This is a genomic window from Amycolatopsis sp. WAC 01375 (genome assembly GCF_003947325.1).
Lineage (GTDB): Bacteria > Actinomycetota > Actinomycetes > Mycobacteriales > Pseudonocardiaceae > Amycolatopsis.
Window position 1 is genome coordinate 169,612 of sequence record NZ_QHHW01000036.1, and the last position, 57,671, is coordinate 227,282.

52 protein-coding genes (2 of these 52 only partly in view) are annotated in these 57,671 nt (G+C 68.9%); 23 read left to right on the forward strand and 29 right to left on the reverse strand.

Annotated features, from left to right (window positions below; genetic code table 11):
- Nucleotides 1–436: the start of an allantoinase AllB gene (allB, locus tag DL991_RS23670; protein ID WP_125786529.1), read on the reverse strand. 893 nt of this gene lie to the left of the window's left edge; only the first 436 of its 1,329 coding nucleotides appear in the window; its start codon is at nt 434–436; its stop codon lies off the left edge, out of view.
- A gap of 104 nt (nt 437–540) precedes the next feature.
- Here allB and DL991_RS23675 point away from each other — a divergent pair, with 104 nt between their 5' ends.
- From DL991_RS23675 to pucL, 4 genes are read left to right on the forward strand one after another with little or no spacing between them, the layout of a single operon-like run.
- Nucleotides 541–1,017, forward strand: a complete 477-nt coding sequence (locus tag DL991_RS23675; RefSeq protein WP_125786530.1) for a helix-turn-helix domain-containing protein — start codon at nt 541–543, stop codon at nt 1,015–1,017.
- 58 nt (nt 1,018–1,075) lie between these two features.
- Nucleotides 1,076–1,567, forward strand: a complete 492-nt coding sequence (gene uraD / locus DL991_RS23680; RefSeq protein WP_125786531.1) for a 2-oxo-4-hydroxy-4-carboxy-5-ureidoimidazoline decarboxylase — start codon at nt 1,076–1,078, stop codon at nt 1,565–1,567.
- Nucleotides 1,564–1,881, forward strand: a complete 318-nt coding sequence (uraH, locus tag DL991_RS23685; RefSeq protein ID WP_125786532.1) for a hydroxyisourate hydrolase — start codon at nt 1,564–1,566, stop codon at nt 1,879–1,881. The genes uraD and uraH overlap by 4 nt, the downstream gene beginning before the upstream one ends.
- Nucleotides 1,882–1,887: 6 nt before the next feature.
- On the forward strand, nt 1,888–2,766 hold the full coding sequence (gene pucL / locus DL991_RS23690) for a factor-independent urate hydroxylase (protein WP_125786533.1): 879 nt from the start codon (nt 1,888–1,890) through the stop codon (nt 2,764–2,766).
- Here the strand turns inward: pucL and DL991_RS23695 are convergent.
- Nucleotides 2,763–4,268, reverse strand: a complete 1,506-nt coding sequence (locus DL991_RS23695) for an alpha/beta hydrolase (RefSeq protein ID WP_125786534.1) — start codon at nt 4,266–4,268, stop codon at nt 2,763–2,765. The two genes, pucL and DL991_RS23695, sit on opposite strands and share 4 nt — an antisense overlap.
- A gap of 114 nt (nt 4,269–4,382) precedes the next feature.
- Nucleotides 4,383–5,381 (reverse strand): SGNH/GDSL hydrolase family protein, encoded by a 999-nt coding sequence (locus tag DL991_RS23700; RefSeq protein WP_125786535.1) that lies wholly within the window; start codon nt 5,379–5,381, stop codon nt 4,383–4,385.
- 146 nt (nt 5,382–5,527) lie between these two features.
- Between DL991_RS23700 and DL991_RS23705 the strand changes: the two genes are divergently transcribed.
- Together DL991_RS23705 and DL991_RS23710 are read left to right on the forward strand one after the other, a co-directional pair.
- On the forward strand, nt 5,528–6,079 hold the full coding sequence (locus tag DL991_RS23705; protein ID WP_125786936.1) for a TetR/AcrR family transcriptional regulator: 552 nt from the start codon (nt 5,528–5,530) through the stop codon (nt 6,077–6,079).
- Nucleotides 6,080–6,181: 102 nt separating this feature from the next.
- On the forward strand, nt 6,182–6,871 hold the full coding sequence (locus tag DL991_RS23710; protein WP_125786536.1) for a hypothetical protein: 690 nt from the start codon (nt 6,182–6,184) through the stop codon (nt 6,869–6,871).
- Between the two features lie 59 nt (nt 6,872–6,930).
- Here the strand turns inward: DL991_RS23710 and DL991_RS23715 are convergent, their stop codons facing one another.
- From DL991_RS23715 to DL991_RS23745, 7 genes are read right to left on the reverse strand one after another with little or no spacing between them, the layout of a single operon-like run.
- A complete protein-coding gene (locus DL991_RS23715; RefSeq protein ID WP_125786537.1) occupies nt 6,931–7,302 on the reverse strand; it encodes a gamma-glutamylcyclotransferase in 372 nt (123 codons plus the stop codon).
- On the reverse strand, nt 7,293–8,735 hold the full coding sequence (locus DL991_RS23720; protein WP_125786538.1) for an NCS2 family permease: 1,443 nt from the start codon (nt 8,733–8,735) through the stop codon (nt 7,293–7,295). The genes DL991_RS23715 and DL991_RS23720 overlap by 10 nt, the downstream gene beginning before the upstream one ends.
- A gap of 36 nt (nt 8,736–8,771) precedes the next feature.
- A complete protein-coding gene (locus DL991_RS23725) occupies nt 8,772–9,266 on the reverse strand; it encodes a nucleoside deaminase (protein WP_020630619.1) in 495 nt (164 codons plus the stop codon).
- 33 nt (nt 9,267–9,299) lie between these two features.
- The gene (gene pucD, locus DL991_RS23730) at nt 9,300–11,582 is read right to left on the reverse strand and encodes a xanthine dehydrogenase subunit D (RefSeq protein ID WP_125786539.1); all 2,283 of its coding nucleotides are present in this window, start codon (nt 11,580–11,582) and stop codon (nt 9,300–9,302) included.
- Nucleotides 11,579–12,928, reverse strand: a complete 1,350-nt coding sequence (locus tag DL991_RS23735) for an 8-oxoguanine deaminase (RefSeq protein WP_125786540.1) — start codon at nt 12,926–12,928, stop codon at nt 11,579–11,581. The genes pucD and DL991_RS23735 overlap by 4 nt, the downstream gene beginning before the upstream one ends.
- Nucleotides 12,925–13,395 carry a (2Fe-2S)-binding protein gene (locus DL991_RS23740; protein WP_125786541.1) on the reverse strand — a complete coding sequence of 157 codons (471 nt, stop codon included), beginning with the start codon at nt 13,393–13,395 and terminating at the stop codon, nt 12,925–12,927. Before DL991_RS23740 ends, DL991_RS23735 begins: the two co-directional genes overlap by 4 nt.
- Nucleotides 13,386–14,255 carry a xanthine dehydrogenase family protein subunit M gene (locus tag DL991_RS23745; protein WP_125786542.1) on the reverse strand — a complete coding sequence of 290 codons (870 nt, stop codon included), beginning with the start codon at nt 14,253–14,255 and terminating at the stop codon, nt 13,386–13,388. Before DL991_RS23745 ends, DL991_RS23740 begins: the two co-directional genes overlap by 10 nt.
- 136 nt (nt 14,256–14,391) lie before the next feature.
- Between DL991_RS23745 and DL991_RS23750 the strand changes: the two genes are divergently transcribed.
- The 5 genes from DL991_RS23750 to DL991_RS23770 all read left to right on the forward strand — a co-directional run bounded on the left by DL991_RS23750 (nt 14,392) and on the right by DL991_RS23770 (nt 18,816).
- The gene (locus tag DL991_RS23750) at nt 14,392–15,813 is read left to right on the forward strand and encodes a PucR family transcriptional regulator ligand-binding domain-containing protein (protein WP_125786543.1); all 1,422 of its coding nucleotides are present in this window, start codon (nt 14,392–14,394) and stop codon (nt 15,811–15,813) included.
- 1 nt (nt 15,814) lies between these two features.
- Complete coding sequence (locus DL991_RS23755) at nt 15,815–16,297, forward strand: MarR family winged helix-turn-helix transcriptional regulator (protein ID WP_125786544.1); 483 nt, start codon at nt 15,815–15,817, stop codon at nt 16,295–16,297.
- 36 nt (nt 16,298–16,333) lie between these two features.
- Nucleotides 16,334–16,939, forward strand: coding sequence for a DsbA family protein (locus tag DL991_RS23760; protein ID WP_125786545.1), 606 nt, complete (start codon nt 16,334–16,336; stop codon nt 16,937–16,939).
- Nucleotides 16,940–16,948: 9 nt separating this feature from the next.
- On the forward strand, nt 16,949–17,434 hold the full coding sequence (locus DL991_RS23765) for a GNAT family N-acetyltransferase (RefSeq protein WP_125786546.1): 486 nt from the start codon (nt 16,949–16,951) through the stop codon (nt 17,432–17,434).
- A 128-nt stretch (nt 17,435–17,562) separates the two neighbouring features.
- On the forward strand, nt 17,563–18,816 hold the full coding sequence (locus DL991_RS23770; protein WP_125786547.1) for an HNH endonuclease signature motif containing protein: 1,254 nt from the start codon (nt 17,563–17,565) through the stop codon (nt 18,814–18,816).
- A gap of 307 nt (nt 18,817–19,123) precedes the next feature.
- Here the strand turns inward: DL991_RS23770 and DL991_RS23775 are convergent, their stop codons facing one another.
- On the reverse strand, nt 19,124–20,320 hold the full coding sequence (locus tag DL991_RS23775; protein WP_125786548.1) for an aldolase/citrate lyase family protein: 1,197 nt from the start codon (nt 20,318–20,320) through the stop codon (nt 19,124–19,126).
- A 4-nt stretch (nt 20,321–20,324) separates the two neighbouring features.
- Nucleotides 20,325–21,902: a malate synthase A gene (aceB, locus tag DL991_RS23780; protein ID WP_125786549.1), complete on the reverse strand. Its 1,578-nt coding sequence runs from the start codon at nt 21,900–21,902 to the stop codon at nt 20,325–20,327.
- Between the two features lie 122 nt (nt 21,903–22,024).
- On the opposite strand from aceB, the gene DL991_RS23785 reads away from it, so the two are divergent.
- A complete protein-coding gene (locus tag DL991_RS23785) occupies nt 22,025–22,801 on the forward strand; it encodes an IclR family transcriptional regulator (protein ID WP_125786550.1) in 777 nt (258 codons plus the stop codon).
- Nucleotides 22,802–22,873: 72 nt separating this feature from the next.
- Here DL991_RS23785 and ftsY read toward each other — a convergent pair whose 3' ends face one another.
- Nucleotides 22,874–24,202: a signal recognition particle-docking protein FtsY gene (gene ftsY / locus DL991_RS23790; RefSeq protein ID WP_125786551.1), complete on the reverse strand. Its 1,329-nt coding sequence runs from the start codon at nt 24,200–24,202 to the stop codon at nt 22,874–22,876.
- Nucleotides 24,203–24,354: 152 nt separating this feature from the next.
- Here ftsY and DL991_RS23795 point away from each other — a divergent pair, with 152 nt between their 5' ends.
- Together DL991_RS23795 and DL991_RS23800 are read left to right on the forward strand one after the other, a co-directional pair.
- Nucleotides 24,355–25,563, forward strand: coding sequence for an anhydro-N-acetylmuramic acid kinase (locus DL991_RS23795; RefSeq protein ID WP_199754039.1), 1,209 nt, complete (start codon nt 24,355–24,357; stop codon nt 25,561–25,563).
- Between the two features lie 9 nt (nt 25,564–25,572).
- Nucleotides 25,573–27,156 carry a sodium:solute symporter gene (locus DL991_RS23800; protein WP_125786552.1) on the forward strand — a complete coding sequence of 528 codons (1,584 nt, stop codon included), beginning with the start codon at nt 25,573–25,575 and terminating at the stop codon, nt 27,154–27,156.
- 71 nt (nt 27,157–27,227) lie between these two features.
- On the opposite strand, the gene smc is transcribed toward DL991_RS23800, so the two are convergent.
- The 9 genes from smc to kdpF form a co-directional block, all read right to left on the reverse strand.
- Entirely contained in the window at nt 27,228–30,827 is a 3,600-nt protein-coding gene (smc, locus tag DL991_RS23805; protein WP_125786553.1) for a chromosome segregation protein SMC, read from the reverse strand.
- An 88-nt stretch (nt 30,828–30,915) separates the two neighbouring features.
- The gene (locus DL991_RS23810) at nt 30,916–31,212 is read right to left on the reverse strand and encodes an acylphosphatase (protein WP_199754040.1); all 297 of its coding nucleotides are present in this window, start codon (nt 31,210–31,212) and stop codon (nt 30,916–30,918) included.
- 275 nt (nt 31,213–31,487) lie between these two features.
- Complete coding sequence (locus DL991_RS23815; protein WP_125786555.1) at nt 31,488–32,009, reverse strand: hypothetical protein; 522 nt, start codon at nt 32,007–32,009, stop codon at nt 31,488–31,490.
- Between the two features lie 333 nt (nt 32,010–32,342).
- Entirely contained in the window at nt 32,343–33,044 is a 702-nt protein-coding gene (locus DL991_RS23820) for a response regulator (RefSeq protein ID WP_125786556.1), read from the reverse strand.
- The gene (locus DL991_RS23825) at nt 33,041–35,626 is read right to left on the reverse strand and encodes a sensor histidine kinase KdpD (RefSeq protein WP_125786557.1); all 2,586 of its coding nucleotides are present in this window, start codon (nt 35,624–35,626) and stop codon (nt 33,041–33,043) included. Before DL991_RS23825 ends, DL991_RS23820 begins: the two co-directional genes overlap by 4 nt.
- Before the next feature lie 5 nt (nt 35,627–35,631).
- The gene (locus DL991_RS23830; RefSeq protein WP_125786558.1) at nt 35,632–36,243 is read right to left on the reverse strand and encodes a potassium-transporting ATPase subunit C; all 612 of its coding nucleotides are present in this window, start codon (nt 36,241–36,243) and stop codon (nt 35,632–35,634) included.
- A gap of 3 nt (nt 36,244–36,246) precedes the next feature.
- A complete protein-coding gene (kdpB, locus tag DL991_RS23835; protein WP_125786559.1) occupies nt 36,247–38,340 on the reverse strand; it encodes a potassium-transporting ATPase subunit KdpB in 2,094 nt (697 codons plus the stop codon).
- A complete protein-coding gene (gene kdpA, locus DL991_RS23840; protein WP_125786560.1) occupies nt 38,337–40,007 on the reverse strand; it encodes a potassium-transporting ATPase subunit KdpA in 1,671 nt (556 codons plus the stop codon). The genes kdpB and kdpA overlap by 4 nt, the downstream gene beginning before the upstream one ends.
- Nucleotides 40,007–40,108, reverse strand: a complete 102-nt coding sequence (gene kdpF, locus DL991_RS23845; RefSeq protein ID WP_020630647.1) for a K(+)-transporting ATPase subunit F — start codon at nt 40,106–40,108, stop codon at nt 40,007–40,009. The genes kdpA and kdpF overlap by 1 nt, the downstream gene beginning before the upstream one ends.
- 344 nt (nt 40,109–40,452) lie before the next feature.
- On the opposite strand from kdpF, the gene asnB reads away from it, so the two are divergent.
- On the forward strand, nt 40,453–42,285 hold the full coding sequence (gene asnB, locus DL991_RS23855) for an asparagine synthase (glutamine-hydrolyzing) (protein ID WP_125786562.1): 1,833 nt from the start codon (nt 40,453–40,455) through the stop codon (nt 42,283–42,285).
- 20 nt (nt 42,286–42,305) lie between these two features.
- Here the strand turns inward: asnB and DL991_RS23860 are convergent, their stop codons facing one another.
- The 4 genes from DL991_RS23860 to DL991_RS23875 are packed head-to-tail and all read right to left on the reverse strand — an operon-like array spanning nt 42,306 to nt 45,303.
- On the reverse strand, nt 42,306–43,226 hold the full coding sequence (locus tag DL991_RS23860) for an ABC transporter permease subunit (RefSeq protein ID WP_125786563.1): 921 nt from the start codon (nt 43,224–43,226) through the stop codon (nt 42,306–42,308).
- A gap of 14 nt (nt 43,227–43,240) precedes the next feature.
- Nucleotides 43,241–44,038 (reverse strand): ABC transporter permease, encoded by a 798-nt coding sequence (locus DL991_RS23865; protein ID WP_125786564.1) that lies wholly within the window; start codon nt 44,036–44,038, stop codon nt 43,241–43,243.
- A gap of 9 nt (nt 44,039–44,047) precedes the next feature.
- Nucleotides 44,048–44,911, reverse strand: coding sequence for an ABC transporter ATP-binding protein (locus DL991_RS23870; protein WP_125786565.1), 864 nt, complete (start codon nt 44,909–44,911; stop codon nt 44,048–44,050).
- Nucleotides 44,908–45,303: a GntR family transcriptional regulator gene (locus DL991_RS23875; RefSeq protein WP_125786566.1), complete on the reverse strand. Its 396-nt coding sequence runs from the start codon at nt 45,301–45,303 to the stop codon at nt 44,908–44,910. Before DL991_RS23875 ends, DL991_RS23870 begins: the two co-directional genes overlap by 4 nt.
- A 437-nt stretch (nt 45,304–45,740) precedes the next feature.
- Between DL991_RS23875 and DL991_RS23880 the strand changes: the two genes are divergently transcribed.
- The gene (locus DL991_RS23880) at nt 45,741–48,719 is read left to right on the forward strand and encodes a BTAD domain-containing putative transcriptional regulator (RefSeq protein ID WP_125786567.1); all 2,979 of its coding nucleotides are present in this window, start codon (nt 45,741–45,743) and stop codon (nt 48,717–48,719) included.
- Here DL991_RS23880 and DL991_RS23885 read toward each other — a convergent pair.
- The 3 genes from DL991_RS23885 to DL991_RS23895 form a co-directional block, all read right to left on the reverse strand.
- Nucleotides 48,716–49,258: a hypothetical protein gene (locus tag DL991_RS23885; RefSeq protein ID WP_233598952.1), complete on the reverse strand. Its 543-nt coding sequence runs from the start codon at nt 49,256–49,258 to the stop codon at nt 48,716–48,718. The two genes, DL991_RS23880 and DL991_RS23885, sit on opposite strands and share 4 nt — an antisense overlap.
- A gap of 406 nt (nt 49,259–49,664) precedes the next feature.
- Entirely contained in the window at nt 49,665–50,666 is a 1,002-nt protein-coding gene (locus DL991_RS23890; protein WP_125786568.1) for a Gfo/Idh/MocA family oxidoreductase, read from the reverse strand.
- Between the two features lie 4 nt (nt 50,667–50,670).
- Nucleotides 50,671–51,675, reverse strand: a complete 1,005-nt coding sequence (locus DL991_RS23895; RefSeq protein ID WP_125786569.1) for a LacI family DNA-binding transcriptional regulator — start codon at nt 51,673–51,675, stop codon at nt 50,671–50,673.
- Nucleotides 51,676–51,798: 123 nt separating this feature from the next.
- Between DL991_RS23895 and DL991_RS23900 the strand changes: the two genes are divergently transcribed.
- The 7 genes in view from DL991_RS23900 to iolD are tightly spaced (at most 24 nt apart) and all read left to right on the forward strand, a layout consistent with a single transcriptional unit that may run on beyond the window.
- Nucleotides 51,799–52,698 (forward strand): sugar phosphate isomerase/epimerase, encoded by a 900-nt coding sequence (locus DL991_RS23900; RefSeq protein WP_125786570.1) that lies wholly within the window; start codon nt 51,799–51,801, stop codon nt 52,696–52,698.
- 24 nt (nt 52,699–52,722) lie between these two features.
- Nucleotides 52,723–53,712, forward strand: coding sequence for a sugar ABC transporter substrate-binding protein (locus DL991_RS23905; protein WP_125786571.1), 990 nt, complete (start codon nt 52,723–52,725; stop codon nt 53,710–53,712).
- On the forward strand, nt 53,709–54,743 hold the full coding sequence (locus tag DL991_RS23910) for an ABC transporter permease (RefSeq protein WP_125786572.1): 1,035 nt from the start codon (nt 53,709–53,711) through the stop codon (nt 54,741–54,743). The genes DL991_RS23905 and DL991_RS23910 overlap by 4 nt, the downstream gene beginning before the upstream one ends.
- Entirely contained in the window at nt 54,740–55,525 is a 786-nt protein-coding gene (locus tag DL991_RS23915; RefSeq protein WP_125786573.1) for an ATP-binding cassette domain-containing protein, read from the forward strand. The genes DL991_RS23910 and DL991_RS23915 overlap by 4 nt, the downstream gene beginning before the upstream one ends.
- Nucleotides 55,522–56,454, forward strand: coding sequence for a 5-dehydro-2-deoxygluconokinase (gene iolC, locus DL991_RS23920; protein WP_125786574.1), 933 nt, complete (start codon nt 55,522–55,524; stop codon nt 56,452–56,454). The genes DL991_RS23915 and iolC overlap by 4 nt, the downstream gene beginning before the upstream one ends.
- Nucleotides 56,451–57,341 (forward strand): 5-deoxy-glucuronate isomerase, encoded by an 891-nt coding sequence (iolB, locus tag DL991_RS23925; RefSeq protein ID WP_125786575.1) that lies wholly within the window; start codon nt 56,451–56,453, stop codon nt 57,339–57,341. Before iolC ends, iolB begins: the two co-directional genes overlap by 4 nt.
- On the forward strand, nt 57,338–57,671 hold the 5' end (the start) of the coding sequence (gene iolD / locus DL991_RS23930) for a 3D-(3,5/4)-trihydroxycyclohexane-1,2-dione acylhydrolase (decyclizing) (protein WP_199754041.1). The gene runs 1,508 nt beyond the window's last position; the window shows 334 of its 1,842 coding nt (coding positions 1–334); its start codon is at nt 57,338–57,340; its stop codon lies beyond the right edge, outside the window. Before iolB ends, iolD begins: the two co-directional genes overlap by 4 nt.

Here is a 57,671-nt window from a genome sequence, read left to right on the forward strand (position 1 = left end):
AACCGAACACCCCGGCCTCGTGCAGGCCGCGCAGCTCCGCGAGGTTGCCGGGGATCGCACCGCCCCAGAACCCGACGTCGACGTGCACCCGGCCCTCGGCGGTCTTGCGCTTCACCTCCAGCGCCGCGACGTCCACCGTCGGCGGCAGGCTGTTCAGCGGCATGTCCACGATGGTGGTGACCCCGCCGGCCGCGGCCGCGCGCGTCGCCGACGCGAAACCCTCCCATTCGGTCCGGCCCGGGTCGTTGACGTGCACATGGGTGTCCACGAGCCCCGGCAGCAGGACGACGTCCTCGCCGAGTTCGAGCACCCGATCGCCGTCCAGGTCGGCGCCGGCGGGCTCGACCGCGACGATGCGGCCGTCGTCGACACCGATGGTCGCGGGTACCTCTCCGGCAGCCGTCACGGCTCGCGCGGCCTTGATCACCAAGTCCATCTAAAGCCTCCAGCTTCCACTCAGTGGAATCGAGGTTTCGCTCTCCGACATTAACTCCGGCCATCCTGCTCGTCAACGAGCCCTGGCGGCGCTACCTTCGCTGGGTGCAGTTAGAAGCCGAGTTCACCAGCGAACCGTTCCACGGCGAGGGCCCGCCACCCGAACACGCCGTCAAAGCCCGCGACACCGCGGAGGACGCGGGTCTGTCCGCCGACTTCGGCCCGCTCGGCACCCTCGTCCGCGGCGATGCCGACACCCTCCTCGACGCGCTTCCCGCCATCGCCAGGGCGGCGCTGAACGGCGGCGCCACCCGCGTGACCCTCCAGCTCCGGCAGGTCGGCGACGACAAGAGCGAGCCCGCGGTCGAACTGCACAGTGCGCTCGCCCGGCTCATCGGCGACGTCGAACGCGAACTCGGCGGCAAACTCGACACCCTCGACCGCGCCACCAAGCAGCGCGCGGTGCGACTGCTCAAGGAACGCGGCGCGTTCGGCCTCCGCAAATCGGTGTCGACCGTCGCCGAAGCACTGGGGGTCACGAGGTTCACGGTCTACAACTACCTCAACCGAGACCAAGAATGAAGAGCTGTTTCAACAAAATGTTGACGGCGGTGGAAGCACCGCCGTACCGTCGGTTCCCGTGCCGCTCACCATTCGAGAGTTCAACCAGGCTCCCGCTCAGGACGTCCGGCCGGCGCTGACAGCCTGCCTCGACGTCCCGCGCTGGGTGGAAACCCTGCTGGCCAGGCGTCCGTACGCCGACCTCGCCGCGCTGCTCGCCACGGCGGAGACGCTCACCCCGTTGCGTCCCGAAGAGGTCCGGCGCGCCATGGCCGCCCATCCCCGGATCGGGGAGAAAGCGGGGGGCGCGAGCACCGAGGCAGGCTGGTCACGCTCGGAACAGTCCGGTGTGGACGGTGACGCGGCGCGCGAGTTCGCCGCGGCCAACGCCGAGTACGAGGCGACGTTCGGGCACGTCTTCCTGGTCTGCGCGAGCGGCCGGAGCGGCGCCGAACTGCTGGAAAACCTGCGTTCGAGGCTCTCGAACGACCCCGAGAAGGAACTCGAAGTGGCCGGCCAAGAGCTGGCCAGGATCGCCGCGCTGCGGCTGGAGAAGGCGGTGACGGCATGAGCCTCGTGACCACGCACATCCTCGACACCGCCGCGGGACGGCCCGCGGCGGGGGTCGGGGTCCGCCTCGAAACCGGCGCGGGCGAACCCGTCGCCGAAGGGCGGACCGACGCCGACGGCCGGATCCGCGACCTCGGCCCGGAAACCCTGGAACCCGGGGTGTACCGGCTGGTCTTCGACACCGGCGCCCACCTAGGCCCGGACTCCTTCTTCCCCGAAGTCACCCTGACCTTCCGCATCGCCGACGGGACCGAGCACCACCACGTGCCGTTGCTGCTGAGCCCGTTCGCCTATTCCACCTATCGAGGGAGCTGATCGCCCGTGGCCATCACCCTGGGCCCCAACCAGTACGGCAAGGCCGAAGTCCGGCTCGTCACCGTCCGGCGCGAAGGCACCGTCCACCACCTCAAAGACCTCACCGTTTCGACGTCGCTGCGCGGCGACCTCGCGGCCCCACACCTCACCGGCGACAACGCCGACGTCGTCGCGACCGACACCCAGAAGAACACCGTGTACGCCTTCGCCAAGGAGGCGCCCGTCGGCGAGATCGAGGACTTCGCGCTGCGACTCGGGCGGCATTTCGTCGGCTCGAATCAGCACATCACCGGCGCCCGGATCCTGATCGACGAACACGGCTGGAACCGCATCTCCGGCCACGACCACGCGTTCTCCGAGGCGGGCGGCGAAAAGCGCACGACCGCGGTGACCGTTCAGGGCGACCAGGCCTGGGTGGTGTCCGGTTTGGACGATCTCGTGGTGCTCAAGTCGACCGGCTCGGAGTTCCACGGCTTCCCTCGCGACGAGTACACGACGCTGGCCGAGACGAACGACCGGATCCTCGCCACCGCCGTGACCGCGCGCTGGCGCTACCAGGGCGACGGGATCGACTGGGCCACGAGCCACGCCGAAGTGCGGAGGATCCTGCTGGAGACCTTCGCGGACAAGCACAGCCTCTCCCTGCAGCAGACGCTGTACGCGATGGGAGAGGCTGTGCTCAAGGAACGCGAAGAGGTCGCCGAAGTCCGGCTCTCACTGCCGAACAAGCACCACTTCCTGGTGGACCTGTCGCCGTTCGGGCTGAAGAACGACAACGAGGTCTTTTACGCCGCCGACCGTCCGTACGGCCTCATCGAGGGTGTCGTCCTCCGCGATGACGCGGAGGACCCAGGCCTGGCCTGGCACACCCTCGCCACCTTCTAGGGCACGGGCAGCGGCATACCGGGGACGCTCTGGTCGGCGGGGACGATCCCGTCGACCAGGTACGCGTTCACGATCTCGTCCAGCTTGGGGTTCCCGTCGGCGTAGAGCCCGTGGTCACCCTCACCGGTCACGGTCAGCATCCGCGAGTTCGCGAACCCCGCGTGCGCCTTCCGGGCGCCCTCGATCGCCGTGGCCGGATCGTGCTCGGAGTGCACGATCAGCACCGGCGGGACCCCCTTGCCGTCCATTTTCGGCAGCGGACGGGGTTCCTTGTCCCAGAACAGGCAGACCGAGGCGTTCAGCGTGCCGCCACCCGCCAGGAGCAGACCTCGGTCGAGGTTCCGCTGCGAAGCGCGGATCAGCGACTCGCGGGTGCCGATGAAACGTCCCTCACCACAGAGGGTGTTCCAGAAGGTGGCGTCTTGCGCGTCGGGGTGGTCACCCGCCGCCTCGACGGCGGCCTTGGCCTCGGCCTTCGCCCCCGGGTTCTCCATCGCGTCCCGGATCTTGACCAGCAGGTCGGCCAGCGCCGGGAAGGTCGCCTTCTTGTACAGCATGTAGATGATGGCGGTGTCGAGTTCCATCGGCCCGCTCCCGTTCAGCGGGTTGCGGGACAAGGCGTAGCGGACCCGCTCGTAGGTCTGCCGGACCTCTTCGCCGTTGGTGCCGAAGTGGTACTTCGCGTCGTACCGCGCCATCCACGGCAGGAAGTCCTGCCGCCAGCGCCGCTCGAAGCCGACCGGCTGCCGGTCGAACGTCTTCTGCCAGTCCGTGGTGAACTCCGTCGAGGAGTCCAGCACGAATCGCCCGGTCCGCTGCGGGAACTGCTGCGCGTAGTGCGCGCCCAGCCAGGTGCCGCCCGAATACCCGACCCAGTTGATCTTCTCCCGGCCGAGCAGGTCGCGGAGCAGATCGAAGTCCCTGATCGTCTGGTACGTGGTGATCAGCGGCCCGAGTTCGCCGCCGGCGCTCTGGCAGGACCTGGCCACGTGTTCGGCGTTGGCCAGGATCTGGTTCAGATTGCGCGGATCCCGGTCGCGAGGATCCAGCTGCCGGATCAGTCCGGCCGTGCCCCGGCAGGTGACGTTCGTGCTCTTGCCGGTCCCGCGCACGTCGATACCGATGATGTCCTGGTGCTCGCGCAGCTTCTCCTGCCCGCGGAACATCGTCGGCTGCCAGCGGCCGGCGCCGCCCGGCCCGCCCGGGTTGGTGAGCAGCGAGGCCGTCGAGGTCCCGGTGGCCTTCAGCCTGCTGACCGCGATGGTCAGGTCCTGCCGCTCGTCCGCACGATCCCAGTCCCGGGGCGTGCGGAACGTCGAGCATTCGAGCCCGCTGATGTCGGTGCCCGGCGGCAACGAGATCAGGTCCGATTCGGCGCAGGGGACCCACGCCAGCTTCTGGTCGGCGTAGTGAGCCGGGACGCCCGCCGAAGCCGGTGTGGCTCCGGCGAGCAGCCCGCCCACGATCACCGGGAGCAACCCGGCGACCAAGAACCGCTTCATGCACTTCCCCCTTCTTCCTTGGTTTCCCAACGGCTCACGACGCTAGGGCCGGGCACACCGGGCGAACATCGACCGCAGGTAGCGCCGGAAGGTGAACCAAGGATCGAGGGACGGCTAGGTCCGAGGCACAAGTCCCGCCGCGGCGGCCTTGCGCTGGAGTTCGTCCGCGGTGGTCACGTTCCGCGCGTCGGGGGCCTTCGTGGACACCGCGGTGGTTCCGCCTAGCGCTTTGAAGATCAGGTCGGCTTCGGCCTTCATGCCCGCCGCGTACGGGTGGTAGGCCACCGCCCGGAACAGATCGGTGGTCTTGCCGCTCACCCAGGCCGCATCACCCGAACAGGCGTCGTGCCCGAGGCTCGGCCCGTAGGTGTCGACGTAGCGGGCGCCCTGTTTGCGGGCGGCCGTCGACACGGCCTTGTTGAGCGCGCGCTCAACCTCGTCGGCCCAGGCGTAGTCACCGTCGGCGAACGGGACCACGCTGGGGCAGTAACCCGTCGGCGGCACGATCCGCGGGTACCCGACCAGCACGATCGTGGCGGCGGGCGAACGTTCCCGGACGCCCTTGACGACGCGTTCGAGGTTCCGCCGGGTGTTCTCGATCGCCGCGAGCAGGGTGTCGGTCCCGTTGATCGTGAAGTGGTCCTTGCACGGCGAGCCGGTCGGATCGCTGTCGCGCAGCTCAGGACATTTGCCGATGAGGCTGCCGAAGACGCCGTAGTCGTTGCCGCCGATGCCGATGGTCACCAGGTCGGTGTCCAGGGTCAGCGCGTCGAACTGCGGCGGCGCGCTGGCGAGCGCCAGGCTCGGCGAAGGCACCACCTGCGGTTTCGTCATGTTCGTGGTGTCCGCCGACGAGCAGCTGACGTCGGTGAAGGCGCCCGATTCGTGGTAAAGCCCGAGCTTGGTGGCGAGCCAGGCCGGATAGTTGTTGTTCGACCGGAAACACCAGCTCGCCTGCTGCCACGGGATCAGCGGGCCCGCGGTGTAGGAGTCGCCGAGAGCGACGTACTTGCGGAAGGACGGGGTCTCGGCGGCGCTCGCGGGTGTGCCCAAACTCGCTAGCGAGAGGACAGCCAGCAGCGTGGCGAGGACAAGTCGGGCGGTACGGCGCATGGCGACCTCGTGATCCGTCGTTGGACTACCGGCCGATCCTGGCAAGTTCCCACCGCCGTCCACAATAGATGTGAGCATCTTTCACGTTTCAGGGGTTAGATAGAACGCTCTATCATGGAGACGTGACTGGAACGCGGGAACGCATCGTGAACGCCGGCGCCGAACTGCTCCGCCGGAACGGGTACACCGGCACCGGGGTGAAGCAGATCGTCGAAGCCGCGAAAGCGCCCTTCGGCTCGCTCTACCACTTCTTCCCCGGCGGCAAGGAACAGCTCGGCGAAGAGGTCATCCGCACCTCGGGGATGATGTACCTCGCGCTGTTCGAGATCTTCTTCGCCGACGAACCGGACCTCGTCCACGGCATCGAGGCGTGCTTCGCCAGCGCGGCCGAGACACTGAAAGCGACCGACTACGCCGACGCGTGCCCCATCGCGACGGTCGCGCTCGAGGTCGCCAGCACCAACGAGAAGCTGCGGATCGCGACGGCCGACGTGTTCACGGCGTGGATCGAGACCGGGGCCGAGAAGCTGGGCAAGTACGGCCTCGAACCCGCGGCCGCCCGGCAGCTCACGATCGCTTTGGTGAACAGCCTCGAAGGCGCGTTCGTGCTGAGCCGATCGCTGCGTGACACCGAAGCGCTCGAGGTCGCGGGGCTGTCGTCCGTCGCCTTGGCGCGCACATTGCTCCCGGCTGCGTGAAGCACCGACGGCGGACTGCTGAACACCGGGTTCTTCCCGCAACGGGCAACGACTTCCGGCCGACCTAGCGGTCACAGAAGCCGAAATCCGTTTGGGGAGCACATGATCATCAGAAAGCTCGTGATCGGCACCATCGCCGCCGCCGCACTGCTCACCGCGGGCGCCGTACCCGCGTCCGCCACCGAAGTCCAGCCGTCCACCCTCACCACGACCACCGGCAGCACGCGGATCGACGCCGGGGAGAGCGTCACGATCTCCGGGAAGCTCACCAAGGCCGACGCCACGCCGATCGCGGGCGCCGAGGTGGGGATCTCGTTCTGTTTCAACGGCTTCTGCGGCGAGGCTCAGGCCAAGCCGGTCACCGACGCCACCGGTGTCTACAGCGCGACGCTGACGCCGATCCGCACCGGCAACTACCACGCCGACTTCTTCTCCACCGACCCGTCGATCGCGAGCTCGCGCGCCGACACCTCGAAGATCGTCGTGCTCCATCCCTCGGCGATCACGTCGTTCGCGGCGGGCCGTGGCGCGGACAAGGCCGTGACCGCGTCCGGCACGATCGAGTTCCCCGGCCGCTACACCGCGAACCCGATCCCGGTCGACCTCCAGTACTTCTCACTCGCCACCTACCGCTGGACCACGGCGGCGACGGTCGAGGCCACGTGGAACGGCACCACCTGGGCTTTCGCGACTTCGGCCGAGCACCGCAAACCCGGTGTCTGGCGGGCCTTCTACGCGGGTGCGCCCGAGATGTTCCACCCGGCGGCGAGCAATCTCGTCTTCGTGCTGTGACGTTCCGTGAAGGCCTCCTTCCCTACTCTCAAGGTAGGGAAGGAGGCCTTCACGGACCGCTAGCGGGACGCGAGATACGCCCGCCAGTCCCCCACCGCGGAGATGTCCGTCAGCTCGGCGGAGTCCACATAGGACGAACGCAGGACGGTCGCGAGACAGGCCGCGCCGTCCGCCAGTTCGACGACGCCGAGCTCCAGTTCCGGCGGCTCGGCGGGGACCAGGTGGTCCCGCAACACCGAAAGCGGCAGGTCGTAGACCTCGCCGACCACGGAGGCGGAGCCGCCTTCGTACATCGCCGGGAACCGGTCGCCCACGGAGAAGTAGCGGTATTTGGGCGCGGACCGGGCCACGCAGCACAACGGCGCGCCCTGCAACTGTTCGTGCAGCGGTCCGCCGCGCATCCCGCCGCCGTTGAGGAACATCAGAACCACGACATGATCCCTTCGATCCCGAAGTACACCCCGAACACCGCGGCCAGGATCCCGAGGATCCAGCCGATCTCGCGGATCTTGCCCTTGCAGATCTTGATCAGCACGTACGCGACCAGTCCGGCGCCGATCCCGTTGGTGATCGAGTAGGTGAACGGGATCAACGCGATGGTCAGGAACACCGGGATCGCGAAGTCCAGGTCCTGCCATGGGATCCGGCGGCATTGCGCCATCATCATGCCGCCGATGACCACCAGCGCGGGTGCCGCGGCCTGCGCCGGGACGACGGCCGCGATCGGGGTCAGGAACAGCGTGGCGGTGAACAGCCCGCCGGTGACGATGCTCGCCAGTCCGGTCCGCGCGCCTTCGCCGACACCGGCGGCCGATTCGAGGAACACCGTGTTCGGCGCCGATCCGGTGACGCCGCCGGCGAGCGCGCCCGCGCCGTCGACCAGCAGGATCCGGCCCATCCCCTCGACCTTGCCGTTCTTGACCAGCCCCGCCTCCTCCGAGACGGACGTGATCGTGCCCATCGCGTCGAAGAATCCGGAAAGCACCAGCGTGAACAGGAACACCGCCGCCGTCACCGCGCCCGCCGACCCGAATCCGCCGAAGAGATCGATGTCGCCCAGCAGGCTGAAATCGGGATGCGCCACGACCTGGTCGGGCACCTTGGGTTCGACGAGTCCCCAGCCCTCGACGTGGAACACGCTGTTGACCAGCACCGCGAGCCCGGTCGCGACCGCGATGCTGATCAGCACCGCGCCCGGTACGCCGCGGCTCACGAGCACGATCATCAGCAGCAGCCCGAGGCAGAAGATCGCGATCGGCCAGCCCTCCAGATGGCCGGCGATCCCCATCCGCACCGGCACCGTCGACTGGGCGGCGTCCGGTGTGCGGGTCACGAAGCCGGCACTGACCAGGCCGACCAGCGCGATGTAGAGCCCGATGCCGACGGTGATCGCGACCTTGAGCGCCATCGGGATCGCGTTGATGATCCGTTCCCGGATACCGGAAACGGCCATCAACACGATGCAGAAGCCTTCGAGGACGACGAGCCCGAAGGCCTGCGCCCACGTCATGGCCGGAGCCATCTGGAAGGCGACGACCCCGTTGACACCGAGGCCCGCCGCGAGGGCCAGCGGCGCGTTGCCGACCAGTCCCATCAGGATCGTGGTGACCCCCGCCGCCAGCGCGGTCGCGGTCGTGATCGCCTCGGTGCTCAGCCGGGCGCCGGTGATGTCGGCCGACGCGCCGAGGATGAGCGGGTTGAGCAACACGATGTAGCACATCGCGACGAAGGTGGTGATCCCGCCGCGCACCTCGCGGCCGATCGTGCTGCCGCGGTGGGAGATCTTGAACCAGCGGTCGAGCCCGGACAGCCGCCCCGGCTCGGGCGAGGGCAGCGGGGGACGCTCTGTACCTAATTGGGTCATGCCTACTCCACAACGTTGTGGGGCGGGAAGATTTGCTCAGTAGGCCTTCTTGTCGGGTTTCGACAGCCAGGCCTGGAAGGGCGCGAAAGAGTCCGGAAGGGACAGCTGGCCGACGGGTAGTGACCAGGTCTCGCGCGGGCGGGAAAAGAGGTCGTAGAACTCGCGGTCGTCGAAGCCCGCCTCGGCCGCGTCGTGGCGGTCCGCGGCGTAGACGACCTTGCCGACACGCGCCCAGAGCGCGGCGGAAAGGCAGAGCGGGCAGGGCTCGCAGGAGGTCACGAGGACACAGCCGTCGAGTTTGTAGTCGCCGATCGCCTGGCAGGCCGCGCGGATCGCAACCACCTCGGCGTGCGCCGTCGGGTCCAGCGTCGGCGTCACCTGGTTGGTGCCGGTGGCCAGCACCGAACCGTCACGGACGATCATCGCGCCGAACGGGCCGCCGCCGCGTTCGACGTTCGTGGTGGCCAGCTGGACGGCTTCGGCGAGCCATTTCTGCTCGTCGGACTCCGAAATGGACAGACGGGTACCCACGGATGTGCTCCTAGTTCGAAAAAGTACGGATTGTCAGGTGCCGGTGAGGTGTTCCGGGCGCACCGGAACGCGGGGCAGCGCCAGCCCGGTGGCCGCGCGGATGGCCGCGACGATCGCCGGGGTGGACGAGATCGTCGGCGGTTCACCGACCCCGCGCAGACCATACGGCGCGTTGGGGTCGGGCCGTTCCAGCACGTCGATGTCCATCGGCGGCATGTCCAGCACGGTCGGGATCAGGTAGTCGGTGAACGACGGGTTGCGGATCTTCCCGCCGTCGATCTGGATCTCCTCCATCACCGCGAGCCCGAGCCCCTGCGCGGAGCCGCCCTGGATCTGGCCGAGCACCGCCTGCGGGTTGAGCGCCTTGCCGACGTCCTGCGCGCAGTCGAGCGCGACGACCTTGATCAGCCCGAGTTCGGTGTCGACGTCCACGACCGCGCGGTGTGCCGCGAAGCCGTACTGGACGTGCGCGTTCCCTTGTCCCGTCTCGGGATCGATGGGCGCGGTCGGACGGTGGCGCCATTCCACGGTCTCGTCGAAGACCTCGTCGCCGAGGATGTCGGCGAGGTCCGCGAGCACACTGCCGTCGGCCGAAACGACCTTGTTCCCGACGACGTTCAGCTTCCCGTTCGCGTCGAGCCTGCCCGCGAGATGCTTGTGCAGCCCGGATCGCACCGCGACGCAAGCGGCCTGGACGGCGCCACCGGTGACGTAACTCTGCCGGGAGGCCGACGTCGAACCGCCGTTGCCGATGGTGGTGTCCATCGGCAGGATCGTCACCTGCTCGATGCCGAGTTCGGTCCGCACGATCTGCTGCATGATCGTGACCAGGCCCTGGCCGACCTCGCAGGCCGCGGTGTGCACGGTCGCCGCGGGTTCGCCGCCGACGAGTTGCAGCCGGACGCGGGCCGTCGAGTAGTCGTCGAAGCCCTCGGAGAAGCAGATGTTCTTGATGCCGACCGCGTATCCGACACCGCGAACGACGCCCTCGCCGTGGGTGGTGTTGGAAACGCCGCCGGGCATGCGGCGCAGGTCGAGAACCTTGTCCTGGACAGGAAGCGGTTTCGCGCGCAGACGTTCCAGCAGTTCGGCGACCGGGGCGGCCGAGTCGACGATCTGACCGGTCGGCATGACGCTGCCTTCGGCCATCGCGTTGCGGATCCGGATGTCGACCGGGTCGATCCCGCACGCCTCGGCGAGCTTGTCCATCTGAGACTCGTAGGCGAAACCCGCCTGCACGGCGCCGAAACCACGCATCGCGCCACAAGGCGGGTTGTTGGTGTACACGCCCCAGCAGTCGACCGAAGCACTGTCCACATTGTACGGACCGACACCGAGCGTGGCGGCGTTCGCCACCACCGCGCCGGTCGACGAGGCGTACGCGCCACCGTCCAGGTACAGCTTCGCCTTCACGTAGACGAGACGGCCGTCCTTGTCCGCGCCGTGCTCGTAGTACATCTTCGCCGGGTGGCGGTGCACGTGGCCGTAGAAGGATTCCTCGCGGTTGTAGACCATCTTGACCGGCTTGCCGGTGTGCAACGCCAGCAGACACGCGTGAACCTGGATCGAGAGGTCCTCGCGGCCACCGAACGCGCCGCCGACCCCGCCGAGCGTCAGCCGCACCTTGTCCTTGGGCAGCCCCAGCGCGGCGACGATCTGCTGCTGGTCGACGTGAAGCCACTGCGTGGCAACGTAAAGGTCGACACCGCCTTCGGTGTCCGGGATCGCCATACCGGACTCGGGGCCGAGGAAGGCCTGGTCCTGCATGCCGACCTCGTAGACCCCGGACACCACGACGTCGGCCTTCACCGACTGGTCGCCGTGCCGGATCTTCGCGTACCGCACGACGTTCCCGCCGGGGTGCAGCTCGGCGCCTTCGCCGGCGGCGGCCTTCTCGGAATCCGTCACCGGTTCGAGGACCTCGTAGGAGACCTTGATCCGCTTCATCGCTCGGCGAGCGGTCTCGGGGTGGTCCGCGGCGACGAGCGCGACGGGCTCGCCCTCATACCGCACGACGTCGACGGCGAGCACCGGCTGGTCGGAGTGCTCCAGGCCGTACTTGTTCACGCCGGGCACGTCTTCATGGGTCAGCACCGCGTAGACACCTTGCACGGCAAGGGCTTCGGTGATGTCGATCCCGGTGATCCGCGCGTACGGATGCGGGCTGCGCAGCGTCGCGCCCCACAGCATGTCCTCGTGCCACAGATCCGAGGAGTAGGCGAATTCGCCGCGCACCTTGACCGTGCCGTCGGGCCGCTGCGGACTCGTCCCCACCCCGTTGCCGGTGGTCTGCTTGGAGACTTCAGTGGTGGTCATACCGTCTCCCTCAGCCGCGCGCTGGCCACGGCCAGCTCGCGTGCGATCTCGTCTTCGGATTCCTCGCGCAGCGTTCCCCCGTCGACGACGGTCGCGCCGCCGACGTACAGCCGCTCGACCGGCGGAGTCGTGCCGAGCACCAAGGCGGCGACCGGGTCGGTGATCCCGGCGTAGTTCAGGCCGTTCAGGTTCCAGACAGCGAGGTCCGCGAGCTTGCCGGTCTCGATCGAGCCCAAGTCCTTCTCGCGGCCCAGGCAGCGCGCGCCGCCCATCGTGCCCATCCACAGCGCTTCCCGCGTGGTCAGCCCGCGTGGTCCTCCGCGCTGCCGCGCCTGCAACAGCGCCTGGTGCAGTTCCTCGCCGAGACCACCGGATTCGTTGGAGGCGGCGCCGTCTACGCCCAGCCCGACCGCGACCCCGGCGTCGAGCAGTTGCCGGACCGGCGCGATCCCGGCGCCGATCCGCCCGTTCGACGTCGGGCAGTGCGCCGCGCCGGTGCCGGTGGCGCCCAGCCGCCGGATCGCGTCCGGGGCGAGGTGGATCGAGTGCGCGAGCCAGACGTCACTGGCGAGCCAGCCGAGTTTGTCGGCGTACTCCGCGGGCGTGCAGCCGACTTCGGCGAGGCACTGCTTCTCCTCGTCGACCGTCTCGGCGAGGTGCGTGTGGAGCCGGACTCCCTTGCGGCGCGCCAATTCCGCCGCGCCGGTCATCAGCCGCTCGCTCACCGAGAACGGCGAGCACGGACCGGCCGCGATCTGCAGATGCGCGCCGGCGGACCTGTCGTGGAACCGGTCGATCGCGGCTTCGGTGCCGAGCAGCGCGGCCTCGGTCTCCTCGACGAGGTTGTCCGGCGGGAGCCCGCCCTGGGACTCGCCCCGGTCCATCGAGCCGCGCACCACGTGCAGTCGCACCCCGACGCGGATCCGGGCGGCGGCGAGCGCTTCGACCTGGTCGCCGCCGTCACGCGGGAAGACGTAGTGGTGGTCGGCGACGGTGGTGCAGCCGGTGGTCGCGAGGCGCGTGAGACCCGCCGTGGCGGCGGCGTGCGTGATCTCGGCGTCGAGCCTGCCCCAGATCGGGTACAGCGCGACGAGCCATTCGAAGAGGGTGTGGTCGGCGGCGAGGCCGCGCGTGGCCCACTGGTAGAGATGATGATGGGTGTTGATCAGACCGGGCGTGACCAGGCATCCGGAGCCGTCGACGCGTTCGTCGTACTCGCCGTCGGGCGCCTTCCCCGCGCCGACCGCCGCGATGCGGTCGTTCTCGATGACGACGTGACCCGAGGCGTGCTCGGTGCCCGCTCCGTCGACGGTGGCGATCGCGGCGTTCTCGATGACGGTCTTCACGTGGTCTCTCCCCTGGTCGCGGCCAGCCGGACGGCGTCGAGGATCTTCTCGTAGCCGGTACACCGGCAGAGGTTCCCCGCCAGCGCCTCGCGAATCTCCTCATCCGCGGGGTTCTCGACGCGGTTGAGCAGATCGTGCGCGGCCACCACGAGGCCGGGGGTGCAGAAACCACATTGGACGGCCCCCGCGTCCACAAAGGACTGTTGGACGCGGTCCAGCTTGTCGCCGTCGGCGAGTCCTTCGACCGTGCGGACCTCGCGGCCCTCGACCTGACCGGCCGCGACCAGGCACGAACACACCGGGACGTCGTCGAGGTACACCGTGCACGAACCGCATTCGCCCTGTTCACAGGCGTTCTTGGAGCCAGGGAGCCCGAGCCGCTCGCGGAGCACGTAGAGCAGGCTCTCGCCCTCCCAGACGTCGTCGGCCTGGCGGGACTCACCGTTGATCGTCACGTTCACGCGCACTCGCGTTCACCCTTCTGGAAGTCGTTCCACGCCCAGGTCAGCGTTCGCCGCGCCAGGACGGACAGCGCGTGCTTGCGGTAGTCGGCACTGCCGCGGACGTCGTCGATCGGCGACGCCGCCTGTGAGACCAGCTCGCCGAACCGGCGTTTGACCGAATCCGTGAGGGAAGTCTTGGTGGACCACGGAAGTTCGGCGGCGAGGAACTCCTCGGCGGCGGTCGCGCGACGCGGCGTCGGCGCCGCCGAACCGACGGCGGCGCGGATCTCGCGAGAGTCGAGGTGCAGCGCCAGCGCGAACGAGCACACCGCGATGACCATCGCGTTGCGCGTCCCGACCTTGGCGAACTGCTGCGGGCCGATTCCGGCGGGCAGATGTACCGCGGTGATCAGCTCGTCGGGTTCGAGGGCGTTGCGTTTGACGCCGAGGTAGAACTCCTCGGCCGGGATCCTCCGCGTGCCGCGCACCGACGCGGCCTCGACCTCGGCGCCGAGTACGAGCAGCACGGGATGGGTGTCACCGGCGGGCGAGGCTGCGCCCAGGTTGCCGCCGACGGTGCCACGATTGCGGATCTGCGGCGAGCCGACCGTGCGCGAGGCCATGGCCAGCGCGGGCAGAACTTCACCCAGCTCAGCGATCACCCGGACGTAGGGCACCGAGGCGCCGAGGCGGATCCTGCCGTCGGTCTCGGTCCACTCGGCGAGTTCGGTGACGCGGTTGAGGTCGAGCAGCGCGCCGGGGCGGCGGTGGTCGAAGTTGAGCTCCACCATGACGTCCGTGCCGCCCGCGATGGGCACCGCGTCGGGTCGCTCGGCCTTGACGGCGAGCGCCTCGGTCAGCGAGCTGGGGCGCAGGAAATCCACTCTCGGGCTCCTCGGTTCGGCGGTGTTCTGTGACGGCTGCCTCAGTAGACGCCCTGCGCCCGTATGGCGGCAACGGTGCCGAAGCATGAAATCTCCCCTGCACACACCTGTCGTTTTGTGCTTTCCTACAAACCTGATGACGACCGTGAAAACTCTGCTCGCGCTCCCCGGGCTGCGCTTGCGCGTCCGCGCCGGGACGGCTTTGCTCGACCGTCCGGTGTCCCGGATCTACGTCACGGAACTGCCCGATCCCGGGCGGTACGTGTCGGCGGGCGAGTTCGTCCTGAGCGGGTTGCTGTGGTGGCGCGGGCCGGGTGATTCGGAGGCTTTCGTCGCCGCGCTGGCGAAAGCCGGGGCTGCGGCGCTCGCGGCTTCCGGAGCCGATTCCGACGGAATTCCCGAAGACCTCGTCGAAGCCTGTACGCGGCACGGGATTCCGTTGCTGGAGGTGCCGGCGGATCTGTCGTTCTCCGTGGTCACCGAACGGGTGGTGCTGGCGTTGGCCGCGGCCGCGGACGGTGCTCGCAAACGTTTGCTTTCAGCCGCGACGGAAGACGCGTCGGTGGAAACGCTGCTGGAGCGGGCACACGCGGAGATCGGCCTCCCGTGCCGAGTGGTGCCCGCCGGGACGCCGTCGGATCTGGTGCGGCGGTTCGTCGCGGCGGGCGGACGTTCCCTGGAGGCGGACGACGTCACCGTGCGGCCGATCGGCGGCAGGCACGCGCTGCCGTGGCTGCTCGCGATCGGCGGGCCGCTGACCGCCGCGCAGGCGGAGATCGCCGAGGAGCTCGCCGGACTGATCGGGCTCGCGCGCACGCGGGCGGACGAGGTCCGCGCCGTCACCGACAGGGTGCTCGAACCGTTGCTCGCCGCACTCGACGAGGGAAGCGATCCGCACGCGGCGCTGACCGCGACCGGGCTGCGCGGCGATCTGCGCGTCGTCGTCGCACGCACCGAGGGATCCGAAGCGGCACGCGGGATCCTCACCGAACTACTGCCGCCGGGCGCCCTCGTCGGGCCCGCGGGGGAAACGACCTGGGCCGTGGCCGAGGACGACGGCGAATGGCCGGAGGACTGGCCCGCGACAGTGACCACCACACTCGAAGAAGTGGCGTCACTGCTGCCGTGCCGCCGGGTGCTGATCGGGATCAGCGACCGCTCCCCGGTCTCCATGCTGCGAGGCGCGAAGGAGGTCGCGCGCTACGCGTTGGCCGTCGCGACGGAACGGCCCGGCACGATCGAAGTCGTCCCCGGCGGCGAGATCGGCATGCACCGGCTGCTGCTGGCGGGCGCGCCCGACGATCTCCGGGCGGCGTTGCGGCGACGGGTACTGGGCCCGCTGCTGAGCTACGACGCCGAACAGGGCACCGATCTGGTGCACACCCTGCGCGTCTTCCTGGAATGCTCCGGCTCCCCGACGCGGGCCGCGCGGGCGCTGCACGTCCACGTCAACACCTTGCGGTACCGGATCGGCCGGGCGAGCGAACTGCTCGGCACCGACCTGACCGAGTTCACCGAACAGCTCGACGTCTATTTGGCCTTGTCGGCAGGGAGCTGAAATGGGCATCACCACGGCGAAAGAAGCCGCCTACGACCCGCGAGTCGTCGCCTTCGGGCGGATGATGGGCGCGGCGAACCGGCTCGAATACCTGCTCGGCCGCGCACTGGAGGCCGAATGCGGGATCTCGCACCTGATGTTCGAAGTCCTGCTGATCGTCGGCAGGTCCGGCGAGGCAGGGATGAGCATGCGCGCGATCGCGCAGGAGCAGGTGCTGACCACCGGCGGCGCGACCCGGCTGGTCGACCGGATGACGACGCTCGGCCTCGTCGTCCGCGCCAACGATCCCGAAGACCGCCGCGTGCAACTCGTCCGGCTGACGGGCAAGGGCGAGGAGACGACCGTGCGGGCCGCGCGAGTGCACGTCGAAAACATCCAGCGGCAGTTCCTCGACCCACTGCCCGCCGATCATCGCGAACAGTTCACCCAGGATCTGCGGACGCTGAGCCATTCGGCACGTGACGCACTCCCCAAGCTCCGGTAGGAATACCTGACTGGTCAGGCATCGTTGAAGCTCGACATGAGACTCATCTATGTCTTCGACGCGTACTGCGGCTGGTCCTACGGCTTCGCCAGGACCATGGCCGACGTCGCACACCGGCATCCGGACCTGCCGGTCGAAGTGGTGTCCGGCGGCCTGTTCCTCGGCGGGCGCCGCGTACCGATCCGGCAATTCGGCTACGTCCGAGGAGCCAACGCCGAGATCACCCGCCGGACCGGCGCGCCGTTCGGGGAAAGCTACGAACGGCTCATCGCGGACGGCGACTTCGTCATGGACTCCGAGGCCGCCGCCTGCGGGATGGCGGCACTGCGCGAGGTCGCGCCGGACCGCGCGGTACGGCTCGCGGCCTTGCTACAGGAGGCTTTCTACCTCGACGGCCTGAGCCTGTCCGAGGTCTCGACCTACCGCGTGGTCGCGCAGCGGGCGGGCCTGGACGGCGACGCCGTCGAGGCCGCGCTGGACCGGGTCTCCGCGGCGGACGATTTCCGGCGGGCGCGAGAACTGGGTGTCACCGGATACCCGACCTTGCTCGCCGACCTTCCTGGGGAACGAGTGGTAACGCTGGTCGCCGGGAACGCGAGCGCGGACGAGGTGGAGCGGCGGATCGGCGCGCTGGTTTCCTAAACTCCGAGCATGCCTTCGACACTTCGACCGGCGACACCCGCGGACGCCGACGCCGTCGCGAAGATCTGGTACCACGGCTGGCAGGACGGCCACCTCGGCAACGTGCCCGACGAGCTCGTCCGCATCCGCACCCGTGAGTCGTTCTGGAAACGGGCCGCGGAACGGGTCGGCGACACGACCATGGCTTTGGTGAGCGGCGAGGTGGCGGGATTCGTCATGGTCGTCGGCGACGAGGTCGAACAGGTCTACGTCTCGTCGGACCATCGCGGGAGCGGCGTGGCGGGCGTGCTGCTCGCGGAAGCCGAACGACTGGTGAGCACGGGCGGCCATTCGCGCGCTTGGCTCGCGGTGGCGCCGGGGAATGCCCGAGCGCGGCGGTTTTACGAGCGGTGCGGGTGGAGTGACGAGGGCGAGTTCGACAACCGGATTTCCGGCCCGGATGGGCTGATTTCAGTACCCTGTCGGCGTTACGTGAAGAGTTTCGCAATTAGGTGACTAATTGCGCCGCTGCGCGCGGTAGTGAGTAATTCCTGATGGTTCACTCTTCAGTGGTGAATGCGTCGTTTCGGCGGTTGCGTAAAATTACGAACGCTTGTTCGATTGTTTTGCGGTATTCTTGAGGGGTGTCCGAGACTTTTCTTCCCGAGTTGCCGCAGGAACTGTGGCGCGCCGGCAAGCTGGAGCTTGCCCACGGTGTGCAGCAGTCGTTGCAGGTGATCAGGATGGCTACCGCCGGGTTGGGGCAGTTCTTGGCGGAGGTCGAGTCTCGGGGCGTCAAAGACCTGTACGGCTATGGCCGCACGGCCAACTGGTTCGCCGATATAGCAGGATTATCGGTCGGTGAGGCGCGTGCGGTAGTAAACCGGGCCATCGCCCTGAACCCCACGCGTGCTCTGGACGGCACCGAAGTTCCTGCTGTCGCGCCCGCCACCGCCGCGGTGGCCGCCGAGGGTTTGGTCGGGGATGAGCGGATCGATCAGATCCTGGAGATCTTGAAGAAGCTCCCGGCCGAGACTTCTGTTGAGGATCGGGTGAGTGCGGAGAAGATCCTCGCCACCCTCGCCCGCGACGCCGGTCCCCGCCAGCTGGTGGACGCCGAAGCGAACCTGCTCGCGTGGCTGGACCCGGACGGTAACGAACCGAAAGATCCCGAACCTACTGAGCCGCGCCGGGAGATCACGCTGGAGCGCCGTAAGGACGGGTTCTGGAAACTGACCGGTCTTCTCGATGATGAGACGGGTGCCCGCACCGCGGCGGCTTTGGAGGCGTATGCGCAACCACGCCCGGTGGACGAGTTCGGCCAAGCCGATCTGCGGATGAAATGCGAACGCATGGGTGATGCGTGGGTCGACATCCTGGGCTTGGCGATCGCCTGCCCGGACCAGCCCGGGACCAGCGGCTACCGCACCCTGCTGCAGGTCACCATCGGACTCGACGCACTCAAAACCGGCCTCGGCACCGCCTGCCTGGACTTCGTCGGGACGATGACCGCCCGCGAAGCCCGACTTGCCGCCTGCGACTGCCTCATGCTCCCGATCGTCATGAGCGCCGCCGGGGAACCCCTCGATGTGGGACGGTTGCGACGGTTCGTCACCCCAGGCCAACGCCGAGCCTTGAACATCCGGGACGGTGGCTGCGCGTTCCCTGGGTGTCACCGGCGGCCCAGGAACTGCCACGCTCACCACATTCATCACTGGGCAGACGGAGGTCCCACCGATCTCCGGAACCTGGTGCTGCTGTGCGGTTTTCATCACCGGCTGATCCACCACGGTGACTGGCAAGTCCGGATGGCCGCCGACGGGTTACCCGAGTTCATCCCGCCCCAATACCGAGATCCGCTCCGAAAACCCCGGCGCAACACCCTCCACCACGTGTAACCCGAGGAGCCCGCCAGCCAGCCACACCGGCGACGGGCCCCTCGCCATGCCCAGCGGACTTGAAGTACATGAAGGACCCCTTCCTTGCGCCTAGGTACAGGAAGGGGTCCTTCACGTACCCGGGAGCGCGTAAAGGCCTCCTTCACGCGCTCAAGTTGTGACTGCCGGTGCCACCGAGATTTCCCGTTCCGTGGCCAGCAGAACGCCCCGACCGAAGCCCCACGTGACCGGACCGATCACGCAAGACCGCGTGGATTCCGGTCATCCAACGCACCAAAATCCACACAGTCCGCTTCTCACCTCCGCGTCACACGGTCCGCCGCGCGTAACCGTCCAATTCGGACCGGGTGAACGAAAGCTCCCCCACGTCCACGGCCCCGCAATCCAGACCCCGCAACAGGAAACTCGCCAGAGCCTGAGCGGTCGCAGGTTCGTCCAGGACCCCGCGCCCGGTCTGGTCCGCGTAGTCCCGCAATCGGCCCAGTGCCGCTGGGAAACCCTCGCGGAAGAACGCGTAGGTGGCGGCGAACCGGGTCGGCAGCTGGTGCGGGTGCAGGTCCCAGCCCTGGTAGAAGCCGCGTTCCAGGGATCGCCGCACCAGCCGCAGATGTTCGCGCCAGGCGGGGAGGATCGCGTCGCCGACGGGCAGCTTGTTCGTCGAGCCGTCCGAGAGCCGGACGCCGGTCCCCGCGGCCGAGACCTGCATGAGCTGCTTGGCGAAATCGGCGGCCGGATGCTCCATGCTCTGGTACTCGGCGCTGATCCCGAGTCCGGCGCTGTAGTCGTAGGTCCCGTAGTGCAGGCCCGAACAGCGGCCGCGAGCGGCTTCGATGATCCGCGGCACCGCCACCGTCCCGTCGAGGTCCACAATGGACTGCGCGGTCTCGATCTGGACTTCGAATCGCAGCGTGCCGTCGGGCAGGCCGTACGCGGATTCGAGGCGCTCCAAGATATCCGCCGCCACTTCGACCTGCTCGACAGCGGTCACCTTCGGCAGTGTGACGACGAAACCGTCCGGCAGTGGCCCGCTTTCCAGCAACCCGGCAAGGAAGAGGTCGAGCGTGCGGATGCCGCGACGGCGGGTCGCCTGTTCGAAGCTCTTGAACCGGATGCCGACGAACGGTGTCCCGCCCGTGACGGCGAGGGTCCGTCCCGCGGCGAGCGCGGTGGCGTCCTCCTCGTCGTCGCCCGGCCTGCCGAGGCCGTCTTCGAAGTCGATCCGCAGATCCTCGATCGGCTCGGTCAGGAGTTTGGTCCGGACCCGGTCGGCGATGTCCGCGTCCAAGTTCAGTTGATCGGCGTGCTCGCCGAAGACCCGCAGTGCCTGCTTGCCCCAGTCCGCCACGAGCCGCGTCTTGTACTGCGACGCCGGCACGTACACGGTGTGCACGGGCTGGCGGCCGGGCGGCTCACCGGGATATTTGGCCGCGACGCGCGCATCGGCCTCGGCGAGGCGCGCGTCAGCGGCGGTGTAAACGTCTTCGGTGAGCCGCCCGTTCCCCATCTGTCTACTTGATCCGTTCGTAGGCGGGCAGGGTCAGGAAGTCCGGGAACTCGTCGGCGAGCGCGACCTGCTCGAACAGCTCGACGGCGGGCTCCAGCAGTTCCGGCTTGATCTCGGCGGCCAGTTCTTGACGAACTTCAGTCAAAACGCCGCGCACCAGCTCTTCGGTGACCTTGTCGCCGGTGTCGAGCCGGGTGCCGTTGCGCACCCACTGCCACACCTGCGAACGCGAGATCTCCGCGGTCGCCGCGTCCTCCATCAGGTTGTGGATGGCGGCCGCGCCGTTCCCGCCAAGCCAGGAGGCGATGTAGCGGATGCCGACGTCGACGGCGGCGCGCAGACCGGCAGCGGTGGCGCCACCCGGCGTCGAAGCCGCGTCGAGCAGCTGGTCGGCGGTGACGGACACCTCGTCGCGGGTGCGGTCGAGCTGGTTCGGCTTGTCGCCGAGGACCTTGTCGAACTCCTCGCGGCAGATGTCCACCATGCCGGGGTGCGCGACCCAGGAACCGTCGAAGCCGTCGCCAGCCTCACGGCTCTTGTCGGCGCGGACCTTGTCGAGCGCGGCCGCGGTGACCTCCGGGTCCTTGCGGTTCGGGATGAACGCGGCCATGCCGCCGATCGCGAACGCACCCCGCTTGTGGCAGGTGCGCACCAGCAGTTCGGTGTACGCGCGCATGAACGGCGCGGTCATGGTGACCGAGTTCCGGTCCGGCAGCACGAACTTCTCGCCCGCGTCGCGGAAGTACTTGATGACGCTGAACAGGTAGTCCCAGCGGCCGGCGTTCAGGCCGGAGGCGTGCTCGCGCAGTTCGTAGAGGATCTCCTCCATCTCGAACGCGGCCGGGATGGTCTCGATCAGCACGGTCGCGCGGACGGTGCCGTGGGAGATGCCGAGCGTCTTCTCCGCGTGGGTGAAGACGTCGTTCCAGAGCCGCGCTTCGAGGTGGCTCTCCATCTTCGGCAGGTAGAAGTACGGGCCCTTGCCGCGGTTGAGCAGCTCCTGCGCGTTGTGGAAGAAGTACAGGCCGAAGTCGACCAGCGCGCCGACGGCCTGGCGTCCGCCGAAGGACAGGCCACGCTCGTCGAGGTGCCAGCCGCGCGGGCGGACGACGATGGTCGCGTGCTCGACGTCGTCCTTCAGCGAATAGCTCTTGCCGCCACTTTCCAGCGTGATGGTCTCGCGGACCGCGTCGTACAGGTTGACCTGGCCGGAGACGACGTTCGCCCAGTGCGGTGTGTTGGCGTCCTCGAGGTCGGCGAGCCAGACCTTGGCGCCGGAGTTCAGCGCGTTGATGGTCATCTTGCGGTCGGTCGGACCGGTGATCTCGACGCGGCGATCGCGCAGCGCGGGCGGGGCCTCGGCCACCTGCCAGTCGCCTTCGCGGATCTCCTTGGTCTCGGGCAGGAAGTCGAGTTTGCCGGTGGTCCTTGCCTCCTCGCGGCGCTTGCCCCTGGCCTGCAGCAGCTCGTCGCGGCGGGCGGCGAAGGCCTCGTGCAGGCCGGCGAGGAAGGCGAGTGCCTCCGGCGTGAGGATTTCGTCCCCGCGCTCGACCGGATCGCCGAGCACCTGAGCTTCAGACATGAGTAACACCCCGAGTTCGGATAAACAGTGACATCCCTAATACAAGACGTCCCTACGGTTTTACATGACGGACTATAGTTTCTGCATAGCGGAACCTCAACGCAGACGTAAGGAGTACCACGGTGGCAGCGGAGAAGAACGGGCGCGACGGCGGCGTCCAGTCCCTTCAGCGGGCCTTCGAGCTCCTCGAGCATCTCGCGGACACCGGTGGCGAGGCCAGCCTTTCGGAGCTGGCGACGCTGTCCGGACTGCCGATGCCGACCATCCACCGGCTGATCAGGACGCTGGTGGACCTGGGCTACGTCCGGCAGAACACCAACCGCCGGTACGCGCTGGGCGCCCGGCTCATCCGGCTGGGTGAGAACGCCAGCATGCAGTTCGGCTCGTGGGCCCGGCCGCTGCTCGCGGAACTGGTCGACGAGGTCGGCGAGACCGCGAACCTCGCGGTCCTGGAGCGCGACGAGGTCGTCTACGTCGCGCAGGTGCCCTCGAAGCACTCGATGCGGATGTTCACCGAGGTCGGACGGCGTCTCCTGCCGCACGGCACCGGCGTCGGGAAGGCGATGCTCGCGCACCTGCCGTCCGACGACGTCACGGCGCTGCTCGCCAGGACGGGCATGCCCTCCTACACCGAGCACACCTTCACCGATCAGGACGCGCTCCTGCGCGAGCTGGCGAAAATCGCCCAGCAGGGTTACGCGCTCGACGAAGCGGAGCAGGAACTGGGCGTCCGTTGCGTGGCCGTCGCGGTCCCGGGCGCGCCGGTGCCGGCGGCGGTCTCGGTGTCCGGGCCTTCGGGACGGCTCACGATGGAGGCCGTCGAGCGGATCGCGCCGGTCGTCCAGCGGATCGCGAACTCGCTCGGCTCGACCCTTTCGCGGGACGGGGTCACCGTTTGAGCCCGGCGCACGCGACATGAAAGGCCCCTTCATTGCAAATTTCGCAATGAAGGGGCCTTTCATGTCACATGACTAGCTGCTGAGCAGGGCCTCGACGAACGCGCCCGGCTCGAACGGCGCCAGGTCGTCCGGACCCTCGCCGAGACCGACCAGCTTGACCGGCACGCCGAGTTCGCGCTGCACCTGGAAGACGATTCCACCCTTCGCCGTGCCGTCCAACTTGGTGAGCACGATGCCGGTGACGTCGATGACCTCCGAGAACACGCGGGCCTGCATCAGCCCGTTCTGCCCGGTGGTGGCGTCGAGCACCAGCAGCACCTCGTCGACCTTCGCCTGCTTCTCGACGACTCGCTTGACCTTGCCGAGCTCGTCCATCAGGCCGGTCTTGGTGTGCAGACGGCCGGCGGTGTCGACCAGGACCGCGTCCACCCCGGCTTCGATACCGCGTTTGACGGCGTCGAACGCGACCGCCGCCGGGTCCGCGCCTTCCTTGCCGCGGACGACCTCCGCGCCCACGCGCTCGGCCCACGTCTGCAACTGGTCCGCCGCGGCGGCGCGGAAGGTGTCGGCCGCACCGAGCACCACGGTGCTCCCCTGCGCGACGAGCACGCGGGCGAGCTTGCCGGTGGTGGTGGTCTTGCCGGTGCCGTTGACGCCGGCGACCAGCACGACTGCGGGCTGCTTCACGCCGTCGACGGTGTGCGGCAGCGCGCGGACGGCCCGGACCGCGTCGGTCGACAGGGCGGAGGTCAGCACCTCCTGCAACACCGTGCGCGCTTCCTCGGAGGTCCGCACGGCGCGGCGCTTCAGTTCCTCGCGGAGACGCTCGACGATCTCGGTGGTCGTCGCGGCGCCCAGGTCCGCCATGAGCAGTGTGTCTTCGACGTCCTGCCAGGAGTCCTCGTCGAGGTCGCCGGCGCCCAGCAGGCCGAGCAGGCTCTGCCCGAACATCGAACGGGATTTGCCGAGCCTGCCGCGCAGCCGCTCCAGCCGTCCGGCGGCCGGGGCGATCTCCTCGGCGGGCACGGGGGCGGGAGCGGGCGCCGCTTCCTCGGCCGGTTCGGGAAGTTCGATGTCGCGCACCGTGCGCTGCGCGGAATCCCTCGGCACCGACGCGTCGTCCCCGACGGCGGGCTGGCCGTCGGTCTCCGGGCGATCCTCGACCGGGTGCCCGGGTTCCTCGGCCACCTCGGCTTCTTCGGTCTTCTCGCCGCCGGGAGCGAGTGCGATCCCGCCTGTCGCGGTATAGCCGCCACCCTTCGGCTTCTCGACGACATCGGCAGCCTTGGACTCGTCCAGGCTGATCCGGCGGCGGCGCGCGATGAACAGCCCGGCCACCAGAACGGCGACCAGGACCACGACGGCAACGACAACGATCCAGAACCAGGGGGTACTCGACACGGCGCCATCCTCGCATCCGCATACCGTCGCGTTCAGACGCCCCACGGGAAGGAAGCCGATCTTGTCAAGCATCCACTGGATAGGACTCATTTCGGACAAGAAGAAACGGTCCGGCTTGCGCGATCTCAGGACCGACGGCTAGACCACTCCGAATGACGGTTTTCTCCGGCACTGGGGTCCGGGTGATCGGGCTCATCTCCGGCACATCGATCGACGGGATCGACGTGGCGGCCGCCGAACTGCGCGCCGACGGGGACACTGTGGTGCTCTCCCCGCTCGGCAGGCTCGAAGTCCCGTATCCCGAAACGCTCCGCGACGCCTTGCTCGACGCCCTGCCGCCGAATCCCTGCAGCGCCGAACAGCTCACGAAACTCGACACCCTGGTGGGCCAGGCCTTCGCCGAGGCCGCCGCGCGCGGGGTCGAGGAACTGGCAGACGGCACCGCGGACGTCGTCGCCTCGCTGGGCCAGACGGTGTTCCACTGGGTCGAGGACGGCGCCGCCCGCGGCACGCTGCAACTGGGGAATCCGGCGTGGATCGCCGAGCGCACCGGCCTGCCGGTGGTGGCCGACCTGCGTGTCCGCGACGTCGCCGCCGGTGGGCACGGCGCGCCGCTCGCCAGCACGCTGGACGCGTTGTGGTTACGGGAAATGGCCGCTTCCGGCCCGGTCGCGGCGCTCAACATCGGCGGGATCGCGAATATCACCGTGGTGCCTGCCGACGGTGCCGTGCTGGCGTACGACACCGGCCCCGGCAACGCGCTGATGGACATCGCCGCGCACCGTGTCACCGGACTGCGTGCCGACATCGACGGAGCGCTCGCCCTGCGCGGGCACGTCCGGCCCGACCTGCTGGCGAAACTCCTGCTCGACCCGTACTACGCGGCAGCGCCGCCGAAGTCCACCGGCAAGGAACTGTTCCACGGCGCGTATCTCGACGCGGCGGTCGACGGGCTTCCGCCGGTCGACGCGGAAGACCTCCTGGCGACGCTGACCGAACTGACCGCGGTGACGATCGCCGCGGAATGCCGTCGCCACGCCATCGTCACGGTGATCGTCTCCGGCGGCGGCGCCGACAACCCGGCGCTGATGGCCGCGCTCGCCAGGAACCTGCCGGGTGCGGCGCTGAAGACCAGCGACGACCACGGGCTGCCACGCGCGGGCAAAGAGGCATACCTGACCATTCTGCTGGGCTGGTTGACCTGGTCCGGTGTGCCGGGGAACCTCCCGTCGGCGACCGGTGCCCGCGGCGACCGGCTGCTCGGCAGCATCACCCCGGGCGCGGGGCCCCTGCGACTCCCCGCCCCGCACAGCTCAACCGTGACCCGGCTACGGGTAGCGGCGACGACCGGCGAGCGATAGGAGATACGGATGCGCGCACTTGACCTCGCGATCATCGGGCTTTTTCTGGTCGGCATGCCCTTGCTGGGCGTCTGGATCGGCGGCAAACAGAAATCCGGCTCCGACTACTTCGTCGGTGAAGGCAAGATCTCCTGGTGGGTGGCCTGCCTCTCGGTGGTCTCCGCGGAGACGTCCACCCTCACCGTGCTCTCCGTGCCGACGGTGGCCTACATCGCCACCCCCGGCGACGGCGGGATGACCTACCTGGCACTGGCGATCGGGTACATCGCCGGCCGGATCGTGGTGTCGATGGTGCTGTTGCCGCGCTACGTGGCGGGCAACCTGGTCACCGCCTATGCCTTCCTCGGCAAACGCTTCGGCGGCGGGTTGCAGGGCACCGCGTCGGTGACGTTCCTGCTCACCCGCACGCTGGCCGACGGCATCCGGCTGTTCGCCACCGCGATCCCGATCAAGGTGGTGATGGCTGCCTACGGCCTGAACGTCTCGTACTGGACCATCGTGATCGGCCTCGGCATCGCGATGGTGCTCTACAGCTTCTTCGGCGGGGTCCGCGCGGTCGTCTGGGTCGACGCGATCCAGATGCTCTGGTACGTCCTCGGCGCGGTCGTGGTGATCTGGGCGATCTCCAGCAGGCTGCCGGACGGCTGGTTCGACAAGGCCGTCGACGCCAACAAGTTCCAGATCTTCGACTTCTCCTCGAACATGCTCACCGGGCAGTACGCGTTCTTCACCGCGTTGATCGGTGGCGCCGTGCTCTCGATGGCTTCGCACGGCTCGGACCAGCTGATCGTGCAGCGCCTCCAGTCCACCAACGACCTGCGTGCGGCGCGGAAGGCCTTGGTCGCCAGCGGTTTCGTGGTGTTCATCCAGTTCGCGCTGTTCCTGTTCATCGGCGTGCTGCTGTGGGCGCTGTACAACGGCCTGGCCCCGACGAAGCCGAAGCCGGAAGGCCTCGGGCTGGCCAACAAGGACGAACTGTTCGCGAACTTCATCGTGAACGACCTGCCGAGCGGCCTGTCCGGTTTCGTGATCGCCGGGATCCTCGCCGCCGCACTGAGTTCTTCGCTCGGCGCGCTGGCATCCTCGACGGTGACCGACGTCTACGAACGGGTGATCGGCAGGCAGTTGCCGGAAGCCGACCGGCTGAAGCACGGCCGGATCTGGACGATCGTCTGGGCGGGCGCGCTGATCCTGTGCGCGGGCTTCTTCGCCTCCTCCAACAAGACTTCGGCCGACCCGATCGTGGTGCAGGCGCTCGGCATCACCGGCTACACCTACGGCGCGCTGCTCGGCGCGTTCCTGCTGGGCCTGCTGTTCAAGCGGGCGAGGCAGGTCGACGCGATCGTGGCGTTCGTGTCGACGGTGATCGTGATGGCGTTCCTCATCCTCGGCGTCAAGTTCAACAAACCGGACGGCAGCCTGATCGGCGTCGACTTCAGCAAGTCTTCGGGGAACACGGTGGCGCTGGCGTGGCCCTGGTACACGCTGTGCGGGGTGGTGATCACGCTCGTGGTGGGCGGGTTGCTGTCGCTGCGGCACGGGAGCGTCGACCCGCTGGCGGAGCCGGACGTGAAGGAGTCGACGCCGGTTTAGCCGCTCCGAGGACGACATGAAAGGCCCCTTCATTGCAAATTTTGCAATGAAGGGGCCTTTCATTGCACGCGCTAAGCGGAAACCGGCTCGTCTTCGGCTGTCCGCAGCCGCTGCGAAATCACCTTCGTGATGCCGTCGCCCTGCATCGAAACGCCGTACAGCGCGTCCGCGATCTCCATGGTCGGCTTCTGGTGGGTGATGATGATCAGCTGCGAAGAGTCCCGCAACTGCTCGAGCAGCCCGATCAGCCGTCGCATGTTGGTGTCGTCGAGCGCGGCCTCGACCTCGTCCATGACGTAGAAGGGCGAAGGCCGGGCGCGGAAGATCGCCACCAGCATGCCGACGGCGACGAGCGACTTCTCGCCACCGGAGAGCAGTGAGAGCCGCTTGACCTTCTTGCCCGGCGGCCGCGCTTCGACGTCGACGCCGGTGGACAGCAGGTCGTTGGGCTGTGTGAGCACCATGCGCCCCTCGCCACCCGGGAACAGCACGCTGAACACCGTCTCGAACTCGCGCGCGACGTCCTCGTACGCCGACGCGAAGACCTCGAGGATCTTCTCGTCGACCTGCTTGATGACGGCTTCGAGATCCTTGCGGGTGTCCTTGAGGTCTTCGAGCTGGGTCGAGAGGAACTTGTACCGCTCCTCCAGCGCCGCGAACTCCTCCAGCGCCAGCGGGTTGACCTTGCCCAGCAGGCTCAGGTCCTTCTCCGCGCGCTTCGCCCGGCGGGCCTGGGTGTCGCGGTCGAACGGCATGGGCGGCGGCGGGGTGACGTCCTCGCCGCGTTCCTTGGCGGCTTCGTACTCGGCCATCTCGCCCGCGCTCGGCGGCACGGGAACGTCCGGGCCGTATTCGGTGACGAGGTCCTCGAGGCCGATCCCGAAGTCCTCGGCGATCTTGGTTTCGAGCTGTTCCAGCCGCAACCGCTGCTCGGCGCGCAGCACCTCGTCGCGGTGGACGGCGTCGGTGAGCTTCTCCAGTTCGCCGGTCAGCTCGCGGACCTTGCTGCGGACCTGGGTCAGCGCGGTCTCCCGCGACTGCCGCTGCGCCTGCGCCTCGTCCCGTTCGCGGGCGGCGCGCTGCACGGAGACCTCGATGCGCTCCAACGCGATCTCGCCGCCGTTGACCACCGCGTTGGCGATCTCGGCGCCGCGTTTCCGTGCGGCCCTGGACTTCTCGGCGCGTTCGCGTGCCTGCCGCTCGGCATGCGCTGCCCGGCGGAGCGATTCGGCCTTGCCCTGGATGCTCCGCGCGCGCTCCTCGGCGGTGCGCAGCGCGAGCCGGGACTCCATCTCCTCCTGGCGGACCGTGCCGAGGTCTTCGGCTGCCTGGTCGCGCTCGGCGGTGTCCGGATCCTCGTCGACTTCCTGTTCGGCGACGGCGGCCAGCCGCTCTTCGAGTTCGGCGAGTTGCCGCAACGCCTCTTCGCGGCTCTGCTCGACCTTGGCGCGCTGGCTGCTCAGCCGATCCATCTCGGCCTGCGCGGCACGCGCGGCCTGCTCCATCCGGTTCAAGCGCTCGGACGAGCGGGCCTTGCGAACCTTCGCGTCCCCGAGCGCTTCCTTCGCCCTGCCGACCTCTTCACGCCGGGCGGCCTGCCCCGCGCGGGCGCCTTCGAGTTCCGCGGCGGTGCGTTCCAGCGCGCGCTCGGCGGCGTTCAGCCGATCGCCTGCCTCGTCGACCGCGGCCTGCACCTCGATGACGCTCTCGCTGCGCGCCGAACCGCCGACCGCCCAGCGGGCCCCGAAAACGTCGCCCTCCGGCGTGACCGTGCTGACCTCGGGATGGACCTCGACGAGACGGCGCGCGGATTCCAGACCGTCCACAATGGCCACCCGGTCGAGCGCGTGCTCGACGGCCGAGCGCAGCGCGGGCGGCGCCGTGACGACTTCGCGCGCCCAGCGCGCGCCCTCGGGCAGCGACGGCCACGCACTCGTGTCCACAGTGGACTCCAGCCCGCCGAGCAGGATACCCGCGCGGCCGGAGTCGTTGTCCTTCAAGAACTTCAGCGCGGCGAGCGCGTCTTCGCCGCCGTTGACGGCGACCGCGTCGGCGACCGGGCCGAGCGCGGCGGCCAGCGCGACCTCGTGGCCCGCTTCGACGGTGAGCAGCGCGGCCACCGAACCGAGCAGGCCCGGCAGTTCGTGCTGCGCGCCGAGCAGCGCGCCGGCGCCGTCCTTGCGCCGCAGGCCCATCGAGAGCGCCTCGACACGGGCCTTCTCCGACGCGATCTCGCGTTCGGCGGCCCGCTCGGCCTTGACCAGCTCTTCGACCCGCGCCTTGGCGGCGTTGTTGGCCTCCACCGCGCGGTCGTGGTGGGCCTGGAGGTCGGAGTCGTCGGATTCCTCGACCCCGCCCGCGGCCTTGGCCTCTTCGAGTTCCTCGACGGCGATCTCCGCCCGCTCGGCGGCCTCTTCGAGTGACACGGTGAGCCGGTCGATCTCGTCGGAGGTGGCGCCGTTCTTGCTGCGCAGCGCCTCGACCTGACCGGAGAGCTTCGCGAGCCCTTCCCGGCGGTCGGCGATCGCCCGGACCGCGGCCATATGCGCCCGCTCGGCCGCCTGGACGAGATGTTCGAGCTGCTCACGCCGCTGGACGGTCTCCGAAAGCAGCATGCGGGCCTCGGCGACGGCCTCGTTGAGCTCCTGCTCCCGCTCGGCGACCTGCTCCGCCTCGGCGAGCAGCTCCTCGGGGTCGCGGCCGGTGCTCGCCTGCTGCACGTCGGACGACAGATGCCGCTGACGCTCCAATGCGAGCCGCACGGTGCCGCGCAACCGCTCCGTCAAGGCCGAGAGCTTGTACCAGGTCTCCTGCGCGGCGGCCAGCTTCGGCGCGTCCTCGGCGAGCGACGCTTCGAGCTCGGCCTCCTCCGCGGCGACGATCTCCAGCGCCTGCTCGACCTCGGCGCGCCGCTGACGGGCGACACGCTCGTCGGCCTCTTCCTTGGCGATGCCTTCGCGCTGGGAGACCAGGTCGTGGGCGAACAACCGCAGCCGCGCGTCGCGCAGCTCGGACTGCACCCACTGCGCCTTGCGGGCGATCTCGGCCTGTTTGCCCAGCGGTTTGAGCTGGCGGCGGAGTTCGGTGGTGAGGTCGCCGAGGCGGTCGAGGTTGCCCTGCATGTTCGCGAGCTTGCGCAGGGTCTGTTCCTTGCGCTTGCGGTGCTTGAGGACGCCGGCGGCCTCTTCGATGAAGGCGCGGCGCTCCTCGGGCTTGGATTCGAGGATCGCCGAAAGCTGCCCCTGCCCGACGATGACGTGCATCTCGCGGCCGATACCGGAGTCCGACAGCAGTTCCTGCACGTCCATCAGGCGGCAGCGGTCGCCGTTGATCTCGTATTCGCTCGCGCCGTCGCGGAACATCCGGCGGGTGATCGACACCTCGGAGTATTCGATGGGCAGCGCGCCGTCGGCGTTGTCGATGGTCAGGGTGACCTCGGCGCGCCCGAGCGGGGCACGACCGGCGGTCCCGGCGAAGATGACGTCCTCCATCTTGCCGCCGCGCAGATCCTTCGCGCCCTGGGTGCCCATGACCCACCGGAGCGCGTCGAGGACGTTCGACTTGCCGGAGCCGTTCGGTCCGACCACACAGGTGATGCCCGGCTCGAAACGCAACGTCGTCGCCGAGGCGAAGGACTTGAAGCCCTTGAGCGTCAGGCTCTTCAGGTGCACGTCGTGCTGACCCCTCTGGCTGCGGGAACCGGTCTTTCAATCGACCCAGGCTACCTGTGTGCTCACGGTGATCGTGGGACGCGGGGCCTCAGCGCTCCACGAACCCGCGAAGCCCGCCTTTCGCGGGCGACCACCGCTCGACGACGTGATCCACACTTCCGGGTGATTCCCCGGAGCGCAAAGCCGTCAAAAGCCGCTCACAGTGTTCACGAACACCCTCCGCTATCACCTCGACACGCCCGTCGGCCAGATTGGCCGCGCTGCCTGTCAACCCCACCTCAAGCGCCTTACTACGGGTCCACCAGCGGAAACCGACACCCTGCACGCGACCGTGCACCCACGCGGTCAGCCTGATGTGCGTTACTTCTTCACTCACGGTCCCCATCGTGCACCATGCGGATGAACGCGGAGGGTGAACACGACGTTCGCTGTGGTTCGCAGACGGTTGAGCAGCGGTGATAATCTCCGCGCCGGGTCCCCACTTGGGCTACCTCGCCCGGGTAGCCGGAGCCGGCTCGGCATACTTGTCTGCCGTCTCGAACTCCCCGAAGTCCCCCATCCGAGGAGCCAGCACATGCCCCGTCCCGACGGGTCTGATTCGAGCGCACGCGTGTCCGTGGCACCCCCACGCGGCGCCACCGGCAAGCTCAACCGCGCCGGCTACGCCGTACTCGGCGTCAGCGGCCTCGTGGTGGCGACGGCTTTCGCCGCGATCGCCGAACTCGCGGGTCCCGGCGTCTCCTCCACCGCGGGCGGCACCGGCGTCCCCGGCGGCGGACAGGGCATCGCCCCCGCCGGCGTGCAGGTGGTCCCGGGCAACGCCGTCCCCGGCGGCCCGATGACCGTCAGCGGCTCGCCGACCCCCGGCGCGCCCTCCAGCTCGACGGCGCCGCCGACCACGGTGACCTCGGTCGGCCCGGACGGCAAGGAGACGACGAGCGTCGTCGCGCCGCCTCCGCCGGTCGTACCGCCGGACCCGGGTGGCGGTGAGCCGACGCGTACGGTCCTGCCGCCGTCGTCGACGACGCCGAAGCCCACACCGACGAAGACGACGACGCCCACACCGACACCGACGACCACGCCCCCGTCGGAGACCACGCCCACCACCACGGGTGGCGGCTCCAGCTCCAGCGGCGCCCCCAGCGAGTCGACCCCGGGCCGGTCCAGCACCTCCGGCGCCACCGACACCTCCACGAGCAGCGCTCAGTAAGCCTTTGGTCCGTGAAGGCCTCCTTGCCTACCTTGAGGGTAGGGAAGGAGGCCTTCACTACTTCGCGGCGGTGAGCTGGGCAGCAGGCTCGCGGTAAGGGGGTTGCGAAAGCCACTTTCGCAACCTTCAACGTTGCGAAAGTGGCTTTCGCAACGCACTTCCCTCCCCACGTGCCATGAAAGGTCCTTTCCTTGCAAATTTCGCAAGGAAAGGACCTTTCATGGCGTCCCGCGGGTTCGTGGCGGCCGGGTGCGCCGGATGTCCTGAACGACCCTTTCATGGCACTCGATCCGGACCGAAAGAGCTCACACTTCGAAGCGGTACCCCATCCCCGGTTCCGTCAGCAGGTGCCGCGGCCGCGAGGGTTCCGGTTCCAGCTTCCGCCGCAGCTGCGCCAGATACACCCGCAGGTAGTGCGATTCGGTCTCGTACGTCGGTCCCCACACCTCGTGCAGCAGCTGTTTCTGCGCCACCAGACGGCCGCGGTTGCGCACCAGCAGTTCCAGCACACCCCATTCGGTCTTGGTGAGGTGCACTTCCTTGCCGTCCCGGCGCACCTTCTTCGCCGCCAGGTCGATGCAAAAGGATCCCGTGTCCACCACCGCGTCCGCACCGTCCACACCGGACGACGCCGATCGGCGCACGGCGGCGCGGAGGCGCGCCAGCAGTTCGTCCATGCCGAAGGGTTTGGTGACGTAGTCGTCGGCGCCGGCGTCGAGGGCCTCGACCTTGTCGGCCGAGTCGCCGCGCGCGGACAGCACGATGATCGGCACGGTCGTCCAGCCGCGCAGGCCGGCGATCACCTCGGTGCCGTCGAGGTCGGGCAGGCCGAGGTCGAGGACGACGACGTCGGGTTTCGTCTCGGCGACGGCCTTCAGCGCGGCCGTCCCGTCGTGCGCGGTGATCACCTTGTAGCCGCGGGCGGACAGGTTGATCCGCAGGGCTCGCACGATCTGCGGTTCGTCGTCGACGACCAGGACGGTCGCCGACGCGGTGTCTGCGCTCATCGCACTCGCTCCTCCTCTTCGTTCTCCAGTCCCTCGTCGTCGAACGCGAGGAGGCTCTTTTCCGGATCCTGACCAACATATGCGGGCAGCGAGATGACGACGGTGAGTCCGCCGCCGGGCGTGTCCTCCGCCCGGATCCGCCCGCCCATCGCCTCGGTGAACCCCTTGGCGACCGACAGCCCCAGTCCCACGCCGGGCACACTGTCCCGGTCTCCCCCAAGCCGTTGGAACGGCGCGAACGCCGAGTCCGCGGTGCCTTTCTTGAGCCCGCGCCCGTGGTCGACGATGCGCAGTTCGACATGGTCCGAATGCGTGCTGGCGCGGGCCGAGATCGGCTCGCGCGACCTCCCGTGCCGCAGCGCGTTGTCGATCACGTTCGCCACGACCCGTTCCAGCAGGCCGGGATCGGCGCACACCGACGGCAGCCGCGAGTCGATCGCGACCACGACCGAATCCGAGTTGTCCACATTGGACAAGGCGTGCGAGACCACCTCGTCGTAGCCGACCGGGCGCAGGTGCGGGCGCACCGCGCCGGTCGCCAGCCGCGACGAGTCGAGCAGGTTGTCGATCAGCCCGGCCAGCCGGTCCGCCGATTCCTCGATCGCTTCGAGCAGCTCGTCGGTGTCCTCTTCGGACAGTGAGATGTCGGTCGCGCGCAGGCTGCCGATGGACGCCTTGATCGACGTCAGCGGCGTACGGAGGTCGTGGCCGACGGCCGACAGCAGGGCCGTGCGCAGTTCGGTCGCCTCGGCCTTGCGTTCGGCGCGGATGGCCGCCTTCGCCGTCCGCTGCTGCCGCAGGGCCAGCAACGCCTGCCCCGCGACGGCTTCCAGCACTCCCCGGTCCGACGCGGGCAGCGCGCGGCCCCGCAGGGTCAGGTGGACGTCGGCGGTGACCGCGATGTCGGCGTCGGCCTGGTCGGGATCGGCGCAGGGATCCGTGCCGGCGTTCGCCACCCGTTTCCACTTCCCGTCCCGCTTTTCCAGCAGGGACACCGAAGTCAGGCCGAAGTTCTCGCGGACCTTCTCCAGCAGCCGCTCGATCGGGTTGGTGTGCGTGAGCACCGTCCGCGCGTACGAAGCGAGCAGCGCGGCCTCGGTCCGCGCCCGCGCGGCCTGCGTCGCGCGCCGGGCGGCGGTGTCGACGACCGCCGCGACGAGGACCGCCACCAGCACCATCGCGACCAGCGTGATCACGTTCCGCGGCTCGTGGACGGTCAGGTTGTACAGCGGCGGGGTGAAGAAGAAGTTCAGCAGCCCGGCCGAGAACACCGCCGCGAGCAGCGCGGGCCCGAGCCCACCCGCGAGCGCGACCAGCACCGTCGCGAGGACGTAGTCGATCACGTCGGTGGAGAAGTCGAGCTGATCCCTCAGCAGGACACCGAGCAGCGTGGCCAGCGCGGGCAGCACCAGCGAAAGCACCCAGCCGGTCAGCCGCCGCGAAGGCGCGAGCGGGCTCCGGTTGAAGCGGGCGCGCAGCCGCCCGCCCGCTTCGTCGTGCGTGACCATGTGGACGTCGATCGGACCGGACCGCTGGACCACGGCCGCGCCGATGCCTTCGTCGAACAACCGCGCCACGCGTGACCGCCGCGAGGTCCCGACCACCAGCTGGGTCGCGTTCACCCCGCGCGCGAAGTCGAGCAGAGCCGTCGGCACGTCGTCGCCGACGACGGTGTGGAAGGTCGCGCCGACCTCTTCGGCCAGCTTCCGGTACTTGCCGACCGCCGTCGGCCCCATCCCGGCGAGCCCGTCGCCGCGCAGGATGTGCAGTACCTGCAGTTCGGCGCCCGCGCGGTTCGCGATGCGGCTCGCGCGGCGGATCAGCGTCTCGCTTTCCGGGCCGCCGGTGATGGACACGACCACCCGTTCGCGTGCTTCCCACGTGTCGGTGATCTTCTGCTCGGCCCGGTACCGCTGCAACGCCACGTCGACCTGGTCGGCGACCCACAGCAACGCGAGCTCCCGCAGCGCGGTGAGGTTGCCGGGCCGGAAGTAGTTGCCCAGCGCCGCGTCGATCCGCTCGGCCGGGTAGACGTTGCCGTGCGCCAGCCGCCTGCGCAGTGCCTCGGGCGTGATGTCGACCAGCTCCAGCTGCTCGGCCCGCCGCACGACCTCGTCGGGCACCGTCTCCTGCTGGGTGACGCCGGTGATCCGCTCGACGACGTCGTTGAGGCTCTGCAGATGCTGCACGTTGACCGTGGAGAGCACGTCGATCCCGGCGGCGAGCAGTTCGTCGATGTCCTGCCAGCGCTTTTCGTTGCGCGATCCCGGCACGTTGGTGTGCGCGAGTTCGTCGACCACGGCGACCTCGGGGGCGCGGGCGAGCAGCGCGTCGAGGTCCATCTCCTCGAACTCGTGGTCCCGGTGCGCGGACCGGCGGCGCGGCACCGTCTCGAGCCCGTCGACGAGCTCCGCGGTCTTCTTCCGCCCGTGCGTCTCGACCAGGCCGATGACCACGTCGGTGCCCCGGTCGAGGCGGCGTCGCGCCTCGCCGAGCATCGCGTAGGTCTTGCCGACGCCCGGGGCCGCGCCGAGGTAGATCCTCAGCTCACCCCGGCGCGGCTTGGTCGTGTTCTCGTCCACGTCTGTCAGTGTGCTCCTCCGGCCGCGTCGCGCACGGCCAAGTTGACCTTCAGCACAGCGACGCCCGGCACACCGATCCCGGCGCCGCTCGTGTTGTCGGCCACGAGCTGCCGGACCTTCTCCTCGGACAGGCCCGTGTTCCTGGCCACTCGCGGGATCTGGAGGTCGGCGTAGGCGACGCTGATCGCCGGATCCATCCCGGAGCTCGACGCCGTCACCGCGTCGGCGGGCACCTGAGACTCCTGGACACCCTCGCGGGCGGCGATGAGCTTCTTGCGCTCACCGATCGCGGCGACCAGGTCCTCGTTGTACGGGCCCTTGTTCGACGCGCCGGACGACGACGGGTCGCCGGGGCCGAGGGCGTCCTTCGAGCCCGCGGACGGGCGGTTGTGGAACCACGGATCCTTGGCCGGGTCGGCCGCGACCGGGTCGATGCCGATCAGCGAGGACCCGACGGCCTGCCCGTCCTGGGTGACGATCGAGCCTTCCGCGTTGCCTTCGAGGCCGGGGATCCGGGAGACCGCCCAAACACCCAGGGGGTAGATCACACCCAGCAGGACCGTGAAGACGAGCAGGACACGCAGCCCGGCGAGGGTCTGTTTCAACAGTGCGTTCATGGGTCACCCGATTCCAGGGATGAGACGGACGAGCAGGTCGATCAGCCAGATCCCGATGAACGGGCTGACGATGCCGCCGAGGCCGTAGACCAGCAGGTTCCGGCGCAGCAGCGCCGACGCCGAGGACGGTTTGTACCGGACGCCGCGCAGGGCGAGCGGGATCAGCCCGACGATGATCAGGGCGTTGAAGATGACCGCCGACAGGATCGCCGACTTCGGCGTCGCCAGCTGCATGACGTTGAGCGCGCCGAGCTGGGCGAAGATGCCGGTGAACATCGCGGGCAGGATGGCGAAGTACTTCGCGAGGTCGTTGGCGACGCTGAACGTGGTCAGCGCGCCACGCGTGATCAGCAGCTGCTTGCCGATCTCGACGATCTCGATCAGCTTCGTCGGGTCGGAGTCGAGGTCCACCATGTTCCCCGCCTCCTTGGCGGCGGAGGTCCCGGTGTTCATCGCGACACCGACGTCCGATTGCGCGAGCGCCGGGGCGTCGTTGGTGCCGTCGCCGGTCATCGCGACCAGCCGCCCGCCCTCCTGCTCCTTCTTGATCAGCGCCATCTTGTCTTCGGGTTTGGCCTCGGCGAGGTAGTCGTCGACGCCCGCGTCCCGCGCGATGGCCTTGGCGGTCAGCGGGTTGTCGCCGGTGATCATGACGGTCTTGATCCCCATCGCGCGGAGCTGGACGAACCGCTCCTTCATCCCGGGTTTGACCACATCGGACAGCCGGATCACGCCGCGCACGAACGCTTTCGCACCGTCGTACTCCGCGACCACGAGCGGCGTGCCACCCTGCCCGCTGATCTCGTCGACGACGCGTTCGGTCTCGTCCGGCATGTCGCCGCCGCGTTCGCGGACCCACTCGCGCACGGCCGCGGTGGCGCCCTTGCGGACCTGACGTTCGCCGATGTCGATGCCGCTCATCCGGGTCTGCGCGGTGAACTCGACGAAGTCCGCGCGTTTCTCACCGTCGGACGCGGTCTCCGCGAGCCCGTGTTCCCTCGCGACGAGTTCGACGATGCTGCGGCCTTCGGGCGTGCCGTCGGCGAGGCTCGAGAGCCGGGCGGCCTTGGCGATGTCGTCCATGGTGGACTGTCCGACCGGGATCAGTTCGGTGGCCTTGCGGTTGCCGAAGGTGATCGTGCCCGTCTTGTCCAGCAGCAGCGTCGAGACGTCGCCGGCGGCTTCCACCGCGCGACCGCTCGTCGCGAGGACATTGCGCTGCACCAGCCGGTCCATCCCGGCGATACCGATCGCGGACAGCAGCGCGCCGATCGTCGTCGGGATCAGGCAGACCAGCAACGCGGTCAGCACGATCACGGACTGCTGGCTGCCGGAATAGCCCGCCATCGGCTGCAACGCCACGACGGCGAGCAGGAAGATGATCGTCAGCGTCGAGAGCAGGATCGTCAGCGCGATCTCGTTCGGCGTCTTCTGCCGGGAAGCGCCTTCCACCAAGGCGATCATGCGGTCCACAAAGGACTCGCCGGGTTTGGTGGTGATCTTCACGACGACGCGGTCCGAAAGCACCGTGGTGCCGCCGGTGACCGCGCACCGGTCGCCGCCCGATTCGCGGATGACCGGGGCCGACTCGCCGGTGATGGCCGATTCGTCGACGGTCGCGATGCCCTCGACGACGTCGCCGTCACCCGGGATGACCTGCCCGGCCTCGACGACCACGAGATCACCGACGCGCAGGTCGGCACCCGGCACGGTCTCCTCGTCGCCGTCCTCGGTGAGGCGGCGGGCGACCGTCTCCTTCTTGCTGCGACGCAGGGTTTCCGCCTGCGCCTTGCCCCGGCCCTCCGCGACGGCCTCGGCGAGGTTCGCGAACAGGACGGTGAACCACAGCCAGATCGTGATGAGGATGGTGAACACGCTCGGGTCGGTGATCGCGAAGACCGTGGTCAGCGCCGAGCCGATCCACACCACGAACATGACCGGGTTGGCCAGCTGGTGCTTCGGATTGAGCTTGCGCAGCGCTTCCGGGAGCGAGGTCAGCAGCTGTCGTGGGCTGAAGATCCCCGCACCGACCCGGCCCGTGTTCTCCACGTGGTGCTGGGTCGTTTCTTCGGGAGTGCGTTCTTCTGTGACGGTCATGCGAGTGCCTCTGCGATGGGCCCGAGCGCGAGCGCCGGGATGAAGGTGAGGGCCGCGACGAGCACGATCGTGCCCGCGAGCATCGTGCCGAAAAGCGGTCCGGTGGTGGGCAGCGTGCCGGCGGTCTCCGGGACCTTCCGTTGCGAGGCAAGGGATCCGGCCAGGCACAGCACGGCGAGGATCGGGATGAACCGGCCGAGCAGCATCGCCACCGACAACGAGGACTGGAACCAGTCGTTCGTCACGGTGAGCCCGCCGAACGCGCTGCCGTTGTTGTTGCCCGCCGAGGCGTAGGCGTAGAGGACTTCAGAGAGGCCGTGCGCGCCCGAGTTGGTCATGGCGGCCGGGGTGTCGGCCAGCATGAGCGCGACACCGGAGCCGAGCAGCACCACGGTCGGCATCGCCAGCATCGAGACGGCCGCGCAGGTGACCTCGCGTTTGCCGAGCTTCTTCCCCAGGTACTCCGGCGTCCGGCCGACCATCAGCCCGGCGAGGAACATCGCGATCACGGCCATCACGAGGATGCCGTAGAGACCGGTGCCCACCCCGCCCGGCGAGATCTCGCCCAGCAGCATGTTGAGCAGCGCTCCGCCGCCGCCGAGTCCGCTGTAGCTGTCGTGCATGCTGTTGACCGCGCCGGTCGACGTGCCGGTGGTGGCGTTGGCGAACAGCGAACTCAGGCCGATGCCGAACCGCTGTTCCTTGCCCTCCAGGTTCGCCCCGGCGGCCAGCGACGCAGGCCCGCTCGCGTTGGCCTCGGACAGCCAGGTCACCGTGAGCATCGCGGTGAACAGCCCGGCCATCACCGAAAGCAGGACGTAACCCTGGCGCGTGTTGCCGACGAGCTTGCCGAACGTCCGGGTGAGCGAGACGGGGATGACCAGGATCAGGAAGATCTCGATCAGGTTGGTCCAGGCGTTCGGGTTCTCGAACGGATGCGAAGAGTTGGCGTTGAAGATGCCGCCGCCGTTGGTGCCGAGTTCCTTGATGGCTTCCTGGCTCGCGGCGGGCGCGAGCGCGATCTTGCTCGTGCTGCCGTCCGGGTTGAGGACGTCGACGCCGCTCTTGAGACTCTGGACGACGCCGAGCGCGATCAGCACGATCGCCGCCACGAACGCGATCGGCAGCAGGATCCGGATCGTGCCGCGCGTCAGGTCCACCCAGAAGTTGCCGAGGCGGTCGGTCTTCGAGCGGACGAAGCCGCGGACGACCGCGATGGCGACCGAAAGGCCGACGGCGGCGGACAGGAAATTCTGCACGGTCAGGCCGGCCATCTGCACGAAGTGACCCATGGTCGCTTCGGGGCTGTAGGACTGCCAGTTCGTGTTGGTCACGAAGCTGACGGCGGTGTTGAAGGCGACCGCCGGCGAGACCGGTTCCTTGCCCAGGCTCCACGGCAGGATCGCCTGGAGCCGCTGAAGCAGGTACAGGAAGACGACGGAGACGAACGAGAAGCCGATCACGGCGGACGCGTAGGTCTTCCAGTGCTGTTCCGATCCGGGGTTCACCCGGAACAGGCGGTACAGGCCGCGTTCGGCCTTGGTGTGCTTCTCCGAAGAGGAAACAGAGAAGACGCGCGCCATGTAGTCGCCGAGTGGCCGGTAGACCACCGCGAGCGCGACGAGGAGGAGGCCGGCCTGCAAGAGGCCGGCCATCGTGTCTGACATCAGAATTTCTCCGGCCTGACCAGTGCGATGAACAAATAGACGATCAGCCCCAGCGCCAGCAGTCCGCCGACGACGTTGGCCACGGTTCCCGTGCCGGTCACAGCTTTTCCAGACCGCGAAGGGTCAGGGCGAGAACCACGAATACGCCGATCAGGAGCACGGCGTAGAGCAAGTCGGCCACTAGGCACCTCTCAGGACAGGTCACCCCATCGGTGACCAGGACCCCGCAACACTGCGCCTGGTACAGACCGACGCGGCCGCTGCCTGACGGCCTCTTGATGCCCCGATCGGGTGCCTTTACGACTTCTTGACGCCCGGTGACGTGGCCCACAGACCGTGACGTACTGCGGACGGAGCGTGCAATTCGGGCAGACAAGCCCGCCTAAGCGTGTTACACCAGTGTTACAGGTAGTTGTATGTGCTAACTAATCACCAGGAGGTAGCGATGTGCGGAATCGCAGGGTGGGTCTCCTTCGACACGGATCTCACGCAGCGCCGGGAAATTGTCGACGCGATGACCGCGACCATGGCGTGCCGCGGTCCTGACGACTCGGGTACCTGGATCCGGCCCAAGGTGGCGCTGGGCCACCGCCGTCTCGCGATCATCGACCTGCCTGGCGGCAGGCAGCCGATGGCCGAGGCAGGCCTGGCGGCCATGGTCTACAGCGGTGAGGCGTACAACTTCACCGAGCTGCGAGCCGAACTTTCCCAGCGGGGCCACAAATTCGAGACCGACAGCGACACCGAGGTCGTGCTCCACGGCTACCTGGAGTGGGGCGACGAGGTCGTCGATCACCTCAACGGCATGTACGCCTTCGCGATCTGGGACGAACGCGACGAGAAGCTCGTGATGATCCGCGACCGCATGGGCATCAAGCCGTTCTACTACTACCCGACCCCGGACGGCGTCCTCTTCGGCTCCGAACCGAAGGCGATCCTCGCGAACCCCTTGGCGCGCAAGGTGGTCGACACCGACGGCCTGCGCGAGTTGATGTCCATGACCAAGACCCCCGGCTGGTCGCTGTGGAAGGGCATGCACGAGGTCGGACCGGGCACGATCGTCACCGTCGACCGCTCCGGGATCCGCACGCGGACGTACTGGAAGCTCGACGCGAAGCAGCACACGGACGACCAGGAGACCACGGTCGAGCGGGTGCGCGAGCTGATGACCGACATCGTGCACCGCCAGCTCATCGCCGACGTGCCCCGCTGCGTCCTGCTGTCCGGCGGCCTCGATTCCAGCGCCGTCACCGGTCTCGCCGCCGCGCGCCTGGCCGAACAGGGCGAGCGGCTGCGCACGTTCTCCGTCGACTTCCAGGGCCAGGAAGAGAACTTCCAGCCGGACGAGGTCCGCGACACCCCGGACTCGCCGTACATCCGCGATGTCGCGAGGCTGGTCGGCTCCGACCACAAGGACGTCGTGCTGAACCCGGCCGAGCTCAGCGACCCCGAGGTCCGCCGCAAGGTGCTGGCCGCACGGGACATCCCGGCCGGGCTCGGGGATATGGACACCTCGCTGTACCTGCTGTTCAAGGCGATCCGCGCCGAGTCGACGGTGGCGCTGTCGGGTGAGTCCGCCGACGAGGTCTTCGGCGGGTACCGCTGGTTCCACGACGAAGCCGCGGTGAACTCGGGGACGTTCCCCTGGCTCGCCTTCCGGATGGGGCTCACCAGCGAGCGGGGCACCCTCCTGCGCGGCGAGGTCCAGGAGAAACTGGACCTGCCCGGCTACATCGCCGACCAGTACAGCACCGCCGTCGCCCAGGTCGAGCACCTCGACGGCGAGAGCGAGCAGGACCGCAAGATGCGCACGATCTGCAACCTGCACCTGACCCGGTTCGTGCGGATGCTGCTGGACCGCAAGGACCGGGCGTCGATGGCCGTCGGGCTCGAGGTGCGCGTGCCGTTCTGCGATCACCGCCTCGTCGAGTACGTGTACAACACGCCGTGGTCGCTGAAGACGTTCGACGGCAGGGAAAAGAGCCTGCTGCGGCACGCGACCGAACACGTGCTGCCGACGTCGGTGCGGGACAGGGTCAAGAGCCCGTATCCGTCCACTCAGGACCCCGGCTACGCGGCCGCGTTGCAGCAGCAGGCCAAGGAGGCCTTGACCGAACGGGACAACCCGGTGTTCGAACTGGTCGACCGTGACTGGCTGCACCGGGTGTCCGAAGTGGACCCGGCCACGATGTCCTCGGCCCAGCGCTCCGGGATCGACCGGGCGCTGGACCTCTACCACTGGTTCGACCTGTACTCCCCCGAGCTCCAGCTCGACTGAGCACCCGGTCCGCCGCCGTCTCAGCGACGGCGGCGGACCGTGCCCCCTACCGCGACTCCCCCGAACACCGCGGTCGCGGCCAGCAGAATGCCCGCCTCGGTCCATTGGAACCGCCAGAACCGGTCGACGGGCTGGTAGACGGTGAAGTCCTGATACCCCGCCGCCTGAGCGCACGCGCTCTTCCCGACCCCCACCGGGCAACCGGGCACGTCGTCCAGCGAACTCATCTCACGGCCGTCCGGCGTGACCCTGCCCAGCTTGACGATCAGCGCCCCTTTCGCGGCCGCGTCCGGGCCGAGCGTGCGCACCGGCTCGGCGTAATGCGGCCTCAGGAAAAGCAAGACGATCGATGCCGCGAGGAACACCGCGACCGTGATCGCGATGGCGGGCAAGGTCTTGCGCACGAGCGCCCCGGCCGCCGCACCGAGAGCGAACGCGAACAGCCACCAGGCGGCGGGCGCGACCCCGAGCGCGCCGAAGTAGGACGTCTCGGCGAAGCTCTCCGCCTTGCCAGGAAACATTTCCAGCCACGCGCCGAACATCTGCCCCGAAGCGAGCCCGGCCAGCATCGCGCACCCGGCGAGTACGCCGAACTTGACGGCCAGCCAGTGCCCGCGGCCGACCGACTGCGTCCACGCGAGCTGATGGGTGTTGCGCTCGTACTCCCTGGAGAGCAGCGGCGCACCCCAGAAGACGCCTGCCAGCAAGGGAACGAACGGCACCATCGCGACCAGCGGGTAGATCTTCTGATAGAGATCCTCCAGTCCCGCGTCGTACTCACGGCACGGGACGCCGCCGCCGTGACAGTACAAGGAGGTCTCGCCATTCGAGGCGTCGACGGCGACCTGCACGGAGAGGAGCAGGACGCCGCCGAGCACGGCCAGGAATCCCAGGGTGACCAGCAGCTGGGTACGGTGCTGCCGCCAGGTGAGCCAAAGCAAGTAGGTGCGCCTTTCTAGGAACGACGTCGGATGGCGAAGGTCGCGGCGACGGTGAGCAGGAGCGAGACACCCGCGAGGATCGCGGCTTCGGTCCATTGGAAACGCCAGTAGAAGTCCGCGGGCAGGACCTTGAGCGCGGTGACCTCGCCGGCGGCGTCCGTGACCATGTCCAGCACCCGGCCCCCGGGGCCTTGGTCGCCGAAGCCCATGGAGACGAGTTTCGGTTCGGCGTAGAGGTCGCGGAAGTTCCCCACGCCGATCATCAGGCCGACGGTCACCGCGATGGTGACGGCGATGGCGGGCAGCATCTTGCGGATGAACGCTCCCGCTGCGGTGCCGAGCACGAACCCGAAGAGCCACCACGCGCCGGGCGCGACGCCGGTCATCGCGAACAGGACCGGATTGTCGAAACGGCTGGTGAAGGTGGTGTCGCCGCGATCGGTGGGGAAGACCTCCACCCAGCGCTGCATCATCGTGCCGAACGCGAGACCACCGAGGGTGGCGAGCACGGCGAGGAAACCCAGTTTCACGCCGAGCCAGCGGAATCGTGAGATCGACTGTGTCCAGGCGAGTTTCGTGGTACCGCGTTCGTATTCCGCCGCGACCAGCGGGGCGCCCCAGAAGACCCCGATCGCCACCGGGACGACCTGCAACCAGGAGAGGTAGGTGTACAGATCGGCGAACAGCTTCGCCGGGTCCGGGCTGTCCGCCGCGGCGTTTCCGTTGACCAGCAACAGGATCCCGACGACGACGAGCAGACCGGCGGTGATCAGCAGCTGCATCCGGTGCTGACGGTAGGTGAGCCAGATCATCGTTCCCCCTTACGCCGAAGCCAGTGTCGGACGAGGCAGGCTCGCGGATTCGGGCCGCCGCAGGTAGGCGAGCACCAGTTCCTCCAGGGTCGACGGCCGCTCGGTCCACTGTGGACCCAGCGGGACCGGTTCGGTGCGGGCGAACACGGTCGCCTGCCTGCCCGCCCTCGCCTCGTCCACGATCGCGACGCGCCTGGCCAGCGCGTCGGCCTCCTCCACCGGCCCGGAAAGGATCCGGTGCCCGGCGACGAGTTCGTCGATGTCGCCGCTGACCTGCACCCGGCCGCCGTTGAGGACGATCAGCCAGTCGCAGGTGTTCTCCAGGTCGGAGACGACGTGGGACGAGAGCAGGACGGTCATCCCGGTCTCGGCGACGGCCTCCATCAGGCCGCGCATGACCTCGTGACGGGCCAGCGGGTCGAGGTTCGCGAGCGGTTCGTCGAGCACCAGGAGGTCCGGGCGTTTGGCGAGCGCGAGGGTGAGCGCGACCTGCGCGCGCTGGCCGCCGGAAAGCTTGCCGACCTTGTGCTTCAAGGGAAGTCCGAGCGAATCGATGCGCTTGAGCGCGAACTCGTCGTCCCAGCCGGGGTTGAGGCGTCTGCCGAACTTGAGCATCTCGGCGATGCTGAAACCCGGGTACAACGGCTTGTCCTGGGCGAGGAAGGCCGTGGTCCCCTGGATCGAGACCGAGCCGAGGGTCGCGTCCAGCAGCCCGACGGCCAGGTGCAGGAAGGTCGTCTTGCCCGCGCCGTTGGGCCCGACAAGGGCGACGACGCGTCCTTTCGGGACGGAGAGGGAGCAGTCGCGCAGCGCCCACTTGCGGCGGTAGCGCTTGCCGAGTCCGGTCGCCTCGATGACGGGTTTATCGGTCATGCCGTCCGCTCCCCTCGAAAGCCATCGACCACCACCGAGGTGAACAACGCCTCGACGTCTTCCTGATCGAGCCCCGATTCCCGCGCGTCGCGGACCCAGATGCCGAGGCTCTTCCTCAAGCGCGTGCGCTCCGCGAACGAAGCGCCTCCGAGCGTCTTCTGGACGAAGGTGCCGAGGCCCGGCTTCCCCTCGACGAGCCCTTCGCGCTCCAGCTCGCGGTACGCCTTGAGGACCGTGTTGGGATTGATCGCGAGTTCCGCGACCACTTCCTTCGCCGTCGGCAGCCGGTCTCCCGGCTCCAGCAATCCCAGGCGCAGGGCGTTCTTGACCTGCTGGACGAGCTGAACGTACGTCGCGACGCCCGAGCCCTTGTCCAAGTGGAAGGTGACCACCGGCAACACCCTTTCACTAATTAAGTAGTGAAAGGGTGCAGGCAGACGCCCGCCCTTGTCAAGCGATCAAGGTTGCTCGCCGCGAAACGCCGAAAACCGTGAAGGCCACCTTGAGGGACTCTGAGTCCCTCAAGGTGGCCTTCACGGAAAACCCCCAGCCCCAGTCAAGAAGAAGCGCCAGTTCGACGACACGGGGGGAAGACGTCGAGCTGGCACTACCCCCAACCCCCACCGCCACTGGAGAAGGCGGTGCCTGTGAAAGGTGTAGGTGTCCACCGTCGTACCGGAACCGAATGGGGGGTCCTGCCCGTCTTGTTGGTTGGGCACGGTTCCGGCGACGGGTCCTCGGTGGACACTCGGCAAGGATCACGCGGGCCGGATGCAGCGCGCTTGCACTACGCTTGCAGGCTCTGACGACGGTGAGCGGAGGTGGCCGGGTGGAGTTCCGCGTCCTCGGCGCCGTCGAGGCGTGGGCCGGTGGCGATCCGGTCGATCTCGGCTCGCCCAAACAACGGCTCGTGCTGGCGGTTCTGCTGCTGGAAGCGGGCAAACCGGTACCGCGCGACCGGATCATCGACCTGCTCTGGCCCGAAGAACCACCCGCCAGTGCACGAAACACCGTTCAAGCGCTGGTGTCCAGGCTGCGTGCGGTGTTCCGCGGCGCGGGCGGGCCGGAGATCGTCTCCGAGGGGACCCGGTACCTGCTCAAGCTCGATCCGCGCCAGGTCGACCTGCACCGCTTCACCGAGCTGACCGCGCAGGCCCGTGACGCCGACGACGAAACCGCTGTGGAGCTCCTGGACGAGGCGCTCGGTCTGTGGCGCGGCGAGGCGTTGTCCGACGTGGTGAACGGCGAGGTCGCCCAGCGGCTTCGCGGCGGCATCAACGAAGAACGCTGGACGGCGTTGGAGGATCGGGCCGAAGCGCAGCTGCGGCTCGGCCGCGGCAGGCAGGTCCTCGCGGAACTGACCGAACTGGTCGCCGCGCATCCCCTGCGGCAGCGGTTCGTCGGGCAGCTCATGCTCGCGCTGCACCGCGAAAGCCGCACTGACGACGCCCTTGAGGCTTTCCGCGCCTTGAGGGCCAGGCTCGGTAGCGAACTGGGTCTCGATCCGTCCCCGGAACTGCGGCGGCTGGAATCCGCGATCCTCGGCGCCGATCCCGCCCTCGAACCCGCGACCAGGCCCGAGCCGGTCCGCCCCGCGCAGCTGCCGCACGACGTCCGAGGGTTCGCCGGACGGGCGAACGAGCTGGAGCGCCTCGACGAGGCGACCCGCCATGCGGCCGAGGGCACAGACATCTGGGTCATCAGCGGCACCGCCGGTGTCGGCAAGACCGCGCTCGCGGTCCGCTGGGCCCACCGCGTCCGCGACGCTTTCCCCGACGGCCAGCTGTACCTCGACCTGCGTGGTTTCGACCCGGACCACGAACCGCTCACCCCGGCCGTCGCGCTCACCCAGCTCCTGCAGGCACTCGGCACCGCGCCCAAGGCCATCCCACCGGACATCGACACACGCGCCGCGCTGCTCCGGTCACTCCTCGCCGACAAACGGGTCCTCCTCGTCCTAGACAACGTGCGCGATACCGGCCAGGTACTCCCGCTGCTGCCGCCGTCCGGCACCGTCCTGGTCACCAGCCGCCAGCGGCTCGGCGACCTCATCGCCCGCACCGGCGCCCGCGCGCTCCCGCTGCCCGTGCTGCCCGCCGAAGACGCGCGGCATCTGCTGGAAGCCGTGCTCGGCAGCGAAACCGTCGCAGCCGAAGCCGTCGCGGCCGCGGAACTGGCGCGGCTGTGCGGGCATCTCCCGCTCGCACTCCGGATCGCGGCGGCCAACCTCGGCGCGAGCGGCGAACCCGAGATCGCCGAACTCGCCCGCGAGCTCGCCGGTGGCGATCCGCTGGCCGAGCTCACCGTCGACGGTGCCGAGGAAAGTGCCGTGACCACGGCGTTCGGCGTCTCCTACCGGACGCTTCCCGAGGAGCACCGGCAACTGTTCCGCCGGCTCGCGCTCGTGCCCGGCCAGACGTTCACCGCCCCCGCCGCGCAGGCGCTGACCGGCGTCCCGCATTCGAAGGCGAACCAGCAGCTCAAGGCGCTCACGGCGGCGCATCTCGTCGAGCGCTACACCCCTGGGCGCTACCGATTCCACGACCTCCTCCGCAGTTTCGCGGCGGGCCGCACGCTGGCGGAGGACACGAAACCCGAACGCGACGCCGCGGCGAGGCGGCTCTTCGAGAGCTACCTGACCTCCGCCGACGCCGCGGGCCGCACCCTCATCCCGCACTTCCTGCGCCTGCCACGCGAGGAACCGGCGGACAAACCCTTCGCCGACACCGAAGAGGCGCTGGCGTGGCTGGACGCCGAGTGGCCGAATCTCGCCGCCGCCGTCGAGCACAGCGCCGAACACGGCCCGCCCGAGTTCTCCTGGCACCTCGCCGACGCGCTCCGCGCCTTCTTCCACCAGCGCGGTCATCACGCGGAATGGATCGACACCGCCTCGACCGCGCTCAAAGCCGCCCGCCGCGGCGGGGCCGGGCAGGCGCAGGCGGCGATGCACCTGAGTATCGCGCTCGCCTGCGTCAACAGCGGACGCTACGACGAAGCACGCGAGCACCTCACCAGCGCCCTGCGCGGAGACCTCCTCGACGGCTGGGACGCCGGCCGCGCGGCCGTGCTCAACAACCTGAGCGCGGTGCACCAACGCCTCGGCGATCCGCAGGAGGCGATCCGCTGTGGGCTGGAATCCCTGCGGCTGTGCGAAGAACTGAACATGCCGGCCGTCTCGATGGCACTGGCGAACCTCGGTTTCCCGTACTGGCAGACAGGTCAGCTCGACGAGGCGCTCACCAACTTCACCCGCGCGCTGAAGGTCGCCGAACGGGACGGCGCCCGGTTCAGCGTCGCGGTGCTACTGGTGGATCTCGGCAACGTGCACCGCGACCTCGGCCTCCTCGACGACGCCTACGACTTCTACACCCGCGCGCTCGCGGCCAACCGCGAACTGGGTTACACCTACGGCGAGGCGACCGCGCAGTCCGGCAGGGCGGTACTCGAAAGCAGGCGAGACCCGAGCGATCAGAACCGCACGGACGCGCTCGAAGCCGTCGAACTGACGCGCAAGATCGGCGACCGGGGCACCGAGGCCTGGACCCTCGCCGGACTCGGCGAGGTCTGCCTGCGGCTCGACTTGCCCGAGGAGGCCGCCGAGCACTATCGGCTCGCGTTGTCGATCGCGCGGACGACCAGCTTCTTCTGGTGCGAGGCCGCCGCCCGGACCGGACTCGCGGAAACCCTGCTACGGCTGGGAAAACACCCGGAAGCCCGGACACACGGCGAGCTGGCACAGGACCTCGCCGCACGCTCCGGCTACCGGCTCGTCGAGGAACGCGCGAAACTGATCCTGGACGAACTCTAGACGCGTGTCTTGGTGTCGTACGACTTCACTCCGGCGGCGATCGCCGAAGTGATCGCCGTCAGGACAGCGAGGAAGATCGTCAGCGCCATGGCGGTGCTGTCGCTGTCGTCGAAGCTGAAGAGCCACTTGACCTGCGCGCCGAAGGGCGTGCCCCACACCAGCGGTGTCCCCACGAAGACCGCCACCACGTAGAACACGCAAAGCCCGAACAGAGTCCACGCACCGGGAATCCTGCGGGCGAACGTGAATCCCGCCGCGATCACCAGCACTACGGCGGAGATGACGCCGCTGGCCATGTTCTGCACCGTGATACCCGACAAGCGGCCGTCCGCCTCTACGGCTACGACGACGTTGTAGAGCGCGAACCAGACGAGCATGCCGGCGGCGAGCAGCGCCAGGACGCCGGCGATCACCGCGGCCACTGCGTTCGCCCTCGGCTTGGGCGGCGCGCCGACCCACTGCGTGGGGGCGCCAGGCGGCTGCCCGTACTGAGGGGAACCGGGCTGCGGCGGGTGGGGCCGCGGCGGGTTGGGCTGCATCCGCACTCCTCGCGCGTCCGGCGACACGAATCTTCCACCTGTCATGGTTCGCGGTCACCGTAGCGAATGGTGGCTCATGGTGTCCGGTCTTTGGCAGCAAGCTGCCTTCGCGCGCCAGCGGCCGTGAGCGGTACGGCGCAGGTGGCGAGATCGGCCCCGTGGCGTGTCGCGAGTATTCGGGTACGCCGGTGATTCCCCAGTACATGAAGGCCCCCTTCCTGTACCTAGACGCAAGGAAGGGGCCTTCATGTACTCCCAAGGCCACCGGCGGCAAGCCCTCGTGAGCGTCGGGCAGGCCGGAATCGCAGGTCCGTGAAGGACTCCTTACCTACCTTGAGAGTAGGGAAGGGGCCCTTCACGTCACGCCGGGCTGTGGCCTTCGCGCAGGGGTCGTGGGAACGCCACTTCAGACGCGAACCTCGTCCACACGGACCGGGCGGCGTTCGCGGCGGGAGAGCTCGCACGCCTCGGCGATGTAGAAAGCCTCCAGTGCGTCCGCCGCTCCGCACGGGCTCGGCGCGCGACCGGCGGCGACGTCGAGGAACGCCTTCAACTCACTGGTGTACGCGGGCCGGAAGCGTTCCATGAACCCGGGGTAGGCCGGGCCGGGTAACGGCTGGACGCCGGGTTCGACCGAGGTCAGCGGCGCACGGTCGTCCAGGCCCACCACGGCGTTGCCCGCCGAGCCGAGCACTTCGAGCCGGACGTCGTAGCCCGCGCCGTTGTACCGGGTCAGCGAGACCACCGCCAGCGTTCCGTCGTCCAGTGTCAGGGTCGCGGCCGCGGTATCGACGTCACCGGCGTCGGCGAAGAACCGCTCGCCCTTGTTCGTTCCGACGGCGTAGACCTCGACGACCTCGCGGCCACTGACGAACCGGACGACGTCGAAGTCGTGCACCCCGCAGTCGCGGAACAGACCGCCGGAATGCGCGACGTACTCGGCGGGCGGCGGTGCCGGGTCGAGTGTGGTCGCGCGCAAGGTGTGCAGCCAGCCGAGCTCGCCCGAAGCCACCGCGGCCCGGGCGGCCGCGTAGCCCGCGTCGAACCTGCGCTGGAAGCCGATCTGCACCGGTACGTCCGAACCGGAGATCTTGTCGATCACCGCGAGCGTGCCGGGGATGTCGGCGGCGACCGGCTTCTCGCAGAACACCGGGATCCCCGCGTCGACGGCCTTGAGGATCAGTTCCGGATGGGCGTCCGTGGCCGCGGCGATCACGAGACCGTCCAAAGAGGACGCGAACAGCGAGGGAATGTCCGTTGCCGCTTCGACGCCGAGTTTGACCGCGGCCGCCTGGGCGCGTGCGGCGTCCACGTCGGCGACGACCACGGACGAGACCGTGTCGAAGCTCTTCAAGGTCTCGGCGTGCGAAGTGCCGATCCGGCCGGCGCCGGCGAGTCCCAACCTCATGTGGTTACCTTTCTGGAGCGGCGGTGGTCGAACGGACCACCAGCGAGGGGTGCAGCAGATGCCGGACCGGTTCGGCACGTTCGCCCCGGACCCGTTCGAGCAGTGCCTCGACGGCCAGCCGCCCCATTTCGGTCCGCGGCTGGTCCACAGTGGTCAGTGAGAGATGGCGCAGCGCGGCGAGCGAGGTGTTGTCGTAGCCGACCACGGAAACGTCTTCGGGGACTCGCAGACCCGCCTCCTCCAGCGCGGAGATCGCGCCGACGGCGTTGAAGTCGTTGCCCGCCACCAACGCTGTCGGCAGTCCGCCCTGTGGCGGATCGCCGAGCAGTTCGAGCACGGCCTTCTCCCCGGCGGTGTCGGTGTGCTCGCTGCGCACGATGATCGGATGCAGCCGATGCCGCCGCATGGCCTGCTGGTAACCCCGGCGCCGGGCCGCGGCACCGGCCGCCAGGCCACCGTCCAGATGGGCGATCCTCCGGTGCCCCAAGGAAACCAGATGGTCGACGGCGAGCGCGGAACCCGCCTCCCCGTCGTCGTTGACCGTGTCCACTCCCGGCGCGCGCGAAGTGCGCGACACCAGGACGACGGGGCCCTGGGCGGCCGCTTCCTCGATCGCCGACGCGGGCACCACCGGCGACAGCAGGATCACCCCGGCCGGACGGAAGGACAACAGGCTCTTCAACGCGGCCCGCTCGCGCGCGGGACTGCGGCCGCCGGTGTTGAGGATCAAATGGAATCCGGCCGCTTCGGCCGCCGCGTCGAGCCCCTCGACGACGTCGGCGAAGAACGCGTTGCGAAGGTCGGAGACCATCACTCCGAGGACGGTCGACGTGCGGCTCGCCAGCGATCGGGCCATCGCGTGCGGTTCGTACCCCAGTTCGTGCGCCGCGCACAGCACGCGCGTCCGCCGTTCGTCGGACACGTTCGGCGCGTTGCGCATCACCAGCGACACGAGCGCACGGGACACCCCCGCTTTCGCGGCGACGTCCTCCATCGTCGGTCGCGCCATTTCCATCCTCCCCCTGCCCTTGACTTTACTGTGACGGACGCTACATGATTAGAGCGCTCTAATCAATAGAGCGCTCTAACCCGATCCCCGACCCCGAACCGCTGAATCTTCAGGAGGCCGCCGATGCCAGTGACGACATCCCGGATCCGCGTCGCCGCCGCCCCGATCTCCTGGGGCGTGTGCGAAGTCCCCGGCTGGGGCCGCGTGCTCGACGCGGGGACCGTACTGGGCGAAATGGCGGAGCTGGGAGTGCGCGCCACCGAGCTCGGCCCGCCCGGATATCTGCCGCGAGACCCGGCCGAGCTGCGCGGATTGCTCGGCGGATACGAGCTCGACCTGGTCGGCGGGTTCCTCGCCGTCGTACTGCACGAGAACCCCGAAGCCGCGTTGGCGGCGGCCGAGGAGTCGGCGGCGCTGTTCGCCGCCTGCGGTGGCGACGTGCTCGTGCTCGCCGCCGCCACCGGTCTCGACGGCTACGACGACCGGCCGAAGCTGAGCGACACCGAATGGGCGACCCTCGTCGAAACCTCCGGCGAGATCGGGGAAATCGCCGCGCGCCATGGACTTCGTACCGTGCTGCATCCGCACGTCGGGACGCACACGGAAACCGAGGAAGAGGTCGAGCGCTTCCTCGCCGATTCCACTCTGCCGCTGTGCCTGGACACCGGGCATCTCCTCATCGGCGGGACCGATCCGGTGGCGCTGGCCGAACGGTACCCCGAACGGGTCGGGCACCTGCACCTCAAGGACGTGCGCGGCGAACTCGCCGAAGATGTCCGTGCCGGAAGGCTTCCCTATACCGAAGCGGTGGGCAAAGGTCTGTATGTCCCGCTCGGCGACGGGGACGTCGACATCGAAACGATGGTCAGGTCCGTCCACGAGGCGGGCTACGACGGGTGGTACGTGCTCGAACAGGACACCGCGCTGAGCGAGGGGAGCCCGGAGGATCTACCGAAGCGGGATGTGGCCAGGAGTCTGGCGCATCTCGACGGAATCGTCAGCCGGCTCCCGGCTGCCAGGTAACGGAAGAAGCGAGGAGAGACGACGATGTCCCATCGCTTGAGGAAGGCTTTGGTGGTCGTGGCGGGGCTGGTGCTCCTGTCCGCGTGCACCGGGCCGAAGGCCGAGGAGAAACCCGCCGAAGGTGCGGGCCCGGCGACGACGACGCAGCCAAGCGGTCCGCTGCGGGTCGCGGTCATCTCGCACGGCACGGCGGGTGACGCGTTCTGGAACGTGGTCAAGAACGGCGCCGAGGAGGCGGGCAGGCAGCTCGACGTCCAGGTCGAGTACAACTCCGACGGGGACCCCGGCAACCAAGCCAAGCTGATCGACAACGCGGTCGCCCAGCGGGTCGGCGGGCTGGTGGTGTCGATGGCGAATCCGGAGGCGCTCAAGACCTCGATCGAGAACGCGGTCCGCGCGGGGATCCCGGTCATCACCATCAACTCCGGCGAGGACAAGAGCGCGGGCTACGGCGCGCTCACCCATGTCGGGCAGAACGAGACCATCGCCGGCGAGGAAGCCGGAAAGAAGTTCCGGGAGCTCGGCAAGAAGAAGCTGCTCTGCGTGGTGCACGAAGCCGGCAACGTGGGGCAAGCCCAGCGGTGCGACGGCGCCAAGACCGGTTTCGCGGGCGACGTGCAGACCCTGCAGGTCGACATCAGCAACCCCACCGACGCCGAATCCCGGATCAGGGGCGCGGTACAGACCGACTCTTCGCTCGACGCCGTTCTGACGTTGAACTCACAGGTCGCGGCCCGGGCGGTGAGCGCGATCAAGGCGGTGGGCTCGACGGCCCAGGTCGGCACCTTCGACCTGAACACCGACGTGGTCGGTGCGATCAAGGCGGGTGACGTGCTGTTCGCGGTCGATCAGCAGCAGTACGAGCAGGGCTACCTCCCGGTGCAGTTCCTCAAGCTCTACCGGGACAACGCGAACGTCGTCGGCGGCGGGAAGCCGGTGCTCACCGGGCCCGACCTGGTCGACAAATCCACTGTGGACACCGTCGGCCAGTACGTGCAAAGGGGCACGCGATGACAACCACCATGCTCGACGAACGGATCGCGAAACCCCGGCTGCTCGATCGGCTGGTCGTCCGCCCCGAGATCGGCGCGCTGCTCGGCGCCGTCGTCGTCTTCCTGTTCTTCACCCTCGTCACCGACCAGTTCTTCAGCGGCAGCGGCGTGGCGACCTGGCTGGACGACGCCTCGACGCTCGGCATCATGGCGGTCGCCGTGTCCCTGCTGATGATCGGCGGTGAGTTCGACCTCTCGGCGGGCGTGATGACGGCGTCCACCGCGCTCGTCACCGCGACACTGGCGACGCAGGCGGGCTGGAACGTCTGGCTCGCGCTGTTCGCGTCGCTGGTCTTCGCTCTCGCGGTGGGCGCGTTCAACGGCTGGCTGGTGATGCGCACCGGCCTGCCCAGTTTCATCGTCACCCTGGGCACGTTCCTGGCGCTGCAAGGGCTCAACCTCGGCGTGACCCGCCTGGTCACCGGCACCGTCCAGGTGTCGGGGATGCGGTCGACCGACGGCTACGAGTCCGCCGGTTTCGTCTTCGCGTCCACAGTGGACATCGGCGGGACGGCGTTCCAGATCTCCATCGTGTGGTGGATCGGGTTCGCCGTGCTGGCGGCCTGGCTGCTGGTCCGGACCCGGTTCGGCAACTGGATCTTCGCCGTCGGCGGTTCCGCGCAGAGTTCGCGCGCGGTCGGGGTCCCGGTGGTGCGCACCAAGATCATGCTGTTCATGACCACCGCGCTCGCCGCGTGGCTGGTCGGCTCGATCAACATCCTGCGGTTCGCGAGCGTCCAGGCGAACCAGGGCATCGGGCTGGAGTTCCAGTACATCATCGCGGCCGTGATCGGCGGCTGCCTGCTGACCGGCGGGTTCGGTTCGGCGATCGGCGCCGCGATCGGCGCGCTGATCTTCGGGATGGCGAGGCAGGGCATCGTGTTCGCCCGCTGGGACAGCGACTGGTTCATGCTGTTCCTCGGGGTCATGCTGCTGTCCGCGGTCCTGGTCAACAACGCCTTCCGGCGGCGCGCGGAAAGGGTGCGACGATGAGCCATCTTCTCGAGGTCAAGGAAGTCGGCAAGACCTACGGCAGCGTGATCGCGTTGCGCGACGTGTCCACGGTGGTCAACGCGGGCGAGGTCACCTGTGTGCTCGGCGACAACGGCGCCGGCAAGTCCACCCTGATCAAGATCCTGGCCGGGGTCCACCAGCACGACAGGGGCGAATTCCTGGTCGAGGGCGAGCCGGTCAAGTTCGCTTCGCCGCGTGAGGCGCTCGATCGCGGCATCGCGACGGTGTACCAGGATCTGGCGGTCGTACCCCTGATGAGCGTGTGGCGGAACTTCTTCCTCGGCTCCGAACCGACGGTCGGCTTCGGCCCGTTCCGCGCGCTCGACCGGAAGAAGGGCCGGGAGACGACCAAGAAGGCGTTGTCCGACATGGGCATCGACCTGCGCGACGTCGAACAGCCGGTCGGCACGCTGTCCGGCGGCGAGCGGCAGTGCGTGGCCATCGCGCGGGCGGTGTACTTCGGGGCGAAAGTGCTGATCCTCGACGAGCCGACGGCCGCGTTGGGTGTCAAGCAGGCCGGTGTCGTGCTCAAGTACGTCGCGCAGGCCCGTGACCGCGGGCTCGGCGTCGTGCTGATCACGCACAACCCGCACCACGCGTTCCCGGTGGCCGATCGCTTCCTGCTGCTCAAACGGGGCGTGTCCCTCGGCGCCTACGAGAAGTCCGAGATCGACCTGGCCGAACTGACCCGGCAGATGGCGGGCGGCGCGGAACTGGAAGCCCTCGAACACGAATTGCGAGCTGTGGAGTCCCCTTCATGACCGCTCTCGAAGCACTGACCGTCGGCCGGGTCGGGGTGGACCTCTATCCCGAGCAGAGCGGCGTGCCGCTGGCCGGGGTCAGCACCTTCGCCAAATCGCTCGGCGGCACCGCGACCAACGTCGCGGTCGCCGCCGCGCGGCTCGGCCGCTCGACGTCGGTGCTGACGAAGGTCGGCCCGGACGGCTTCGGTGACTACGTGCGGCAAGCATTGCGGGAGTTCGGTGTGTCCCCGGATCACGTGGGGACGTCGGCGGGGTTGCAGACACCGGTGGTGTTCTGCGCGCTGAACCCGCCCGCGGATCCGCCGCTGTTGTTCTACCGGTCCCCCATCGCGCCGGATCTGACCCTCACCGAGACCGACGTGCCCTGGGACGTCGTGGAAACGGTGCCGCTGCTGTGGGTCACCGGAACCGGCGTCTCCGTCGAACCGGCGCGCGGCACCCAGCGCAAGATGCTCGAGCGGCGCGGACGCCGGTCGCACACGGTGCTGGACCTCGACTTCCGGCCGATGTTCTGGCCCGACACCGAGATAGCGCGCGAAGAGATCGGCTGGATGCTCGACCACGTCACGGTCGCCGTCGGCAACCGCACCGAGGCGGAGGTGGCCGTCGGCACGGCGGATCCCGACGAGGCCGCGTCCCGCATGCTGGCCAGGGGCGTCGAACTGGCGGTGATCAAGAAGGGCGCGGAGGGTGTGCTGGTGGCCACCGCCGAGGGCCGCTGGACCGTGCCACCCCTGCGGGTCGAGGTCGTGTGCGGGCTCGGCGCGGGTGACGGGTTCGGCGGTGCGCTGATCCACGGTCTGCTTTCCGGTTGGGATCCGGTGCGCATCGCCACGTACGCCAACGCGGCGGGCGCGCTCGTCGCCTCCCGGCTCGCCTGTGCCGACGCCATGCCCACCGCCGACGAGATCGAGGAGTTGCTGTGAGCAAGCTGCACCGTCCACTCGGGACGCTTTCGGACGAGCGGGATCCCGTCCGGCTCGGCCCGGATTCGGCGGGCTGGACGTACAGCGGCCTGCGGGTGCTCTCGCTGGCCGCCGGTGAGACGAGGCCGGTGCGCACCGGCGAGTTCGAAGCGTTCGTCCTGCCGCTGTCCGGCGGGTGCACCGTCCGGGTCGACGGGCAGGTCTTCGAACTCGCGGGGCGGGACTCGGTGTTCACCCGTGTCACGGATTTCGCGTACGTGCCACGCGATGCCGAAGTCGAGTTGTCGACACAGGAAGGAATCGAGGTCGCGCTTCCGATGGCGCGCTGCACCCGTCGTCTCGAACCGCGCTACGGACCTGCCGAGAACGTGCCGGTGGAGGTGCGCGGCGCGGGGCAGGCGACGAGACAGGTCACCAATTTCGGGGTGCCCGGTGTCTGGGACCACGCGGACAAGCTGAACGCGTGCGAGCTGATCACCCCCGGCGGCAACTGGTCCTCGTACCCGCCGCACAAACACGACGAGGCGTCCGAATGCCAGGTCGTCAACGAGGAGATCTACTACTTCCGCATCGCGGGCCGCGACGGAGTGACACCTTCGCGCGAAGGGTTCGGTCTCCATCGGACGTACACCGCCGACGGTGAACTGGACGAGGACGTCGCGGTCCGGGACGGCGACGTCTTCCTGATCCCGCGCGGCTACCACGGTCCCTGTGTCGCCGCGCCGGGCTACCCGATGTACTACCTGAACGTCCTGGCCGGGCCGGCCGATGAGCGTTCGATGGCGTTCTGCGACGACCCCGCGCACGGCTGGGTCCGCGAGACCTGGAGCGACCAGGAACTCGACCCACGCTGCCCGGTCACGAGCCACGAAGGACGGGTGTCATGAAGCTGACCACGGCACAGGCCCTGGTGCGCTGGCTGCTCGCGCAGCGGTCGGAAACCCTGGACGGACGGGAAGTCCCCTTGTTCCCGGGTGTCTTCGCGATCTTCGGGCACGGCAACGTCCTCGGTCTCGGTACCGCGCTGGAGGAGCACCGCGACGAACTCCCCTTGTGGCGCGGGCAGACCGAGCAGGGCATGGCGCTCGCGGCGGTCGGCTACGCCAAGGCGACGCATCGGCGCCAGGTCGGCGTGGTGACGTCGTCGATCGGGCCCGGCGCGCTGAACATGGTCACCGCGGCCGGGGTCGCGCACGCGAACCGGCTGCCGATCCTGC

Coding starts and splice junctions, on each gene's coding strand:
- DL991_RS23800 (WP_125786552.1), top strand. CDS start 25,573: ATGCGCGCACTTGACCTCGCGATCATCGGGCTTTTTCTGGTCGGCATG.
- DL991_RS23750 (WP_125786543.1), top strand. CDS start 14,392: ATGACGACCGTGAAAACTCTGCTCGCGCTCCCCGGGCTGCGCTTGCGC.
- DL991_RS23865 (WP_125786564.1), bottom strand. CDS start 44,038: ATGATCTGGCTCACCTACCGTCAGCACCGGATGCAGCTGCTGATCACC.
- DL991_RS23830 (WP_125786558.1), bottom strand. CDS start 36,243: ATGAACGCACTGTTGAAACAGACCCTCGCCGGGCTGCGTGTCCTGCTC.
- DL991_RS23870 (WP_125786565.1), bottom strand. CDS start 44,911: ATGACCGATAAACCCGTCATCGAGGCGACCGGACTCGGCAAGCGCTAC.
- DL991_RS23720 (WP_125786538.1), bottom strand. CDS start 8,735: ATGACCCAATTAGGTACAGAGCGTCCCCCGCTGCCCTCGCCCGAGCCG.
- aceB (WP_125786549.1), bottom strand. CDS start 21,902: ATGTCTGAAGCTCAGGTGCTCGGCGATCCGGTCGAGCGCGGGGACGAA.
- asnB (WP_125786562.1), top strand. CDS start 40,453: ATGTGCGGAATCGCAGGGTGGGTCTCCTTCGACACGGATCTCACGCAG.
- DL991_RS23890 (WP_125786568.1), bottom strand. CDS start 50,666: ATGAGGTTGGGACTCGCCGGCGCCGGCCGGATCGGCACTTCGCACGCC.
- DL991_RS23795 (WP_199754039.1), top strand. CDS start 24,355: ATGACGGTTTTCTCCGGCACTGGGGTCCGGGTGATCGGGCTCATCTCC.
- DL991_RS23765 (WP_125786546.1), top strand. CDS start 16,949: ATGCCTTCGACACTTCGACCGGCGACACCCGCGGACGCCGACGCCGTC.
- DL991_RS23775 (WP_125786548.1), bottom strand. CDS start 20,320: ATGGGGAACGGGCGGCTCACCGAAGACGTTTACACCGCCGCTGACGCG.
- DL991_RS23895 (WP_125786569.1), bottom strand. CDS start 51,675: ATGGCGCGACCGACGATGGAGGACGTCGCCGCGAAAGCGGGGGTGTCC.
- kdpB (WP_125786559.1), bottom strand. CDS start 38,340: ATGACCGTCACAGAAGAACGCACTCCCGAAGAAACGACCCAGCACCAC.
- pucD (WP_125786539.1), bottom strand. CDS start 11,582: ATGACCACCACTGAAGTCTCCAAGCAGACCACCGGCAACGGGGTGGGG.
- DL991_RS23905 (WP_125786571.1), top strand. CDS start 52,723: ATGTCCCATCGCTTGAGGAAGGCTTTGGTGGTCGTGGCGGGGCTGGTG.
- DL991_RS23810 (WP_199754040.1), bottom strand. CDS start 31,212: ATGGGGACCGTGAGTGAAGAAGTAACGCACATCAGGCTGACCGCGTGG.
- DL991_RS23710 (WP_125786536.1), top strand. CDS start 6,182: ATGATCATCAGAAAGCTCGTGATCGGCACCATCGCCGCCGCCGCACTG.
- DL991_RS23885 (WP_233598952.1), bottom strand. CDS start 49,258: ATGCAGCCCAACCCGCCGCGGCCCCACCCGCCGCAGCCCGGTTCCCCT.
- DL991_RS23755 (WP_125786544.1), top strand. CDS start 15,815: ATGGGCATCACCACGGCGAAAGAAGCCGCCTACGACCCGCGAGTCGTC.
- DL991_RS23700 (WP_125786535.1), bottom strand. CDS start 5,381: ATGCGCCGTACCGCCCGACTTGTCCTCGCCACGCTGCTGGCTGTCCTC.
- iolC (WP_125786574.1), top strand. CDS start 55,522: ATGACCGCTCTCGAAGCACTGACCGTCGGCCGGGTCGGGGTGGACCTC.
- uraH (WP_125786532.1), top strand. CDS start 1,564: ATGAGCCTCGTGACCACGCACATCCTCGACACCGCCGCGGGACGGCCC.
- kdpA (WP_125786560.1), bottom strand. CDS start 40,007: ATGTCAGACACGATGGCCGGCCTCTTGCAGGCCGGCCTCCTCCTCGTC.
- DL991_RS23760 (WP_125786545.1), top strand. CDS start 16,334: ATGAGACTCATCTATGTCTTCGACGCGTACTGCGGCTGGTCCTACGGC.
- DL991_RS23695 (WP_125786534.1), bottom strand. CDS start 4,268: ATGAAGCGGTTCTTGGTCGCCGGGTTGCTCCCGGTGATCGTGGGCGGG.
- DL991_RS23900 (WP_125786570.1), top strand. CDS start 51,799: ATGCCAGTGACGACATCCCGGATCCGCGTCGCCGCCGCCCCGATCTCC.
- DL991_RS23820 (WP_125786556.1), bottom strand. CDS start 33,044: ATGAGCGCAGACACCGCGTCGGCGACCGTCCTGGTCGTCGACGACGAA.
- DL991_RS23910 (WP_125786572.1), top strand. CDS start 53,709: ATGACAACCACCATGCTCGACGAACGGATCGCGAAACCCCGGCTGCTC.
- DL991_RS23915 (WP_125786573.1), top strand. CDS start 54,740: ATGAGCCATCTTCTCGAGGTCAAGGAAGTCGGCAAGACCTACGGCAGC.